Here is a 56,811-nt window from a genome sequence, read left to right as displayed (position 1 = left end):
GAAGAAGAAGGAGATCCTCGACAAGGAGTTCATCCCGTTCCGGGACGGCTGCCGCGAGCGCGGCTACTCCGACGAGGCCATCCAGGCGGTGTGGGACGTCCTCGTCCCGTTCGCCGGCTACGCGTTCAACAAGGCGCACTCCGCCGCGTACGGCCTGGTGTCGTACTGGACCGCGTACCTCAAGGCGCACTACCCGGCCGAGTACATGGCGGCGCTGCTCACCTCCGTCGGCGACGACAAGGACAAGATGGCGCTCTACCTCTCCGAGTGCCGCCGGATGCGCATCCAGGTCCTCCCGCCGGACGTCAACACCTCGGCCGGGCCGTTCACTCCGGTCGGCGAGGACATCCGGTTCGGGCTGGCCGCGGTGCGCAACGTCGGCGCGAACGTGGTGGCGGCGATCATGCGGTGCCGGGAGGAGAAGGGCGATTACGCCGACTTCTACGACTTTCTGTCCAAGGTGGACGCGGTGGCCTGCAACAAGAAGACCATCGAATCGCTGATCAAGGCGGGCGCCTTCGACTCGCTGAAGCACACCCGCAAGGGTCTGCTCGCCGTGCACGCCGACGCCATCGACGCGTACGCCGACGTCAAGCGCAAGGAGGCCGTCGGCCAGTACGACCTGTTCGGCGCCGGCTTCGGCGACGTGGACAGCGGCGCGGGCAGCACCACGGTCATGCCGGTCATCGGCGAGAGCGAGTGGGACAAGCGGGACAAGCTCGCCTTCGAGCGCGAGATGCTCGGCCTCTACGTCTCCGACCACCCGCTCTTCGGCCTGGAACACGTGCTCGGCGCGGCGGCGGACACCACCATCGCCGCCCTCTCCGAGGAGGGCACCGTGCCCGACGGCGCGGTGGTCACCCTGGCCGGCATCCTCTCCGGCGTGCAGCGCCGGGTCACCAAGCAGGGCCGGGCCTGGGCCTCGGCCACCCTGGAGGACCTGGCCGGTGGGGTGGAGACCCTCTTCTTCCCCAACACCTACGAGGTGATCGGGCAGTACATCGCCGAGGACGCCATCGTCGTGGTGAAGGGGCGGGTCGACCGCCGCGACGACACCCCGCGGATCATGGCGATGGACATGTCCATGCCGGACATCAGCAGCAACCCGGCGAACAAGCCGGTCACCCTCACCATCCCGGTGCACCGCTGCACGCCGCCGCTCGTGGAGAAGCTCAAGGAGACCCTGGTGCTGCACCCGGGCGACACCGAGGTGCACGTCAAGCTGCTCAACGGCGGCAAGGTCACCACGCTGCGCCTCGGCCCGTTCCGGGTGGCCGCCACCACGGCGCTCATGGGCGACCTGAAGAGCGTCCTCGGCCCGGCCAACGTGAGCTGAACCGCCGCGGACGGGCGGTTCAGGGCCGGTGGCCGCCCAGCACGTCCGCGGCGGCTTCGGAGGTCTCCAGCACGACCGTGTGGTAGCTCTCGATGCGCGACAGGATCGCGTCGCGGGGGCCGTCGCGCCAGGCGTCGCTGCCGTAGAAGGCCGCCTCCTGCTCGTCCCGCACCGCCAGGGACGGGAAACCCCGGATCAGGTACGCCTCCTCGTGGCCGTCCTCCCGTGCCAGGGACGCCCCGGCGGCCACCACCCGGATGCCGAAGCGGCCGAGCAGCGGCGCGGCTTCCTCCCTCATCACCCGGACGAACTCGTCGATCGTGCCGGGCTGCAGGCGATAGGTGCGGATCTCGAGAAACATCGACGACCTCCGGAGTGGATGCACGGCTGCTGTCCGTCGTGATCCTGCACCACCGGATCCAGCCCTGCGGTCCGGTCACCCGCGTCCGTCGCCCGGGCAGGGCGGGTCAGGTCGGCCGGTACTCCATCTCGGGGCGGCCCGGCGTCCCGTAGCGGGGCGCGCGGACCGCGCGGTCGACGGAGACCAGGTACTCCAGGTAGCGCCGGGCGGTCACCCGGGAGATCCCGGTGCGCTGCCCGACCTCGGTGGCGGACAGCCCGCCGTCGCCGAGGGCGGCCAGCACGGTGTGCAGGGTGTGCTCGTCCAGGCCCTTGGGCAGGGTGTGCCGCGTCGCCCCGCGCAGGGTGGCGAACATCCGGTCCACCTCGTGCTGGGCGGCCACCTCGCCGTCGGCGAGGGCCTGCCGCCGGTACTCGGCGTACCGCTCCAGCTTGTCGCGGAACGCGGCGAAGGTGAACGGCTTGAGCAGGTAATGGGTCACCCCGAGGGACACCGCGGTGCGGACCACGGCCAGGTCCCGAGCCGAGGTCACCGCCAGCACGTCGACGCTGCTGCCCGCCGCCCGCAGGGCCCGGCACACGTCAAGGCCGTGCAGGTCGGGCAGGCGGAAGTCGAGCAGGACCAGGTCCACGTCCGTGCCGCCGCGCTGGCGCAGCGCCGCCATCGCGTCCCGCGCGGTGTGCGCCACCCCGACCACCACGAAGCCGGGGACCCGTTCGGTGTACGCCTTGTGCGCCTCGGCCAGCAGCGGCTCGTCCTCGACCACCAGCACCCGGATGTCGCTCATCGGGCCACCCCCGGGACCGGCAACCGGACGGTGAACACGGTCTCCCCGGCGTCGGTGCGGGCCACCTCGGCGGCGCCGCCGTGCCGGCGGACCACCTGCCCGACCAGCGCGAGACCCAGCCCCCGGCCGGCGCTCTTGGTGGACCACCCGCGCCGGAACGCGTCCGCCACGCGGTCCGGCTCCAGTCCGGGGCCGCTGTCGCCGACCCGGACCACCAGTTCGTCGTCGACCGTGCCGACGAAGACCCGGACCCGGCGCGGCGCCGGTGCGCCGGCCACCGCCTCGAGGGCGTTGTCGACCAGGTTGCCGACCACGGTGAGCAGGTCGGTGGTGGGCAGCGGGCTGTCGTCGAGCCGGCAGTCCGGCTCGATCACGAGGTCCACGCCGCGCTCGCCGGCCTGCGCCGACTTGCCGAGCAGCAGGGCGGCCAGCGCCGGCTCGGTCACCGCCCCGACCACCCGGTCGGTGAGCTGCTGGGCGAGCGCGAGGTCGCGGGTGGCCAGGCGGACCGCCTCGTCGGTGCGGCCCAGCTCCACCAGGGTGAGCACGGTGTGCAGCCGGTTCGCCGACTCGTGGGTCTGCGCCTGCAGCGCCTCGGTGAGGGCACGGACCGAGTCCAGCTCGCTGGCCAGGTTGCGCAGCTCGGTCTGGTCGCGCAGGGTCAGCACGGTGCCGAGCACCGCTCCCTCGAAGCGGGTGGTGCGCTGGTTGGCCACCAGCACCCGGTCGCCGGCCAGGACCGGCTCGTCGTGCGCGTCCCGGCCGGAGCCGAGCAGATCGGCCACGGCCGGGGGCAGGTCGATCCCGCTGACCGGCCGGTCGATCACGGCCGCGTCGTCGGCCAGCCCGAGCAGGCGGCGGCCCTCGTCGTTGACCAGCGCCACCCGGCGGTCCCGGGTCAGCACCAGCAGCCCCTCGCGGACGGAGTGCAGGACCGCGTCGTAGTACTCGTACATCCGGGTCATCTCGCCCGGTCCGAGGCCGTGGGTCTGCCGGCGGAGCCGGCGGCTGAGCAGCCAGGACCCGGTGGCCGCGAGGGCGAGGGCGGGTGCGGCGGCGCCGAGCAGCACCGGCACCTGGCCGAGCAGCTTCCGGTTGATCGCCCGGGTGGTGATGCCCACCGAGACCAGCCCGATGATCCGGTGCTCGTCGTCGTAGACGGGGACGACCGCGCGCACCGACTCGCCGAGCGTGCCGACGTTGGTGATCGTGAACGGCTCGCCGGAGAGCGCCGGACCGATGTCGCCGATGAACGGCTGCCCGATGAGCTCCGGGTTCGGGTGCGAGTAGCGGGTCCGGTCCGGGGCCATCACCACCACGAAGTCCGTTCCGGTGGCGACCCGGGTGGCCTCCGCGTACGGCTGGAGGGTGGCCGGCGGGTCGGCGGTGGTGAGGGCCGCGCGGACGTTGGGGGAGCCGGCGACGGCCTGCGCCACGGCCAGCACCTCGTCCTTCGCGGCCTGTTGGGAGTCGCTGCGGGCCAGCCAGACGGCGCCGGCCGCGCCGGCCAGCACGAGCAGCGTCACCACCACCGCCTGGAGGGCGAAGAGCTGCCCCGCGATGCTCCACTGCCGTCGGGCCACCGATCCCCTCCTCCCGCCCCGGTCGTCCCGCAAGTCTGGCGCACCCGCCCGGTCCGGTTTCGGCCCCGAGTCGCAGGGGTGAACAGAATGAACGCAAGCGTGCCCTGTGCTGAGACCGGCGTCACATTGTCGGCATGGACACCACCACACCCACCCCCGCGGCCGCCCGGCCCGCCCGCCGGGACCGGACCCGATACCTCTATCTGGCGGTCATCGTGGCCGTCCTCGCCGGCATCCTGGTCGGCCTCGCCGCGCCCGAGGTCGGCAAGGAGTTGAAGCCGCTCGGCACCGGCTTCGTGAACCTCATCAAGATGATGATCAGCCCGGTCATCTTCTGCACGATCGTCCTCGGCGTCGGGTCCGTCCGGCAGGCGGCCAGGGTCGGCAAGGTCGGCGGCCTCGCGCTCGGCTACTTCCTGGTCATGTCGACGGTGGCACTGGCCATCGGCCTGGTGGTCGGCAACATCATCCACCCCGGCTCGGGCCTGAACCTCGGCCCGGAGGTGGCCGACGCGGGCAAGTCCGTCGCCGGTGGCGAGAGCGGCGACACCGTCGAGTTTTTGCTCGGCATCATCCCGACCTCGCTGTTCTCCGCGCTGACCGAGGGCTCGGTGCTCCAGACCCTGCTCGTGGCCCTGCTGGTCGGCTTCGCCGTCCAGGCCATGGGCCGGCGTGGTGAGCCGGTGCTGCGTGCCGTCGAGGTGATCCAGCGCCTCGTCTTCAAGGTGCTGGCGATGATCATGTGGGTGGCCCCGATCGGCGCCTTCGGCGCGATCGCCGCGGTGGTGGGCGCGACCGGCGTGGACGCGCTCACCAGCCTGGCCCAGATCATGCTGGGCTTCTACGCCACCTGCCTGATCTTCGTGATCGTGGTGCTCGGCGCGCTGCTGCGGCTGGTGTCGGGCGTCTCGATCTTCTCCCTGCTGCGTTACCTGGGCCGGGAGTTCCTGCTGATCCTGTCCACCTCGTCGTCGGAGTCGGCGCTGCCGCGGCTGATCGCCAAGATGGAGCACTTCGGTGTCAGCAGGCCGGTCGTCGGCATCACGGTGCCCACCGGCTACTCCTTCAACCTCGACGGCACCGCCATCTACCTGACCATGGCGGCGCTGTTCATCGCCGACGCGCTCGGCAAGCCGATGGCGATCGGCGAGCAGATCGGCCTGCTGGCCTTCATGATCATCGCCTCGAAGGGCGCCGCCGGCGTGACCGGCGCCGGCCTGGCCACCCTGGCCGGCGGCCTCCAGTCCCACCGGCCGGACCTGGTCGACGGCGTCGGGTTGATCGTCGGCATCGACCGGTTCATGTCCGAGGCCCGGGCGCTGACCAACTTCGCCGGCAACGCGGTGGCCACCGTGCTGGTCGGCACCTGGACCGGCGAGTTCGACCGGGACCAGGCCCGGGCCGTCCTCAGCGGCCAGCGCCCGTTCGACGAGGCCACCATGCTCGACGACGACGAGCCGGCCGACGAGGCCCCCGAGTCGGTCCCGGCGCCGCGTTCGGCCACCCCGGCCGACGCGCCGGCCTGACCCGACCGCCCAGCCAGGCCCGCCGGACCACCCGTCCGGCGGGCCCTGGTCGGCGTGCCGGCGGGGACCACAGGACGGGGATTGGCCGTCCCGCTGGCCGGTGATGATCGTTAGCGTCGGTGGCATGGACGTGGAGCAGGCGCAGAAGTTGTGGCAGCCGGAGCCCGGCTGGTTGAACACCGCCAGTTACGGGCTGCCGCCCGAGCCGGCCTGGCAGGCGTTGCAGGACGCCCTGGCGGACTGGCGGGTGGGCCGGATCTCGTGGGAGGGCTGGGGCGTCGCCGCCGAACGGGCCCGCGCCGGGTTCGCCCGGCTGGTCGGGGTGGCCCCGGCGGACGTGACGATCGGCAGCACCGCCTCGCAACTGCTCGCCCCGGTGGCCGCGGCGCTGCCGGCCGGCGCCACGGTGGTCGTACCGGAGGTGGAGTTCACCTCCAACCTGTTCCCCTGGCTGGTGCAGCAGGAGCGGGGCGTCCGGGTCCGCACGGTGCCGCTGGCCGGCCTGGTCGAAGCGATCGACGCCGACACCGACCTGGTCGCGTTCAGCCTCGTGCAGTCCGCCGACGGCGCGGTGGCCCCGTACGAGACGATCGTCGCGGCGGCCCGCGCGCACGGCGCCCTCGTCGCGGTGGACGCCACCCAGGCCGCCGGCTGGCTGCCCTTCGACGCCGGGCTGGCCGACGTGGTGGCGGTGGCCGCGTACAAGTGGTTGATGGCGCCGCGCGGCGCGGCCTTCGGCTACCTGGCCCCGGCGCTGCGCGAGCGGCTGCGTCCCGACGCCGCCGGCTGGTACGCGGGCGCCGACCCGCACGCCTCCTACTACGGCCCGCCGCTGCGGCTGGCCGACGACGCCCGGCGTTTCGACATCTCGCCGGCCTGGTTCAGCTACGTCGGGGCGGCGCCCGCCCTGGAACTGCTCGCCGAGATCGGGCTGCCGGCCGTGCACGCCCACGACGTGGCGCTGGCCAACCGGTTCCTCGCCGGGCTGGGCCGGCCGCCCGGCGACAGCGCGATCGTCGCCGTCGAGGTGCCGGGCGCGCAGGAGAAGCTGGCCCGGGCCGGGGTGCGGGCGGCCGTCCGCGCCGGACGGGTCCGTGCCGCGTTCCACCTCTACACGACCGAGGACGACGTCGACCTGGCCCTGGCGGCGCTGACCGGCTGAGGCGGCGGGCGGCTCCCACCCCGACCGGGTGGGAGCCCCGCCGTCTCAGGCCAGGTGGCCGCCGATCTTCGTGTAGCCGCGCAGCAGGTCGCGGGAGATGATCAGCCGCTGCATCTCGTCGGTGCCCTCGAAGATCCGGTACAGCCGGACCTGCCGGTACCAGCGCTCGATCGGCAGTTCCCGGGTGTAGCCCATCCCGCCGTGGATCTGGAGCACCCGGTCGACCACCCGGTTGACCATGCCGGCGCCGTAGAGCTTGCCCATCGACGAGGCGTGCCGGGGGTCCAGGCCCTGGTCGACCGTCCACGCCGACCGCAGCACCAGCCAGCGGGCCGCCTCCAGTTCGGTCTCCGAGTCGGCGATCATCCACTGGATCGCCTGGTTGGTGCCGATCTTCGCGCCGAAGGTCTCCCGGGTGTTGGCGTGGTCGATGGCCATCTGCAGGGCCCGCTCGGCGATGCCGATGGCGTGCGAGGGGATGGTGTACCGGCCCTTGCCGATCCACTCCATGCCCAGCGTGAAGCCCTGGCCGATCTCGCCGAGGATGTTGCGGTGCGGCACGCGTACGCCGTCGAAGATCAGCGACGCGGGGCCGCCCTCGCCCATGGTCTGGATGAACTCCGACCGCCAGCCCATCGCCCGGTCCACGAGGAACGCGGTCGCGCCACCGTTGCGGGCGCCCTTCTCCGGGTCGGTCACCGCCACCACGATGGCGAAGTCGGCGTCGTTGCCGTTGGTGATGAACGTCTTCTCGCCGTCGAGGACCCAGTCGTCGCCGTCGCGGCGGGCGCGCAGCTTGATGTTCGCCGCGTCCGAGCCGGCGCCCGGTTCGGTGATCGCGAAGCAGGAGATCCGTTCGCCCTCGATGGTGGGGAGGAGGAACTCGCGCTTCTGCTCCTCGCTGGCGTGGAACAGGATGTTGTCCGCCTCGCCGCCGAAGCGGAACGGCACGAAGGAGCGGCCCAGCTCGGTCCAGATCAGCGACTGGAGCACCGCGGGCAGGTCCATCCCGCCGTACTCCTCGGGGGTGGCCAGGCCCCAGAAGCCGAACTTCTTCGCCTTGAGCTGCAACTCGCGCAGCTCGGAGCGGTCCAGGCCGGGCTGGTGGGCGCGCTCGCGGCGCAGCACCTCCTGCTCCAGCGGCAGCACCTCGCGGGTGACGAAGGCGCGCACGGTGTCCCGGACGGCCCGTTCCTCGTCGGACAGTGCGAAGTCCACGATGCTCCCTCGGTCGGCGTGGCGGTGGACCGCCGCGGGCGGCGGCGGTCGCCCTTAAACTAGCGGTGTAAGTTTTCATCCGTCCAGACCCCTCCTCCGGCCGTCGCGGTGAGGCTCCGCCGCCGTGCCCCGGCTAGGGTGCGTGAGCAGGTGTTTCCGACGGGGGAGGCGGAGTGGCGGAATTCGACCGACGAGGGGTGCTCGGCGGAGGCGTCGGCCCGGCGTGGGTGGGCTGAGGTGCCGCGTCCCCGCCAGGCCCTGCTCAACCGGGACCGGATCGTCGAGACCGCGCTCGCGCTGATCGACGCCGACGGCCTCGGCGCGCTCTCCACCCGCCGGCTGGCCGCCGCGCTCGGCGTGCAGGGCCCCTCGCTCTACAACCACTTCGCCACGAAGGACGAGATCCTCGACGCGGTGGCCGACAGCGTCACGGCGTCCGTCGACGTCAGCGTCTTCGACCGGTACGACTGGGTCGAGGCGCTGCGCCGCTGGGCCCGGTCCTACCGAGAGGCGCTGGCCGCGCACCCGAACATCGTCCCCTACCTGGCGCAGGGGCCGGGACGCCGGCCGGCCGCGCTGGCCATGGCCGACGCCGTCTACGGCGCGCTGGTGCGGGCGGGTTGGCCGCCGGCCCGGGCCACGCACATCGGCGCCGCGCTGCGTTACTTCGTGGCCGGGTCGGCGCTCGGCTCGTTCGCCCGCGGCTTCGTGGAGGACCCGGAGTTGTACGCGGCCCACCCGCACCTCAACCAGGCCCACCGGCTGCGCGGCCACCAGCACAGCGTCGACGAGGGCGCGTTCACCCTCGGCCTGGACGCGTTGCTGCACGGCCTCGCCGCCGAGTACGCCCGGACCGTGGCCCCTCTGGAACGCGGCAGCGGTCCGGGGTAGCGTCAAAACTCCCACTGCTAGTTTCCCGCCCCCGAAGGGACGCCATGGATCTCGCCGACGCGCCCCCCGCCCTGCTGGTCCGCCGCCATCTGCACGTCGCCGGGGACTGGGTCGACCCGGCGGACGGCGGGACGATCCCGGTCGAGAACCCGGCCACCGGGGAGGTCATCGGGCAGGTCCCCGCTGGCACCCCGGCCGACGTCGACCGGGCCGTCGCCGCGGCCCGGGCCGCCTTCCCCGGCTGGGCCGCCACCGCCCCCGCCGAGCGGGCCGCCCACCTCGACCGGCTGCACGCCGCGCTCGCCGCCCGGGCCGACGAGATCGCCCGCACCGTGGCCCTCGAACTGGGCACCCCGCTCAAGCTCGCCACCCGGGTGCAGGCCGGCCTGCCGCTCACGGTGCTGCGCAGCATGGTCGACCTCGCCGCCCGCCCGCCGGCCGAGGAGACCATCGGCAACTCCCTCGTCGTCCGCGAGCCGGTCGGCGTGGTCGGCGCGATCACCCCGTGGAACTACCCGCTGCACCAGGTGGTCGCCAAGGTGGCCCCGGCCCTCGCGGCCGGCTGCACGGTGGTGCTCAAGCCCAGCGAGCTGACCCCGCTCACCGCCTACCTGCTCTTCGACGCGATCACCGAGGCCGGGCTGCCGGCCGGGGTGGTCAACCTGGTGCCCGGCACCGGGCCGGTGGTCGGCGAGGCTCTGGCCGCCCACCCCGACGTCGACCTCGTCTCGTTCACCGGCTCCACCGCCACCGGCCGGCGGATCGCCCACCTGGCCGCCGACCGGATCGCCCGGGTCGCCCTGGAACTCGGCGGCAAGTCGGCCAACGTGATCCTCGCCGACGCCGACCTGCCCACCGCCGTCAAGGTCGGTGTCGGCAACGCGCTGCTCAACTCGGGGCAGACCTGCACCGCCTGGACCCGGATGCTGGTCCACCGCGACCGCTACGCCGAGGCGCTGGACCTGGTCGCGGCGGCCGTGGCCGGCTACCGGCCGGGCGACCCGTTCGACCCGGCCACCCGGCTCGGCCCGCTGGTCTCCGCCGCCCAGGCCGAGCGGGTCCGCGGGCACGTCGACCGGGCCCTCGCCGACGGCGCCCGGCTCGTCGCCGGCGGCCCGGCCGCGCCCCTGCCACCGCGCGGGCACTTCGTCGCCCCCACTGTCTTCGCCGACGTGCACCCGGACAGCGCCCTCGCCCAGGAGGAGGTCTTCGGCCCGGTGCTCGCGGTCGTCCCGTTCGCCGACACCGACGAGGCGGTCGCCATCGCCAACAACTCCCGGTACGGGCTGGCCGGCGCGGTCTGGTCCGCCGACGAGGAGGCGGCGCTGGCCGTGGCCCGGCGGCTGCGTACCGGCCAGGTGGACGTCAACGGCGGCGCGTTCAACCCGCTCGCCCCGTTCGGCGGCTACAAGCAGTCCGGCCTCGGCCGTGAACTGGGCGGGTACGGCATCGAGGAGTTCACCGAGCTGAAGGCGATCCAGCGGTGAGGGCGCTCGTGGTCCGCGGTCGGGGCGCCACCCCGGCCGTCGAGGACGTACGCCTGCCCGACCCCGGCCCCGGCGAGCTGCGGGTCCGGATCCGGGCGGCCGGCATCTGCCACTCCGACCTGGCCATGGTGGACGGCACCGTGGCGCCCGCGTACCCGCTGGTGCTGGGGCACGAGGCGACCGGCGTGGTGGCCGAGGCCGGCCCGGGCAGCCGGCTGGCCGTCGGCACGCCCGTGGTGCTCAACTGGGCGCCCGCCTGCCGCGCCTGCTGGCACTGCCGGCACGGCGAGCCCTGGCTCTGCGCCGCCAACACGGGAGCCTCGGTGGCCCGGGGGGAGACCGCCGACGGCGGCCCGCTCCAGGTCACCCTGGGTCTCGGCGCGCTCGCCGAGGAGGTGGTGGTGCCCGAGCGGGCCGCCATCGCCGTCCCGTCCGGCCTGCCGCCGGAGCAGGCCGCGCTGCTCGGCTGCGCGGTGCTCACCGGCACCGGCGCGGTCCGCAACACCGCCCGGGTCGCACCCGGCGAGTCGGTCGCGGTGATCGGCCTCGGCGGGGTCGGCCTCGCCGCGCTCACGGCCGCCCGGCGGGCCGGCGCGGGCCCGATCCTCGCCGTCGACGTGGCCGAGGCGAAGCGGGACCTCGCCCTCGCGGCCGGCGCCACCGACTTCCTCCGCTCCGACGACACCCTGGCCAAGGAGGTCCGGGCGCGCACCGAGGGACGCGGCGTCGACCACGCCTTCGAGTGCGTCGGCCGGTCCGTCACCATCCGGGCCGCCTGGCGCTGCACCCGGCGCGGGGGAGCGGTCACCGTGGTCGGCATGGGCGCCAAGGACGACCTGCTCAGCCTGTCGGCGTTGGACATCTTCCACTCGGCCCGCACCCTGCGGTCCTCGGTCTACGGCTCCTCCGACCCGGACCGGGAGGTGCCGGAGCTGGCCGGCGCGCTCGCCGACGGCAGCCTGGACCTGGCTCCGCTGGTCAGCGGCACCGTCCCGCTGGCGGAGGCGCCCGCGGCGCTGGACCGGCTGGCCCGGGGCGAGGGCGCCCGCTGGGTGGTCACCTTCCCGGACTGACCCCGGGTCGGCCCTCGATCAGCGCGGCGAACCCGTCGAGCAGCCGGCGCAGGCCGAAGTCGAAGACGCTCTCCAGGTCCAGGTCGACGCCGCCGGCCGTGAGGGCGTCCATGGTGGCCAGCCCGCCACCGGCCATCAGCTGCTGGAAGGTGGCCTGCTGCCGGTCCACCCACTGCTCGTGGGTGAGGCCGGTGTCCTGCACGGCCTGCGCGCCCATCTCCAGGTTCGTGGCGATGCCCTTCACGTACGCCATCAGGGTGACCGCGACGTGCCAGCGCACCTGCGGGTCCAGGCCCAGGCCCGCGGTGGCCCGCAGCGCGCGGTCGGTGTGCGCCATGCCGTGCGGCAGCGGCTGCGGCCGGGCGATCGAGATGACGTGGGGCACCCAGCGGTGCCGGCGGTAGACGGCCCACTGCGCCCGGGCGAGCAGGTCCAGCCGGGCCCGCCAGCCGGGCGGGTCGGTGGGCGGCAGCGGGGCATCGGCCAGCGCCGCGTCGGCCATCGCGAGGATCAGCTCGTCCCGGCCGCGCACGTGCCGGTAGAGCGACATGGTGGCCACGCCCAGGTCGGCGGCGATCTGCCGCATGGACACCGCACCCAGTCCGCCCTCGTCGGCCAGCGTCACGGCGGTGCGCAGCACCCGCTCCCGGCTCAGCTCCGGCTCGGCCCGCGCCGGCTCCCGCCGTGGCTCGGCGACCACGGTGCCGGCGCCCGGGCGGGTCAGCACCAGCCCCTCGGCGCGGAGCAGGGCCAGCACCCGGGTCGCGGTGGCGATGGCCACCCCGTGCTCCCGGGTGAGCTGCCGGGCCGAGGGCACCCGGTCGCCGGGACGCAGCTCGCCCAGGTCGATCCGGCGGCGGATCTCCGCGGCGATCCGCCGGTACGGCGGCTCCTGCCCCTGACCCCGCTGTGACATGCCGGGAGCGTACTAGTACACCCGCTCGACGGGACACCCCGGGACGGGCAGCGTACTAGGTCGCCGGCAGCGCCCGGATCGCGCCGGACCTTAGCGTCCCACTCGCACCGCGTGGACGGTGTACGCGTGATCTCGGGAGGACACCATGAACGACAGGACCGTGCTCATCTCCGGCGCCGGCGTGGCCGGCCCCGCCCTCGCCTTCTGGCTGCGCCGGCACGGCTTCGCCGTGACCGTGGTGGAACGCGCCCCCGGGCTGCGCCCCGGCGGGCAGGCGGTCGACGTGCGGGGGGCCGCCCGGGAGGTGGTTGACCGGATGGGGCTGACCGGCCGGGTCCGGGCCGAGACCCTCCGGGAGCAGGGCATGGCGTACGTCGACGAGCGGGGCGAGGTGCGTGCCCGGCTGCCGGTGCACGCCTTCGGTGGGGAGGGCATCGTGGCCGACATCGAGATCGAGCGCGGCGACCTGGCCCGGCTGCTGTACGAGGCGACCCGCGACGACGTCGAGTACGTCTTCGACGACTCGATCGAGACGCTGGAGCAGACCGGGGACGGGGTGCGGCTCACCTTCGCCCGCTCCGCCCCGCGCACCGTCGACCTGGTGGTCGGGGCGGACGGCTCGCACTCCCGTACCCGGGCGCTGGCGTTCGGCCCGGAGTCGGCGTACGTCCGGCCGCTCGGCGCGTACCTGGCCTACTTCTCCACCCCGTACCGCGACGGGACCGGCTGGTTCCTGCTGCACAACGCACCCGACGGCCGGGTGGTCGGCACCCGACCGACCCGGGACGGGCGGACCGCCGCGTTCTTCAGCTTCCGCTCCCCGGAACTCGACGTGGACCGCCGGGACCGGGCCGCCCAGCAGCGGCTGCTCGCCGAGCGCTTCGCCGGCGTCGGCTGGCGCGCCGCCGAACTGCTGGCCGTCGCCCCGGACGCCGGCGACTTCTACTTCGACCGGTACGGCCAGGTGCGGATGGAGCGCTGGAGCGCCGGGCGGGTGGCGCTGCTCGGCGACGCGGCCTGGTGCCCCTCCCCGCTCACCGGGCAGGGCACCAGCCTGGCGCTGGTCGGGGCGTACCTGCTTGCCGGGGAGCTGGCCGCGGCGCGGGGCGACCACACGGTGGCGTACCGCCGGTACGAGGAGCTGCTGCGGCCGCACGTGACCCGGGGCCAGGAGCTGCCGGGCGGGGGCATCGCCGGCTTCCTGCCGGCCAGCCGGACCGCGATCCGGATGCGGGACGCGTCGATGCGGGCCATGACCTCCCGTCCGCTGCGCGGGCTGGCCACCCGGCTCTTCTTCAGCAAGGCCGACGGACTCGATCTGCCGGAGTACGCGACGGCCCGGTGACGGTGCCGCACCACATGTCGACGGCCGCCGATCCGTCCGGTTGCCCCCCGACGGGCTCGCCCCCTATGGCGGGCGAGCCCGTCCCCTCCCGGCCGAATGTGTGGAGGATCGACATGGCTCGACTCTGCCGGTGCGCCGTAGGTTTCCTGCACGCGACGGCCCTGTGACCCCGGTCACCGACCTGGCCGGCGCGGGACGGACGTGCGGAGGGTGAGGCGATGGCCGGCCAAGCGATCCTGTCGGCCCGTGGGCTGACCCGGGACTTCCGGGGGTTCCGGGCGGTCGACGGGGTCGACCTCGACGTGGCGCCGGAGACCGTGCACGCCCTGGTGGGGCCGAACGGCGCCGGCAAGACCACGCTGTTCAACCTGCTCACCGGTTTCCTGCCGCCCAGCGGCGGCCGGATCGAGCTGGCCGGCCGGGACGTGACCGGCCTGCCTCCGGAGAGGGTCGCCCGGCTCGGCGTGGCCCGCTCCTTCCAGATCACCAGCCTCTTCCCGCAGCTGGGCGCGCGGGAGCACGTCGAGCTGGCCCTCCAGTCGCCGAGCGGGCTGGGCTGGCGGTTCTGGCGCTCGGCGAAGCTGATGCGCCGCTACCGGGACCGGGCCGACGAACTGCTCGCCATGGTCGGCCTCGCCGAGCTGGCCGAGGCCCCGGCCGAGGCCCTCGCGTACGGGCGCAAGCGCGCCCTGGAACTGGCCATCGCGCTCGCCCTCGACCCCAAGGTGCTGCTGCTCGACGAGCCCACCGCCGGAATGGGGCTGGAGGACGTGGACCGCACCGTCGACCTGATCGCCCGGGTCCGCGAGGGCCGGACCGTGGTCATGGTCGAACACAACATGAGCGTGGTGGGCCGGCTCGCCGACACGGTCACCGTCCTGCAGGCCGGCAAGGTCCTGGTCGAGGGTCCGTACGAGCAGGTCCGCGCCGACGAGCGGGTCATCACCGCCTACCTGGGAGCCGCGGATGCTGCGCATTGAGAACCTCTCCGCCTGGTACGGCGAGGCCCAGGTGCTGCGGGAGGTGAGCCTGGAGGTGGCCGCCGGCGAGGTGGTCACCCTGGTCGGGCGCAACGGCGCCGGCAAGTCCACCCTGCTGCGGTCGGTGATGGGGTTGCACCCCGGCCAGCGCGGCACGGTCAGCTTCGCCGACCGGGACGTCACGAAGCTGCCCGCGTACAAGCGGGCGCGGCTCGGGCTCGGCTGGGTCCCCGACGACCGGGGCGCGTACGCGACCCTGACCGTCACCGAGAACCTGACCCTGCCGCCCCGCGTCGGCCCGGACCCGTGGCCGCTGGAGCGGGTGTACGAGGCGTTCCCAGCCCTCTACAGCCGGCGGGACTCGGCGGCCACCATGCTCTCCGGCGGCGAGCAGCAGATGCTCGCCCTGGCCCGGGTGCTGCGGATGGGCGCCCGGCTGCTGCTCTGCGACGAGCCCACCGAGGGCCTGTCCCCACTTCTCGTGCAGCAGGTCGGCGACCTGCTGCGGGAGGCCAAGCAGCACGGCGTGACCGTGCTCCTGGTCGAGCAGAACCTGCACTTCGCCACCGGCGTCGCCGACCGGCACTACCTGCTGGCCGAGGGACGGATCGCGGAGGCGATGGACAACTCCGAGGTGCGCTCGCGGGAGCGCGAGCTGCTGGCGTACCTCGGAATCTGACAACGACGGCTGACCCGCGCGAACCGCGCGGTACGGAAGGATTCGACATGCGCAGGAGCGTGGGTGTGGCCGCCGCCTCGGCGGCGGTGCTGGTGGTCGCCGGCTGCGGCGGCGGTGGCCCGCAGTCCGGCGGCGACCAGAAGCTGACCGGCGACAAGATCGTGCTGGGCGTCCTCAACGACCAGTCGGGGGCCTACTCGGAGCTGTCCGGGCGGAACTCGGTCAAGGCCGTGGAGATGGCCATCGCCGACTTCAAGGCCAAGTACGGCGACAAGGCCGTCACGAAGAACATCAGCGTGGAGACCGCCGACCACCAGAACAAGCCGGACGTGGCCAACAGCAAGGCCCAGGAGATGTACGACCGCAAGGGCGTCGACGCCATCCTCGACGTGCCGACCTCCTCGGCCGCTCTCAAGGTCGCCGACGTGGCCAAGGAGAAGAAGAAGCTCTACTTCAACATCGGCGCGGCGACCACCGACCTCACCGGCAAGAGCTGCAACAAGTACACGTTCCACTACGCGTACGACACCTACATGCTCGCCCACGGCACCGGCACGGTGACCACCGAGCAGGTCGGCAAGAACTGGTACATCCTCTACCCGAACTACGCCTTCGGGCAGGACATGGAGAAGAGTTTCTCCGCCGCCATCACCGCCGCCGGCGGGCAGGTGGTCGGCAAGGACGGCGCGCCGTTCCCGAACACCAGCGGCGACTACTCCTCGTTCCTGCTCAAGGCCCCCACGCTGAACCCGAAGCCGCAGGTGCTCGGCACGATGCAGGCCGGCGCCGAGCTGGTCAACGTGGTCAAGCAGTACAACGAGTTCAAGCTGCGGGACAAGGGCGTCGGGCTGGCCGTGGGCCTCATGTTCATCACCGACATCCACTCGCTCACCCCGGCCGCGCTCGCCGGCACCACCTACACCGACGCCTGGTACTGGAACTTCGACCAGCAGAACCGGGAGTGGGCCGACAAGTTCCAGAAGGAGACCGGCACCCGGCCGTCCTTCGCCCACGCGGCCAACTACTCGGCGGCCATGCAGTACCTGGAGGCCGTGCAGGCCGCCGGCACCGACGACGCGGACACCGTGATCAAGGGCCTGGAGGGCAAGGAGGTCAACGACCTCTTCCTGCGCAACGGCAAGATCCGCGCCGAGGACCACCGGGTCATCCACGACGCGTACCTGGCCCAGGTGAAGCCGCAGGCCGAGGTCAGCGAGCCGTGGGACTACGTGAAGATCCTCAAGACCATTCCGGCGGCCGAGGCGTTCCGCGCCCCGTCGGCCGACTGCAAGATGTGACGACGAGCTGATGTCAGGTTTCCTGCAGAACACGTTCAACGGGCTGGTGGGCGGGGCGTTCTACGCCCTGCTCGCCCTCGGGCTCGCGGTCATCTTCGGCATGCTCCGGGTGGTGAACTTCGCCCACGGCGCCTTCTACATGCTCGGCGCCTTCGGGGCGTACGTGCTGCTCGCCGAGGCGGGCGTGCCGTTCTGGGCCGCGTTGGTGATCATGCCGCTGGCGCTGGGCCTGCTCGGCATGGTGCTGGAGCGGGCGGTGATCCACCGGCTGACCCGGCTCGACCCGCTCTACAACTTCCTGCTCACCTTCGGCCTCACGCTGATCCTGCAGGACCTGGTGAAGTCCCGGTACGGCGTGCAGTCCAGCCCGTACGCCACCCCGGCCGAGCTGAGCGGGACGGTCGACTTCGGACTCTTCGACTTCCCCACGTACCGGGTCTTCATCCTCGGCTTCACCGTGCTGCTGTGCGTCGCGGTCTGGTGGGTGCTCGGCCGGACCCGGGTCGGCATGGTGGTCCGGGCCGCCACCGAGCGTCCCGAGCTGACCCGGGCCTTCGGCATCGACGTGGGGAGGTGGGTCACCCCGGTGTTCGGCTTCGGCATCGCCCTGGCCGGGCTGGCCGGGGTGCTCGCCGCCCCGATGCGGGCCGTGAACCCGCTGATGGGCGCCGACCTGATCATCGTGGTCTTCGCGGTCGTGGTGATCGGCGGGCTCGGCTCGATCTTCGGCTCGGTCGCCGCCGGCTTCGGCATCGGCCTGATCCAGGCCTGGGGCGAGGCGTACCTGTCGGACTTCCCGATCGTGTCGCAGACCGTCGTGTTCGTGGTGATGGCCGCGGTGCTGCTCTGGCGGCCGGCCGGCCTGTTCGGCCGAGAGGAGGCACCGGCATGACCAGTGCTGTCGACACGCCCGCCGAGGAGTCGGCCCGGCCCGCCCCGCCGTCGGGGCTGCTCACCGTCGCCCGCGCGCCCGGCTGGGTCCGGTACGCGCTGCTCGCCGCCGGCCTGGTCGTGGCCCTCTGGCTGCCGAACGGGCTCTACCCGGCGGTGGCCGTGGACATCCTCTGCTGGGCGCTCTTCGCCGTCTCGGTGGACCTGCTGCTCGGCTTCACCGGGCTGATGTCCTTCGGGCACGCCGCCTTCTGGGGCACGTCGGCGTACGTGACCGGGCTGGTCGCGATCCACGCCGGCCTGCCCTTCCCGGCGGCCGTGCTGGCCGGAGCCCTGGCCGCGGCGCTGCTGGCGCTGCCGATCGGCTACCTCGCGGTCAAGCGCACCGGCATCTACTTCGCCATGGTCACCCTGGCCTTCGCGCAGATGGTCTACTACGTGGCCAACGAGTGGCGCTCGGTCACGCAGGGCGAGAACGGCCTCCAGGGCGTGCCCCGGGAGTTCTTCGGCGCCGACCTCACCGACGACTACTACTTCTACTACGCGATCCTGCCGATCGTGCTGCTCGGCCTGCTCGCCGCCTGGCGGATCGTGCACTCGCCGTTCGGCCGGGTGCTGGTCGGCATCCGGGACAACCCGGCCCGGGCCCGCGCGCTGGGCTACCCGGTGCACCGCTACAAGCTGACCGCGTTCGTCCTCTCCGGCTTCCTGGCCGGGCTCGGCGGCGGGCTCTTCGCGGTCGGCCACCGGTTCGTCTCGCTGGACGTGCTGCACTGGACCACCTCCGGCAAGGCGGTCATCGTGGTGGTGCTCGGCGGCATCGGCACCCTCTGGGGCGGCGTGCTCGGGGCGGCCCTGGTGGTCCGCCTGGAGGACTGGCTGTCGTTCTCCGGCTTCGAGGCCATCGGCCTGGTCACCGGCGGCATCTTCGTCCTCGTCGTGCTGCTGTTCCGGCGGGGCATCTGGGGCACGGTCGCCCACCTGCTCCGCCGCCGGAGAGCCGTCCGCCGCGGATAGTTCTCGCCGGGGACAACTTCGGGGGCGGCCGCGCCCGTCCGGCCGGTCAGGCGTGGCTCCCGCGCCGGTCACGGCCGCCCCCGGGCCTCCCCACGCTACCGGTGACGGCACGCGACGTGCCGGATACTGTAAGTCACTGAATGCGAGAGGGGCCGTTACCCCCCGTGTGGGCGTTCCGGGCTAAGATTCGGCCCACTATGGTCATCCAGCGCATCCGCCGGTTCGCCGCCGGCGTGGCGGCCGATCATGCCGCCCGCCCGCGCACCGCCCTACCGAACTGGCTCCTCGTCCCTGGCGTGGCCGTGCTGGCCGCCTCGCTCGCGGCGTACGTCGCGTTCCTGCGCGACCATCCGTTCGTCGGGACGGACTTCATGATGTACCTCGGGGCCACCCACGCGTTCCTGGACGGGCAGCCCGTCTACCAGCTCGGGTACACCTCGATGGGGCTTCCCTACACCTACCCGCCGATCACCCTGCCGTTCCTGGTTCCGCTGACCTGGTTCGACGACCGGGTCGCCCTGAACCTCATGAACACCCTGGGTGTCGTGGCGATGCTCGCCGCCCTGTGGTTCACCACCAGGATCCTCGGCTACGAGGGCACCCGCGGCCGCCTCGGCCTCGTCGCCGCCATCGGCGCGGTGCTGGTCTGGACCGAGCCGCTGCAGCGCAACCTCGGCCTCGGCCAGATCAACATCCTGGTCATGCTGCTCGTCGTGGCCGACCTCGCGCTGTCCGACCGCAGCCGGTTCAAGGGCATCGGCATCGGCGCCGCGACCGCGACCAAGCTGCTGCCCGGCCTCTTCGTGCTCTACCTGCTGCTCACGCGGCGGATCCGGGCCGCCATCGTCGCGACGGGCACCTTCGTCGTGCTCACGCTGCTGGGCGCGATCATCCAGCCGGGCGGTTCGCACGACTACTGGCTGACCGGGCGGGCCTTCGACTCGCACCGGGTGCTGATGATCCTCAGCCCGCGCTACGGCGGCAACCAGTCCCTGCAGGGCTTCACGGCGCGCCTGCTGGAGACGGACGAGCAGAACACGATCTGGTGGATGCTGTCCGTGGTCGTCGTCCTGGCCGCCGGTCTCGCCCTCGCGACCGCGCTCCAGCGGCACGGCGAGGAGGCCATGGCGATGGTCGTCGTGGGCCTCACCACGCTTCTCATCTCGCCGGTGAGCTGGTCGCACTACTGGATCTGGATCGGCCCGCTGGCGGTCGTCCTCGTCGACGTCGTGCGCCGTTCGCGCGGCCGGGCACGGGTGCTGGCCGGCGTCGTGGCGGTCGCCGCGATCCTGCCCTTCCTCATGTGGCCGGGGCCGTACCGCGGCGAGGTCATCCCGCGGGGCCTGATCTGGAAGTCGGGCACCCTGGACGGCCTGGCCCGGCGGCTCGCCGTCGACGCCTACGTGCCGACGGTGCTGGTACTCTTCGCGCTCGCCGCGCTGTGGCTGTACTGGCGCTCCCGACGAGAGCGGACGGACGTGCCCGCCGTGCCGGACGTGCCGGCCGTCAGCGTCGCCGGCACATGACCAACTTCAACGACCGGCTCGACCGCCGTGACCACCAGGAGGCGTCGATGACGCAGGCGATGGATGAGCGCGCGGTCGCCGCGCCGACGATCAACCCGATCCCGCCCGGCCAGCGCCCGGAACTGCCACGGCAGGCCGGCACGCCGGCGCCGGCCGCCGGGACCGCTCCGGGCCGCCGGCCGCGCCTGCTGGTCCTCGACGGGCTGCGCCTCGGCGCGGCCCTCATGGTGGTCGCCTACCACCTCGTGGGCGACAAGATCGGCGTCTGGGACGCCTCCGCCGCGACCAACTTCGGCCCGGTGCACTCCGCCGCCAAGTACGGCTTCCTCGGCGTGCAGCTCTTCTTCATCATCAGCGGCTTCGTCATCTGCATGAGCGCCTGGGGCCGTTCCGTCGGGGACTTCTTCGTCTCCCGGGTGGTGCGGCTCTACCCCGCCTACTGGTTCGCGGTCCTGCTCACGGCCGTCGTGCTCGTGGTCGTGCCCAGGGGCCCGCGCGTCCAGGCCCGTGAGGTGCTGGGCAACCTCACGATGATGCAGGACTTCCTCGGCATCCGGCACCTCGACCTGTCGTACTGGACGCTCACCGTCGAGATGGCGTTCTACATCTTCTTCGCCATCCTCGTGGCGCGCGGCCTGAGCTACCGGGGCGTGGTGGCCTTCTGCGCCATCTGGACGGTCGCCTCGCTGATCGTCCCGAAGCTCGGCAACCCGTGGCTCACCAACGTCGTGGCGGCCAGCCACTCCAGCTACTTCATCGCCGGAATCGCCCTCTACCTCATCCACCGCTTCGGCCCGAGCCTGCTGCTGTGGTCGATCGTGGGCCTCTCCTGGCTGATCGCGCTCACCCGGCTGCCCAACCTCGCCCAGGCCCGCGACGTCGCCTACGCGCCGACGGCCGTCATCGTGACGCTCTTCTTCCTCGTGATGGCGGCGGTCGCCCTGAACCGCTTCGCCTGGGTGAAGGCCGGCTGGGTCGCGACGGCCGGAGCGCTGACCTACCCGCTCTACCTCATCCACCAGACGGTCGGGCTCGCCGTCATCGAGCGTGCCCAGGACCTCCTGCCGCCGTGGGTGCTGATCACCGCTCTCACCGCGGCCCTGCTCCTCGCCGCGTGGCTGATCCACCGGCTCATCGAGCGACCCGTCGCGCGATGGATGAAGCGGCAGCTCAGCACGTCGATGCGCCAGGTACGCGAGGCCAGCTGACGAGGCCGCGCCGCCGATCGGGCGGGGCATCCGAGGCACGTCGCCCACCCGGCCCCCGGGCCCGGGGAGCCGCGCGCGGAGGAATTGTTCCGGCGGGCGCATCCGGAGCACGCCGTCCCGACGAACCCCGGGGTAGTGGAGTGCTACCCGGGGGTACGTCTGGTGCTGACCGAACCGATTCCGGCCGACGCCGTCGAGCCGGCCCGCAAGCGGCTCCGCGCCGCCGCGGAGGACCTGGACGACCAGCGGATCGCGGCGCTGGTGCGGGACCTGGCCGCCGCGGCCGGGGTCGCGGTTGCCTGGGAGCAGGTCTGCGTGCCGCTGCTGGCCACGTTGCGCGGTGACGGCGCGGCCGAGATCGCCGTCGAGCACGCCCTCGCCGAGGGGATCCGGGTCGGCCTGGACGTGTTCCGCCGCGAGCCGGGCCGGCCGCTGGCCGCCGACGGCGTGCTGCTCGCCGGCGCCGAGCAGGAGACGCACTGCCTCGGGCTGCACGCTCTCGCCGCGGCGCTGCGCGAGCGGGGTCGGGGCTGCCTGCACCTCGGGCCGGCGCTGCCGTGGACCGCGCTGGCCGGCGCGGTGGCCCAGGTCCGCCCGCGCGTCGTGGTGGTCTGGTCGCAGAGCCCGGCCACCGGCCGCGCCCACCGCCTGACGCGCCTGCGGCGCGACTTTCCCGGGGTACGCCTGCACGCCGCCGGTCCGGGCTGGATCGAGCCCGTGGCGCCGCCGGCGGTCCGCCTCGGCTCGCTGGCCGAGGCGACCGCCGCCTGCCTGGTTTGACCGGACGGGGTGACCTGGAGCACAAACGATACGAACCGGTTCCGTATCGAAACACTCTCACTTACGCTCGTCAGCGTTACGAGTCTGTCCCGTATCGTATTTGACGCGGGTGAGTCGGGGGGAGAAACCCGAGTGGAACCGCACGAGAACACCGGACACCCGAGGAGGTGGGCGATCCTGGGAGTGCTGGTGATCAGCCTCCTCGTGGTCGTCCTCGACAACACCATCCTCAACGTCGCCCTGCGTACCCTCGCCGACCCGGTGCACGGCCTCGGGGCCAGCCAGGGCGAGCTGGAGTGGGCGATCAACTCCTACACCCTGGTCTTCGCCGGGCTGCTGTTCACCTTCGGCGTCCTCGGCGACCGCCTCGGTCGCAAGCGCTTCCTGATGGTCGGCCTGGCCCTGTTCGGGCTGGCCTCGCTGCTCTCCGCGTACGCCCAGGACCCGGGCCAGCTGATCGCCACCCGCGCCCTCATGGGCGTCGGCGGCGCGGCCATCATGCCGGTGACCCTGTCGATCATCTCCAACGTCTTCGACCCCCGGGAACGGGCCAAGGCGATCGGCATCTGGGCCGGCGCCGTCGGCCTGGCCGTGGCCATCGGCCCGGTGCTCGGCGGCGCCCTGCTGGAGCACTACTGGTGGGGCTCGGTCTTCCTGATCAACGTGCCGGTCGTGGTGCTCGGCGTGGTGCTCGTGGCCGCCCTCGTCCCGGAGTCCCGCGACCCCCGGCCGGGCCGGGTCGACGTGCTCGGCGTGCTGCTCTCCGTGGTCGGCCTGGTCGCCCTCACCTACGGCATCATCGACGGCGGCGAGCACGGCTTCGACCGGCCGCGGGTGTGGCTGGCGATCGTGGGTGGGCTCGCGGTGCTCGGCTGGTTCGTCGCCCACGAGCTGCGCAGCGACCACCCGTCGCTGGACGTCCGGCTGTTCCGGGTGCCCCGGTTCGCCGCCCCGGTGGCGCTGGTCGGCCTGGTCTTCTTCGCCGCGATGGGCGTGATGTTCTTCGGCGCGTTCTACCTCCAACTGGTCCGCGGCTACAGCCCGCTGGAGAGCGGCCTGCTCTTCCTGCCCTTCGCGGCCGCCCAGCTGATCTTCGCGCCGCGCAGCGCCGCCATGGTGCGCCGCTACGGCGGCCGGACGGTCGCCGCGGTCGGACTGCTGCTCACCGCCGCCGCGCTCGGCGCCTTCGTGTTCATCGACGCGGACACGCCGATCTGGATCTTCTCGGCGCTGGGCTTCGTGCAGGGCGCCGGGATGGCCAACATCATGCCGCCGGCGACCGAGTCGATCATGTCGGCGCTGCCTCGGGAGAAGGCCGGCGTGGGCTCGGCGGTGAGCAACACCGTCCGCCAGGTGGCCGGCGCGCTCGGCGTGGCGGTGCTCGGTTCGGTGCTCTCCGCGGTCTACCGCAACGACGTGGCCTCGGCCGTGTCCGGTCTGCCCGGCCCGGTCCGCGACGCGGCTAGGGAGTCGATCTCCGGGGCGTACGCCGTCGCCGGCCGGCTCGGTGCCGGCGCCCCCCGGCTCATCGACGCGGCGAACAGCTCGTTCGTCTCGGCGATGCACTGGGCGGCGGGGGTGTCCGCGCTGGTGGCGCTCCTCGGCTTCGTCATCGTGCTGCGCTGGATGCCCGGCCGCCCGGTGATCGAGACCGACGCCCGGCCGGCCACCGAGCGGGAGTTGGCCGGGACCGCGTAGGTTCGGCGACAATGTCTGACATGACCTCTACCGCTGATGCTCCGCGGTCGCCCGGGCGACCGCGGAGCGTCCGCGCGGACGAAGCGATCATCGAGGCCACCCTCGACCTGCTCGCCGAGGGCAGCACCCTCGAGGCGCTCTCGATCGAGGCGATCGCCGCCCGCGCCGGAGTTGGCAAGGCCACCATCTACCGCCGCTGGCCCGGCAAGGACGCGTTGCTGATGGACGCGCTGGGCCGGCTCAAGGGGGTGCCGCCGCAGCCCCCCGGGCGTTCCGTCCGCGACGACCTGGTGCTGCTGGTCGGCGCGGTCGGTCACAACGTCGACCCGCGGGCCGCGAAGATCATGCCGTGCCTGGTGCCCGAGGTGAACCGCAGTCCCGATCACTTCCAGCTCTACCAGAGCATCGTCGCGCCGCGCCGGAAGCTGATGCGGGAGGTGCTGCGCCGCGGGGTGGACAGCGGCGAGCTCCGCGCCGATCTCGACATCGAGCTGGCCATGGCGCTGCTCACCGGCCCCATGCTGATCCAGCGGGTGCTGCGCTGGCACCCCGAGCTGGAGGACCAGATCCTCCCCGAGCGGGTCGTGGACGCCGTCCTCGAAGGCCTCCGCGCCCGCTGAGCCGCGGGCCGGATCAGGCCGGCGGGGTACGCAGGCGGTGCAGGCGCAGCGCGAGCTGCACCTCCAGGGCGCGCTCCGGCTTCTGCCAGTCCGCGCCGAGCAGCTGCCCGACCCGCTCCAACCGCTGGGTCACCGTGTTGACGTGCACGTGCAGCAGCTCCGCCGCCCGGGCCAGGCTGCCACCCACCCCGAAGTACGCCTCCAGCGTCTTCACCAGCGCGGTGCCCCGCCGGGCGTCGTAGTCGACCACCGGCCCCACCGTTCCGGTGAGGAAGCGGGCCACGTCCCGGTCGCCCGAGTCCCCGACCGCGCCCAGCAGCAGCCCCACGAAGCCCAGCTCGGCCGTGCTCGCCCCCTGCCCGGCCCGGCCCAGCGCACCCAGCGCCGTCAGGCACCGCTCCGCCTCGGCGAAGGTGACGGCCAGCGAGGCCGGGCCCGTGGACGGCCCGCTCGACCCGGCGGTCACCGGCCGGCCGGTCACCCGGGACAGGTCCCGGGCCACCGCCCGGGCCGCGCCGCCCGCGTCCTGGCCGGGCAGCATGAGCACCACCCGCCCGTCGCGCGCCGCCGCCAGCCCGCCCCGCGTCGAGGCGTACGTGGTGGCCCAGGAGAGCACCCGCTGCCGGGCCGAGCCGGTGGCGGCGATCGCGTCGTCGCCGACCGCCACGAGCACGTGCGGGGCGTCCAGGTCCACGCCGAGCCGGCGGGCACGGCTGCGCAGCGCGTCGGTGTCGCGCAGCGGCCGGGCGATCAGGTCGTCCAGCAGCTCGCCCCGGACCCGCCCCTCCGCCTCCGCCACCGTGCGGCGGAACAGCAGCAGCAGCGCCGTCACCAGCGCGGCCCGCTCCAGGATCCGCTGGTCGGCGTCGACCAGCTCGCCGTCCGGGCGCAGCACCAGCGCGCCCAGGTTCTCCGCGCCGGCCACCACGGCGGCGTACCAGAGCGGGCCCCGGCGCACGCTGCGCCCCTCGGTGCGGGACGCGGCCACCGCCTCGACGATGTCCGCCCGGTCCGGCTCCTCGATCTCGCCCACCCGGGCCAGCCGCCGCCCCTCGGCGTCCAGCGCCAGCAGCGCCCCGCCCAGCACCTCGGTCACCGCCGCCGCCACGTCCTCCATGCCGCCGCCGCGCACCACCAGCGCGGTCATCCGGTCGTGGGCGGCCGCCGCTCGCTCCACCGAGCTGCTGTGCGCCCGGATCGTGCTGTTCGCCGCGGACAGCTCCTCCAGCGCCGACCGGGTCTCGGCCAGCAGCCGGGCGGTGTCGATCGCCACGGCGGCGTGCGCGGCCAGCGAGACCAGCAGCGACACCTCCTCCCGGGCGAACGGCCGGGCGGAGCGGTTGGCCGCGTACAGCACGCCGATCACGCTCGACCCGAGCCGCAGCGGGACGCCCAGGATGGCCACCAGGCCCTCCTCGCCCACCCCGCCGTCGATCTCCCCGGTGTGCCGGAACCGCTCGTCCTCCTGGTAGTTGGAGGTGACGTACGGGGTGCCCGTCTGCGCCACCAGGCCGCCCAGGCCGTCGCCCATCTCCAGCCGCAGCCGCTGGAACCGCGCCGAGATCGAGCCGTCGGTGACCCGCATGTACGTGTCGCCGCGCTCGTCGTCGTTGAGCGTCATGTAGGCCACGTCGGTGCCGAGCAGGATCCGCGCCCGGTGCACGATCGCCCGCAGCACGTCGTCCAGGTCGCGCAGCCCGGCCAGGTCGCTGGCCGTGTCGTACAGGCCGGAGAGCTCGGTCTCCCGGCGGCGCCGCCGCTCCAGCAGCGCACGGACCCGCAGCGCCACCAGCTTCGCCTGCTCCAGCTCGGCGAGGCGCTCGGCGGGCAGGCCGGCGGCGCGGGCGGCCACCAGCGGGCCCTCGAACTCGACCGGGGCGGCCTCCCGCGCCAGCAGCTCCAGGAACTCGACTGGCGACGACATGACCGACATTGTGCGCGAGGCCACTAGTTGGCCGTCCAGCCCCCGTCGAGGGCGATCGAGGCGCCGGTGATGAACGCGGCGGGCGGCGAGCACAGGTACGCGACCAGCTCCGCCACCTCCTCCGGCTCGATCAGTCGCTTGATCGCCGCCCGGGCCAGCATGATCTTCTCCACCACCTCGTCCTCGCCGATGCCGTGGCTGGCCGCCTGGTCGGCGATCTGGCTTTCCACCAGCGCGGTCCGCACGTACGCCGGGTTGATGCAGTTGGCCGTCACCCCGTGCGCGGCGCCCTCCAGGGCCACCACCTTCGACAGCCCCTCCAGGGCGTGCTTGGCCGAGACGTACGCCGCCTTGAACGGCGAGGCGCGCAGCCCGTGCACCGACGAGATGTTGACGATCCGGCCCCACCCGTTCGCGTACATCCGCGGCAGCGCCCGGCGGATCAGCAGGAACGGGGCCTCCACCATCACCCGCTGGATGTACTCGAAGCGCTCGACGGGGAAGTCCTGCACCGGCGCGACGTGCTGGAGGCCGGCGTTGTTGACGACGATGTCCACATCGACGCCGAGCCGGTCCACCGCCTCGGAGTCGGCCAGGTCGACACCCTCCGCCCGGCCGCCCGCCTCCGCGGCCACCGCCTTGGCCGCCTCCACGTTGCGGTCGACCACCAGCACCGCCGCGCCGGCCGCCGCCAGGCGCAGGGCGCAGGCCCGTCCGATGCCGCTGCCACCACCGGTCACCAGCGCAGCGCGACCGGAGAGGTCGACGTTCACGACGTGGGGGACCGCCACGGGTTCTGCCGTCATGGCGCAAGAAGTTACGAGCTGTGTGGCCGGCGGCACATGGGGCGGCGACACATACTCGACCGCTTCAGTGTGTGGCGCCGATTCCGGCCGCCGGCTCCCGGCGTGTCCGCCCGGCGGGGCGTCGGGGCGCACCAGTAGGGTGTCGAACACACGTACTGCTGGCGGCTCGGGGAGGAGGCGGCGTGCGGGTGCTGGGCGTCGACCCGGGGCTGACCCGGTGCGGGGTCGGCGTGGTCGAGGGCGTGCCGGGCCGCCCCTGCACCCTGGTCGCCTACTACGTGGTCTACACCGACCCCGGCGACGACCTGCCGCTGCGCCTGCTGCACCTGGACCGCTCGCTCACCGACCTGGTCGCCGAGCACCGCCCCGACGCCGTGGCCGTCGAGCGCGTGTTCAGCCAGCACAACGTCCGCACCGTGATGGGCACCGCCCAGGCCAGCGGGATCGCCGTGCTCGCCGGCGCGCGGGCCGGGCTGCCGGTGCAGACCTACACCCCGAGCGAGGTGAAGGCGGCGGTGACCGGTTCCGGTCAGGCCGACAAGGCGCAGATGACCGCCATGGTCACCCGGCTGCTGCGGCTGCCCGAGCCGCCCCGCCCGGCCGACGCCGCCGACGCCCTGGCCCTGGCCATCTGCCACATCTGGCGCGGCGGCACCCGGTCCAAGCTGGCCGCCGCCGCCGAGCGGGCACGACGAGGAGGAACCCGATGATCGCCAGCGTGCGCGGCACGGTGACCGCGACCGGTCCGGACCACGCGGTGGTGGAGGTGGGCGGCATCGGCCTGGCGGTGCAGTGCGCCCCCGGCACCCTAGCCGAGCTGCGGGTCGGCCAGCCCGCCCGGCTGGCCACCAGCCTCGTGGTCCGGGAGGACTCGCTCACCCTCTACGGCTTCGCCGACGACGACGCCAAGCAGCTCTTCGAGCTGCTCCAGACCGCCAGCGGGGTGGGCCCGCGGCTGGCCCAGGCGGTGCTCGCCGTGCACACCCCGGACGCGGTCCGCAAGGCCATCGCCAACGCCGACACCGCCGCCCTGACCCGGGTGCCCGGCATCGGCAAGAAGGGCGCCGAGCGGCTCGTCCTCGAACTGCGCGACCGGATCGGCCCGGTGCCGATCGGCCCCGACGGCGCGGCCGGGGTGACCGCCGGCGCCTGGCCGGAGCAGGTCCGCCAGGCGCTCGTCGGGCTCGGCTGGACCGGGGCCCAGGCCGAGCAGGCGGTGGCCGCGGTCGCCGAGACCGTCGACGGGGAGACCCCGCCCGTGCCGGTCCTGCTCAAGCAGGCCATCCGCCTCCTGGGTCGCACGCGATGACGAGCGCGAGGAGTGAGCCGGGTTTGCCAGCCCCGCAGTCGCGAGTGAAGGTCAGGGCATGACGGGGGAGAACCTGGTCTCGGCGTACGTCAGCGACGCGGAACGGGACGCGGAGGCCAGCGTCCGGCCGAAGCGGCTGGAGGAGTTCATCGCCCAGCACCGGGTCCGCGACCAGCTCGACCTGCTGCTCCAGGGTGCGATGCGGCGCGGCTCCCCGCCCGACCACATCCTCCTGTCGGGGCCGCCTGGCCTCGGTAAGCCGGTGTCCGTCGAGGCCCTGGTTCTGCTTGAGGACGGGTCTCGGCGCCGGCTTGGTGACATTGTCGTGGGAGATCGCGTCATCACCCGGACCGGCGAGGGCGCCACCGTGATGGCGGTGCACGAGCAGGGCGAACTGGACTCGGTTCGGATCCGGACCACGAGCGGGCGAGAGGTGGTCGCTGCGCCCGATCACCCGTTCTGGACGCCCGAGGGCTGGGTGAAGGCCGGTGACCTCACCGATCGGGACTTCGTCGCCAACGTGCTGTGCCCGGACCTGGTCGCGGACAGCACTCAGGAGGTCGACGAGTACAAGCTCGCCGGGTATCTGATCGGCGACGGTTGCACGACGAACCAGGTCACCTTCACCGGCGGGGACGAGGATGTTCTCGCCGACTTCCGGTCTACCTGTGACCGGCTGGGGCATGGGCACAACACCAGGCCCAACAGCGCTCGCAGCTCTTTGATCAGGATCTCAGGTCTCCGGCCCTGGTTGCAGGAACACGGCCTGCTCGACAAGAACGCGTGGCAGAAGCGGGTGCCCGAGTTCGTCTTCCGGGGCGACAGCTGGCAGGTGGGGGCGTTCCTGGGCGCCTACTTCGCCTGTGACGGCACGGTGAGCCGGCGGGGACGTGACCGATACGACGTGGTGGTCGAGTTCTACAGCGTCTCGCGAGGGCTGCTCGAGGACGTGCAGCACCTGCTCCTGCGGCTCGGCGTGCAGTCACGGCTCAAGCTGAAGCGGGGACGTTACCAGGGTCGGCCTCACGAGTCCTGGCGCCTCAGCGTCACCAGCCAGGACGACGTGGCACGGTTCGTGCAGCGGGTCACTGTGATCGGGGAACGAGGTCGGCGGCTTGCCGAGTGGGCACCGCGCCGGGATCGGTTCGAGGAACGGTTGGCCGCCGACCGGGTGGCTTCCGTGGAAGCCGTCGGCCTGCAGGAATGCCGATGCCTGACCGTCGACGGGGATCACACCTTCACCGTGAACGACTTCGTGGTGCATAACACCACCCTGGCCAACATCGTGGCCGCCGAGCTGGGCTCGGGGATCCGGGTGACCAGCGGGCCGGCCATCGAGCGCTCCGGCGACCTGGCCGCCATCCTGACCAGCCTCGCCGAGGGCGACGTGCTGTTCATCGACGAGATCCACCGGATCGCCAAGCCGGCCGAGGAACTGCTCTACAGCGCCATGGAGGACTTCCGGGTCGACGTGGTGGTCGGCAAGGGTCCGGGGGCGACCGCCATCCCCCTCGACGTCGAGCCGTTCACCCTGGTCGGCGCGACCACCCGGTCCGGCCTGCTCACCGGGCCCATGCGGGACCGGTTCGGCTTCGTGGCCCACCTCGACTTCTACTCCCCGGCCGACCTGGAGACGTTGCTGCACCGGTCCGCCCGGATCCTCGGCGTGCCGATCACCGCCGACGGGGCCGCGGAGATCGCCGGGCGGTCCCGGGGCACTCCCCGGATCGCCAACCGGCTGCTGCGCCGGGTCCGCGACTTCGCCGAGGTCCGCGCCGAGGGGGTGGTCAACCTGGAGACCGCCCAGGCCGCCCTCACCGTCTACGACGTCGACGCGCTCGGCCTGGACCGGCTGGACCGGGCGGTGCTCACCGCGCTGGTCGACTCCTTCCGGGGCGGCCCGGTCGGGCTCTCCACCCTCGCCGTGGCGGTGGGGGAGCAGCCGGACACGGTCGAGGAGGTCTGCGAGCCCTTCCTGGTCCGGGCTGGGCTGCTGGCCCGGACGCCCCGCGGCCGGGTCGCCACCGCGGCCGCCTGGCACCATCTGGGGCGTACGCCGCCGAATGGTACATTTGGTGCGGATGCCTCTCCAGTGCCCGATCTGTTCTCGACGCAGACCGATCAGCCGTGATCCGAACGTGATCTGTGCCGCATTCGGTCTTCTCAGGTGCAGGGATTAGACTTCGCCGCGGTTTGACAGGACGTGAGAATCCGCCTCCGCTGTGGTGCCCTCCGGGGCGCCGCGGAGGCCAATGGGAAGGTCGACAACCGTGCTTTACGCAGCAGCGGGTGGCGGGGGAGCCGGCGGTCTGACGCCGATCCTCATGATCGCTCTGCTCTTCGGCGTCATGTACTTCATGATGATCCGCCCCCAGCAGAAGCGTCGCCGTGAGGCCGAGCAGATGCAGTCCGCGCTCGGCGTGGGCGACGAGGTGGTCACCATCGGCGGTCTCTACGGCACGGTGACCGGGGTCGAGGACGAGACGGTCCTGCTCGAGGTCGCCCCGGGCGTGCAGACCCGGTACGCGCGCCCGGCGATCGCGCGCGTGGTGAAGCGGGTCGAGGCCCCGGAGGCCGAGACGATCACCGAGGAAGCCGAGCCGGTCAAGGAGTGAACCACGGCCCCGGAAGGGGCAGCGGATTCACTCACACAAGTGGATAGTTGGGTCGGCGTTCGACGCCGGCACGCGAGGAACCCCGCGCGACGCCGCCGCGTCGTGTGCCGGGGAGGCGTGCCGTCCGGCGGCGCCGACCCGCCGGAGCAGTCGGGCGGACACCCCCGGCCCGACCATCTCGCCGCTGTCGAAGCGGCGCGACCGTACAGGGAGACAGGACAGCCGTGGCACCACCTCAGGGACAGATGCGCCCCGGACGGCAGCTCGCCGTGCTCGGGTTCATCTTTGTCGTCCTCTATCTTTTGGTGTTCTTCTCGGGCGGCGCCAGCGGTGGCTGGAAGGATCGGCTGGAGCCCCGGCTCGGCTTGGACCTCATCGGCGGCACCCGGCTGACGCTCGAGGCCACCAACACCGTGGACGGCAAGCCCCCGACCTCCGCGAACCTGGAGGAGGCGCGCCAGATCATCGAGAACCGGGTCAACGCCTACGGCGTGGCCGAGGCCGAGGTGGTCACCGAGGGCAACCGGAACATCGTCATCTCCCTGCCCGGCCAGAACCGGGACCTGACGAACGTCGGTGAGGCCGCCGAGCTGCGCTTCCGCAAGGTGCTCAAGGCCACCGACGGCAGCGGCGCCGCCGCCGCACCGGCCCCGAGCGCCAGCGCCACCCCGGCTCCCTCGGGCAGCGCCACCCCGGCCCCGTCCGGCAGCGTGACCCCGGCCCCGTCCGGCAGCGCCGCGCCCAAGGCCACCGCGTCGCCGAGCGCCGGCGGGCAGGGCGGCATGGCCCCGACGCCGAGCGCCAGCGCCGCCGCGCCGACCCCGTCGGCCTCGCCGAGTGCCGCCGCGCCGAGCCCGAGCGCCAGTGCCGAGCCCGTGCCGCAGAGCATCGAGCAGCAGCGCAAGGCCATCGAGCAGAAGGTGGGCGCGGCCGCCTGGGCCGCCGCCTCGGGCCTCCAGGCCCCGGCCGACCTGACCGCCGACCCGTCGCTGGCCGACAAGCTCAAGCCGTTCGGCACCCTCTCCCCGCAGGAGATCGCGGTGCTGCCGGTCGGGATGCAGTTCAACGTCCCGACCATCACCTGCCAGCAGCTCGACAACCGGCCGGCCGCGTCGATCAAGGACGAGAACCAGCAGGCCGTGGCCTGCGAGTCCGGCGCCAAGTACCTGCTCGACAAGGCCAAGGTGCTCGGCACCGACGTCGACGACGCCAACGCCGTGCTCGACCAGACCAGCTCCTGGGTGGTCAGCCTGAACTTCACGGGCAAGGGCCAGGAGAAGTGGACCGCGCTGACCCGCGAGGCGTTCAACAACGAGGGTCAGGCCTGCGACCAGACCGCGCTCGGCCAGGACGGCAAGTGCCGGGTCGCCGTGGTCCTCGACAACGAGATCGTCTCGTCCCCGGAGATCCAGGGCGTGCTGACCGGTGACTCGCAGATCACCGGCAGCTTCGACAACAAGAGCGCCAACGCGCTGGCCAGCCAGCTCCGCTACGGCGCCCTGCCGGTGACCTTCGAGCCGCAGGAGCAGCAGAACGTCACCGCGACGCTGGGCGACAGCCACCTCAAGGCGGGCCTGCTCGCGGCCGGCATCGGCATGCTGCTGGTCATCATCTACTCGTTCTTCTACTACCGGCTGCTCGGCTCGGTCATCTTCCTGAGCCTGGTGCTCTCGGCGCTGCTGGTCTTCGGCGCGCTGGTGGTGCTCGGCCGGTCGATCGGGTTCACCCTCACGCTCGCCGGCATCGCCGGCATGATCGTCTCACTCGGTGTGGCGGCGGACTCGTTCGTCATCTACTTCGAGCGGCTCAAGGACGAGATCCGGGAGGGACGCAGCCCGCGCAGCGCGGTGCCGCGTGCCTGGGTCCGGGCCCGCCGGACGATCATCTCGGCGAACGCCATCACCCTGATGTCGGCCGTGGTGCTCTACATCGTCTCGGTCGGCGCGGTGAAGGGCTTCGCCTTCGCGCTCGGCCTGGCGACCGTCCTCGACCTGGTCGTCGTGTTCCTCTTCCGCCACCCGATCATGACGATGTTCGCCCGGACCCGGGCGTTCCTGTCCCCGCGGGTCAGCGGTCTCGGCCGGGCCCTGCCGGCCCGGTCGGCCGAGCCGGGCGCCGCCCGCAACCCGCGCGTCAAGGAGGCCTGAGATGGCTAAGAGTGGTCTGGCGTCCCGGCTCTACCGGGGCGAGGCCGATCTCAACATCGTCGGCCGGCGCAAGCTGTGGTTCGCCGTCGCCGGTGTGCTGGTGCTGGTCGCCGTGCTGAGCTTCGCGGTCCGGGGCTTCAGCCTCGGCATCGAGTTCGCCGGCGGCAACTCGTTCCAGGTGCCGGCCAGCGTCGGCACCCTGGAGCAGGCCGAGGCGAAGGTCGACGCCGCGCTCGCCGCCAAGGGCGGCGGCGCCGAGGTGGTCACCGCGCAGAAGGTCGGCGGCACCAGCGGCGAGTACTACGAGCTGCGCACCGGGCAGCTCACCGCGGAGCAGGCCAACGAGGTCAAGACCGAGATGGCGCAGTCGTTCGGCATCCAGGCCGACCAGATCAGCGGCAGCCAGGTCTCCGAGGCGTGGGGCAGCCAGGTCACCTCCCGGGCCCTGCTCGGTCTGCTGATCTTCGTGGCGGTGGTGGCGATCTACCTGATCCTCCGCTTCGAGTGGCGGATGGCGGCCGCCGCGATCGCGTCGCTGTTCACGAACCTGGTGCTCACGGCCGGCATCTACTCGCTGGTCGGCTTTGAGGTCACCCCGTCGACGATCATCGGCTTCCTCACCATCCTGGGCTTCGCGCTCTACGACGTGGTGGTGGTCTTCGACAAGGTCCAGGAGAACACCCGGGGCATCACCGCCAACAACAACCAGACCTACGGCGAGGCGGCCAACCTGGCGCTGAACCAGAGCCTCATGCGGTCGCTGAACACCTCGGTGGTCGCCCTGCTCCCGGTCGGCGGTCTGCTCTTCATCGGTGCCGGCCTGCTCGGCGCGGGCACCCTGAAGGACCTGGGTCTGGTGCTCTTCGTCGGTATGGCGGTGGCCTTCCTGACCTCGATCCTGCTGGCCACGCCGCTGCTGGTGCTGCTGAAGAACCAGGACCCGCGGATCAGCGCCCACAACAAGCGGGTGCTCGCCCGCCGGGGCGCCATCGCCCGCGGCGAGGTCACCCCGAAGGGCGCGCCGCGGGCCGCGGCGGCCACCGCCGAGGAGACCATCGACCCCGAGGCGGCCGCCCTGGCCGGCGCCGCCCCGAAGGTCGGCGCCCGGCCGGCCGGCAAGCGCCCCAGCGGCGCCCGGGGCGGTCGCCCCGCCGGCGGCGGGGGCAACCGGCCCGGAGGCGCGAAGCGCCGCTGACCGCACACCCGGTAGGGATCGACCGGACGGCGTCCGCCATGCTGTGAAAGCGGCATGACGGACGCCGCCGTCGTTCGAGAGGACATGGGACGCACCGTGACGGAGACCCACACCACCGGGGTACGGGGAGACAGCGGCCCGGAGGTCGCCCGACTGGTCGCCAGCCGGGTGCTGGACGTGCCGGACTTCCCGAAGCCCGGGGTCATGTTCAAGGACCTGATGCCGCTCTTCGCCGACGGCACGGCCTTCCGTGAGGTGATCGACGGGATCATCGCGTACCACGGGCGGGACTCGTTCGACGCGGTGGTCGGCATCGAGGCGCGCGGGTTCGTGCTGGCCGCGGCCGTCGCGTACGCCACCGGGGTGGGCGTGGTGCCCGTGCGCAAGGCCGGCAAGCTGCCCCGGGCCACCCACTCGGCCTCCTACGCGCTCGAGTACGGCGAGGCGACGCTGGAGGTGCACCAGGACGCCTTCACGGCCGGCCACCGGGTTCTCGTCCTGGACGACGTGCTCGCCACCGGCGGCACCGCCGAGGCCACCCTCGACCTGGTGGAGCGGGCGGGCGGCACGGTGGCCGGCTTCACGGTCCTCATGGAGTTGGGCTTCCTCAAGGGGCGGGAGCGGCTCGCCCCGCGTCCGGTCCATGCCCTGCTGACCGTTTGATCCACCGGGCCGTCGAGCCGACCCGGCGCGGTCCGTCCGGCGGAGCGGCGGCGTACCCTGCGTACGGGTAGCATTGCCCTTTGCTTGACCGGGCGGGCGACCGTCCGGCGATGCGGGGCCGCCGGGGCCGCGAGGCCCCCGGTGACCGGCGCGGAACAACTCCGGCCCCTCGGCCGGTTGGACAGGATGTCGGCCGGACGGCCGGCGCATCCCGGCGAGCGGTGAGGAGGCCGGTGTCCCACGATGTCGTCCCTCCGGTGGAGGGCACGGTGCACCCGACAGGCGACGCGGACGGCTCGGTGACCGAGCGGAGCGGCGGCAACCCGCCGGCCCGGGTGACCGGCCCCGGCAGCGGGCCCGACGGGCAGGTGGACGGCGGCGCGGTCGTGGTGCCGTTCCCGGCCGACGCGGCCGCGGACCCCGCGCCCGGCAGCGGCTTCGCCCTCTCCAACGCGCCGACCGGCCGGAGGGTGCGCGCCCGGCTGGCCCGGTTCAACGCGCCCTGGCAGACCTCGCAGGTCAGCGAGGTGCTGGAGCCGCTGATCGCCACCCACCGCGAGAACCACCCCAAGGCCGACGCCCGGCTGCTCCAGCGCGCCTTCGACACGGCCGCGCGCTGGCACTCGGGTCAGTACCGCAAGTCCGGTGACCCCTACATCACCCACCCGCTCGCGGTGGCGACCATCCTGGCCAACCTGGGCATGGACACCACCACGCTGGTCGCGGCGCTGCTCCACGACACGATCGAGGACACGGAATACACCCTCGATCAGATGCGCGCCGACTTCGGCGGCGAGGTGGCCCTGCTGGTCGACGGCGTCACCAAGCTCGACAAGGTCAAGCTGGGCGACGCGGCCAAGGCGGAGACGATCCGCAAGATGGTCGTGGCCATGGCCAAGGACCCGCGAGTCCTGGTGATCAAGCTGGCCGACCGGCTGCACAACATGCGTACCCTGACCTTCCTGCCCCGTCCCAAGCAGGAGCAGAAGGCCAAGGAGACCCTGGAGATCCTCGCCCCGCTGGCCCACCGCCTCGGTATGAACACCATCAAGTGGGAGCTGGAGGATCTCGCCTTCGGCACGCTGTTCCCGAAGCGGTTCGAGGAGATCAACCGGCTGATCGGTGAGCACCAGCCGCAGCGCGAGGCGCTGCTGCGCCAGGTGACGCAGAAGGTGTCCACCGACCTGAAGGCCGCCAAGATCAAGGCGGAGACCACCGGCCGGCCGAAGCACCTCTACTCGATCTACCAGAAGATGATCGTGCGGGGGCGCGACTTCAACGACATCTACGACCTGGTCGGGGTGCGGATCCTGGTCGACACGGTGCGGGACTGCTACGCGGCGCTGGGCGTCATCCACGCCAACTGGCAGCCGGTGCCGGGCCGGTTCAAGGACTACATCGCCATGCCCAAGTTCAACATGTACCAGTCGTTGCACACGACGGTCATCGGGCCCACCGGCAAGCCGGTGGAGATGCAGATCCGCACCTACGCGATGCACCGCACGGCCGAGTTCGGCATCGCCGCGCACTGGAAGTACAAGGAGCACAAGGGCACCCCGGTGGTCGGCCCGCCGGCTCACATCGACGAGATGACCTGGCTGCGCCAGTTGCTGGACTGGCAGCGCGAGGCGGCCGACCCGAGCGAGTTCCTCGACGCGCTCCGGTTCGACCTGTCCAGCCAGGAGGTGTACGTCTTCACCCCGAAGGGTGACGTCATCCCGCTGCCGACCGGGTCGACGCCGGTGGACTTCGCGTACGCGGTGCACACCGAGGTCGGGCACAAGTGCATCGGCGCCCGGGTCAACGGCAAGCTGGTGCCGCTGGAGTCGACGCTGTCCAACGGCGACGTGATCGAGATCTTCACGTCGAAGTCCGACACGGCCGGCCCCACGCAGGACTGGCTGGGCTTCGTCAAGAGCCCGCGCGCCCGCACCAAGATCCGCCAGTACTTCAACAAGGAGCGGCGCGAGGAGGCGATCGAGGCCGGCAAGGACTCGATCGTCAAGGCGATGCGCAAGCAGGGCATGCCGCTGCAGCGGATGCTCACCTCGGACGCCCTGATGGCGATCGCCCGGGACCTGCACCTGGCCGACGTGGCCTCGCTGTACGCGGCGGTCGGCGACAGCCAGGTCTCGGCCCAGTCGGTGGTGCAGAAGCTGATGGCCGCGTACGGCGGCGAGGAGGGCGCGGCGGAGGACATCGCCGAGACCGCCGTCGCCACCCGGCCGCCGCGCAGCCGGCAGAGCAGCGCCGACCCGGGCGTGGTGGTCCGGGGGGTCAGCGACGTCTGGATCAAGCTGGCCCGCTGCTGCACCCCGGTGCCGCCGGACGCGGTGTTCGGCTTCGTCACCCGCTCCGGCGGGGTGAGCGTGCACCGGGACGACTGCGCCAACGCCGAGGACCTGCGGGCACAGAGCGAGCGGGTGGTCGAGGTGAGCTGGAAGCTCACCTCCGCCTCGACCTTCCTGGTGGCCATTCAGGTGGAGGCGCTGGACCGGCACAAGCTGCTGGCCGACGTCACCCGGGTGCTCTCCGACGAGCGGGTCAACATCCTCTCCGCGACCGTCACCACCACCCGCGACCGGGTGGCGGTGAGCCGGTTCAGCTTCGAGATGGCGGACCCGAAGCACCTGGGGCACCTGCTGGCCGCGGTCCGCAAGGTCGACGGCGTCTTCGACGCCTACCGGGTCACCTCGGGCGCCTGACCGGCCCCGAACAAGGACACGAAAAAGCGCCCGCCGGCGGTCAGCCGGCGGGCGCTTTCGCGTCGTACGGGCGGTCAGCCGCCCTGGATGCCGCTCATGCTCAGCTTGTTGATGACGATCTCCTTCTTCGGGTGACCGCCACCGGCCTGCTGGGCGAAGGCGCCGTCGTCACCGGCCGCGGCGACCTGCTTCACCAGGTCCATGCCGCCCGTGATGGTGCCCAGCACCGTGTAGTTCGGGTCGAGCTGGGAGTCGCCGTACACGATGAAGAACTGGCTGCCGGTGCTGCCCTGCTGGCCGGAGTTGGCCATCGCGATGACGCCCTCCGGGTAGGGGGGCCGCTTGTCGGTGGGCAGGTTCTCCTCGGCCAGGTTGTAGCTCGGGCCGCCGGTGCCGTCGGTCTCCCGCCAGCCCGTGCCGGACGCGCTCGGGTCGCCGCACTGGAGCACCTTGATGCCCTCGGTGACGAGCCGGTGGCACTTGGTGTTGTCGAAGAAGCCCTTGCTGGCCAGGTGGGTGAAGCTGCCCGCGGTGCAGGGCACCTTGGCGCGGTCGATCTTGGCGGTGATCGGGCCCAGGTTGGTGTCGATCGTCATGGTCTGGGTGCCCTTGCTGGCCTGCTGGGTCGTGGGCAGCCCGACGTCCTTGATCTGCTTCGAGCGCCCCTCCTTGGGGACCTCGGTGTACACGCACTGGGAGAACCCGTCGCCGCCGGCGGTGTTCTGCTTCTCGTCGTCACCGCCGAGCGAGGTGGCGAGCCAGACGGTGCCGGCCACGACGAGCACCAGCACGGCCGCGGCGCCGACGATGGCCTGGGTCTGCCGGCGCTTGCGGGCCTTGGCGGCGCGCTCGGCCATCTCCCGCTCGAGGCGGGCCCGCGCCGCCGCGCGCTGCCGCTCTCTCGTGGACGTCACGGTCACTCCTCACATGCTTCTCGGGTACGGCGGTGCTCGCCGCTGCTCAGGGTGGGGCGGGCCGGGTCAGCCGGCGCTGGGGCTCGCCGCCGGCGTGCTCGTGGCGGCCGGCGCGGCGTTCGGCTCGCCGACGGTGAGGCTCTGGATCACCACGTCCGTCTTCGGCTTGACCTTGGCCCCACTCCCATTGTCCACGGTCGGCAGGGCACCGATCTTCTCGACCACGTCGAGGCCGCCGGTGACCTTGCCGACGACCGTGTAGCCGGGGGTGGGCGGGTTGAAGTCCTTGAAGAAGATCAGGAACTGGCTGCCGTTGCTGCCGGGCGGGTTGCCGATCATGGCGACCGTGCCCTTCGGGTACGCCGGGGGCTGCGCCGGCGCCGGCGAGGCGGAGGGGCTGGCCTCCGGCGCGGTGGGGACGTTCTCGTTGTAGAACGAGTAGGTCGGGCCGCCGATGCCGCTGCCGCTCGGGTCGCCGCAGCGCAGCGCCCCCTCGGTGGTGATCTCGTGGCACTTGGTGTTGTCGTAGAACGACTTGCCGGCCAGGAACGAGATGCTGGCCGCGCCGCACGGGGCGGCGGCCAGGTCCAGGTCGGCGGTGATCGGGCCGCCCTGGTTGGTGGTGACCGTCATGGTGCGGGTGCCGGCGGTGGGCAGGCCCGTGGTGGGCGGGGTGCCCACCTCCTTGAGGTTGGTGTTGGCCGTGGCGTCCTGCGGGGTCCAGAGGCAGGTGTCCTCGGCGGCCTGCTTCTTCGGCTCGGAGTCGAAGGCGCCGAGCGCCCAGGCCGAACCGACCACGATCAGCGCGAGCACCACGGCGGCGCCGACACCGGCCTGGATCTGCCGGCGGCGCTTCGCGGCCGCGGCCCGCCGGGCGAGCTGCCGGTCGAGCTTGGCCCGCGCCAGTTTGCGCTGCCGGTCCCTGCTGGAAGCCACCCGTGCTCCCCTTCCTCTACCCTGGTTCTGGCCGGCGCCGGGCGCTGCCCGCCCGTCCGCTGCGGGGGTGCGCCACGCCACACGCCCGCCAGAGTGTACGGGTACGGGCTGGGAAAGTGGTGTACGAGGTCCGGCCTCGGTTTATCGGGCGTTGTCACTGTGCCCGGCGGGGCGGGTGGGGCCGGTGGTCGGAGAAACGCGGTGGCCCGTGCGACTAGGCTGCTGACAGGGACGACGACCCGACGGAAGGGGAGCGGACGTGCTCGTGGCGGGCTTTCCCGCGGACGCCTTCGGCACCAACTGCTATGTGGTGGCGACCGCGCCGGGGGAGCAGTGCGTGGTGGTCGACCCCGGCATCGGGGTGCTCGACCGGCTCGACGCCGTGCTCGCCGAGCACCGCCTGCACCCGGCCGCCGTGCTGCTCACCCACGGCCACCTCGACCACACCTTCTCGGTGGCCCCGGTCTGCGGCGCGCGGGGCATTCCCGCGTACGTCCACCCGGAGGACCGGGAGCTGCTGGCCGACCCGGCCAAGGCGCTCTCGATGGACCTCACCCAGCTCTTCGGCGGGCGGCTGCCCTACGCCGAGCCGGAGGACGTGGCGGAGCTGACCGACGGCGCGACCCTGTCGCTGGCCGGGTTGGAGTTCACCGTCGACCACGCTCCCGGCCATACCGGCGGGTCGGTGCTGTTCCGGATGCCCGGCGCCGGCTCGCCCTGGGAGGCCGAGCAGATCTGCCTCTCCGGTGACGTGCTCTTCGCCGGCTCGATCGGCCGCACCGACCTGCCGGGCGGCAGCATGCCCCGCATGCTGGCCAGCCTCCGGGAGAAGGTCCTCCCGCTGGCCGACGACACGGTCGTCCTGCCCGGCCACGGCCCGCAGACCACCATCGGCCGCGAGCGCGCGACCAACCCGTACCTCGTCGAGGTGTCGGGGCTCGGCGGCGCGCGCCCGGCGGCGCCGACCCGCGGCCTGTAGCCGCACCCACGACCTCCCCGCGCGGTCCGCGCGGGACGCAAGGAGTACGCCATGAGCAAGCCCACGCCCATCTCCGGCTTCCCGGAGTGGACGCCCGCCCAGCGGATGATCGAGCAGTTCGTGCTCGACCGGATCCGCGCCACCTTTGAGCTGTACGGCTTCGCGCCGCTGGAGACCCGCTCGGTCGAGCCCCTCGACCAGCTGCTGCGCAAGGGGGAGACCTCGAAGGAGGTCTACGTGCTGCGCCGGCTCCAGGCCGACACCGACGGTCCGGCCGGCGACGACGCCCTCGGCCTGCACTTCGACCTCACCGTGCCGTTCGCCCGCTACGTGCTCGAGAACGCCGGCAAGCTGCAGTTCCCGTTCCGCCGCTACCAGATCCAGAAGGTGTGGCGGGGTGAGCGCCCGCAGGAGGGGCGCTACCGGGAGTTCCTCCAGGCCGACATCGACATCGTCGACCGGGACACCCTGCCGGCCCACTACGAGGCCGAAATGCCGCTGGTGATCGGCGACGCGCTGCGCTCGCTGCCGATCCCGCCGGTGCGGATCCAGGTGAACAACCGCAAGATCTGCGAGGGCTTCTACCGGGGCGTCGGGCTGACCGACCCGGAGGCGGCGCTGCGCGCCGTCGACAAGCTCGACAAGATCGGCCCGGCGAAGGTGGCCGAGCTGCTGGCGGAGACCGCCGGGGCGAGCGAGGCGCAGGCCAAGGCGTGCCTGGCCCTCGCCGAGATCTCCGCGCCGGACGCCTCGTTCGCCGACGCCGTCCGCGCCCTCGGGGTGACCGACCCGCTGCTCGACGAGGGCATCGCGGAGCTGACGGCCGTGGTGGAGACCGCCGCCGCGCACTCGCCCGGTCTCTGCGTGGCCGACCTGCGGATCGCCCGCGGGCTGGACTACTACACCGGCACCGTCTACGAGACGCAGATGGTCGGCTACGAGCGGTTCGGCTCGGTCTGCTCCGGCGGCCGGTACGACAACCTGGCCAGCTCCGGCAACGTCCGCTTCCCCGGGGTGGGCATCTCCATCGGCGTGACCCGGCTGCTCGGCCTGCTCTTCGGCGCGGGCGCGCTGTCGGTCTCCCGGGACGTGCCGACCTGCGTGCTGGTCGCGGTGAGCGCCGAGGAGGAGCGGCCGGCCAGCAACCGGGTCGCCGAGGCGCTGCGCTCCCGGGGCATCCCGACCGAGGTGTCGCCGAGCGCGGCCAAGTTCGGCAAGCAGATCCGGTACGCCGAGCGCCGCGGTATCCCGTACGTCTGGTTCCCCGGGGCCGAGGGTGACGAGGTGAAGGACATCCGCTCGGGCGAGCAGGTGGCCGCCGCCGCGGGGGAGTGGACGCCGCCCCGGGCCGACCTGAAACCGCTGGTCGGACCCGCGACCGCTGGCGCCTGACGACGATTGGACCTACGGTGGCGTAAGTTACGCCACCGTAGGGAGATCGTCGTGACCGTGCTCAGCCAGACCGCTCTGCTCCGCGAGCTCGAACCCGTGGTCGAGAAGAACCTCGACCGGCACCTGTCGCTGGCCAAGGAGTGGTTCCCGCACGAGTACGTGCCGTGGAGCGAGGGGCGGACCTTCGACGGCCCGCTCGGTGGTGAGCCCTGGGCCGAGGGCGACTCGACCCTGCCCGAGGTGGCCCGGACCGCGCTGATCGTCAACCTGCTCACCGAGGACAACCTGCCCTCGTACCACCACGAGATCGCGACGCTGTTCGGGCGGGACGGCGCGTGGGGGACCTGGGTGCACCGGTGGACCGCCGAGGAGGGGCGGCACGGCACGGCGATCCGCGACTACCTGACGGTGACCCGGGCGGTCGACCCGGTGGCCCTGGAGCGGGCCCGGATGACCCACATGTCGGCGGGCTACGTCAACACCCACGACGACGAGGTGCTGCACTCGCTGGCGTACGTCTCGTTCCAGGAACTGGCCACCCGGATCTCGCACCGCAACACCGGCCGGGCGACCGGCGACCCGACCTGCGAGGCTCTGCTGGCCCGGGTGGCGGCCGACGAGAACCTGCACATGGTCTTCTACCGCAACCTGCTCGGCGCCGCCGTCGAGCTGGCCCCGAGCCAGGCCATGCGGGCCGTCGCCGACGTGCTGGCCGACTTCCAGATGCCGGGCGTCGGCATCGACGGCTTCGCCCGCAAGTCGGTGGCGATCGCCCTGGCCGGCATCTACGACCTGCGCCAGCACCGGGACGAGGTGGTGGTCCCGGTGCTGCGCCAGTGGAACCTGTTCGAGGTGACCGGCCTGAACGCCGACGGCGAGGCCGCCCGCGACCAGATCGCCGCCCACCTGGACATGCTGGAGACCCAGGCGTCCCGCTTCGAGGAGAAGCGCGCCGCCCGCGCCGCCCGCCTGGCCGCAACCCGCTGACGGCGGGCCCGGGTGGGCGGGGTGGGTCAGGCGGGTTGGTCCAGGGGGAACAGCAGGCAGCTCGACGTGGCGTGGGCGATCAGTCGGCCCTTCGCGTCGGTCAGCCGCGCCTCGGCCAGGGCGGTCCGGCGGCCACTCTGGAGCACCGTGCCCTCGCAGCGCAGGGTGCCGCTGGCGACCGTGACCGGGCGGAGGAACTTCACGTTCAGGTCCAGCGAGGTGTAGCCGACGCCTGCCGGCAGGGTGGTGTGCACGGCGCAGGCGGCGGCGGTGTCCAGCAGCGTGGAGAGGACCCCGCCGTGGACGGTGCCCAGCGGGTTGTAGTGGAACTCCTGCGGCACCAGCTCGACCGCGACGCGGCCCTCGTCCGCCTCCATCCGGGCCATGTCGATGAGGTGCATGACGGGCGGCGCGGCCAGTTCCCCGGCGATCATCGCGCGGAGCAGCTCCAGGCCGCTGCGACGGCCGATGTGCGCGGCCCCGGCGACCGGGTCCGACCAGGTGAAGGTACGGGTGCGCTCCTGCGTCTGTGTCATGGACTCAGCCTCGCAGCGCGTTGCTGAGTCTGTCAATCAGACCTAGCCTGGTCGGCATGAGACCCGCGGCACTGGACTGGTCGGTGGAGAACTGCACCATCGCCCGCGCCATGGAGGTCCTCGGTGAGCGGTGGACCCTGGTCGTGCTCCGCGAGGTCTTCAACGGCGTGCGCCGCTTCGACGACATGCGCGTGCGTACCGGCATCCCCCGGCAGGTGCTCACCAACCGGCTGGCCATGCTGGTCGAGCAGGGGGTGCTGCGCCGGGAGCCGTACCGGGAGCCGGGCAGCCGGCTGCGGCACGAGTACCGGCTCACCGACAAGGGGCTCGACCTCTGGCCGGTGCTGGTGGCGGTGCTCGGCTGGGGCGACCGCTACCTGGCCGACCCGGACGGCTCGCCGCTGACCGTCGCCCACCGCGACTGCGGCGCCGAGGTCCGGGTGGCGCTGCGCTGCGCCGAGGGGCACGAGGTGACCGACCCGCGCGACGTGGTGCCGCGCCCGGGCCCGGGCGCCCGCCGCCGCTCCTGAGCGCCCCGGCCGGCTCTGACAGCCGATGTCCGCGATGTTGCTTCGCGGTTACATCGTGCGGCCCTGCGAATTCGGGCAAAGCCACGTCTTGCTTACGATCTTAAATATGTGAATACTTTGGTCGTCCGGCCGGTTTCCCCAGGTCGGCCGGGCTGTCCTCGGGCGCGTCCGCGTGACAGTGCCCGTCACCCCCACCCGGAGGTTGTTACATGCGACCCACGAGGTCAATGCTCCGCCGCGCCGCCGTCGTCGCCATGGCCGGCACCCTGGTCACCGGCTCGCTGCTCGGCGCACCCGCCCAGGCGGCCCCCGCCTCGCCCGCGTCGCCCGACGCCGCCGCCGCCCTCGCCACGAAGCTCGGTGACCGCGCCGCCGGCGCGTACGCCGACAGCAGCGGCACCATGGTCGTCGCGGTGACCGACGCCGCGGCCGCCCGCCAGGTCCGCGCCGCCGGCGCCACCCCGAAGCTCGTCACCCGGGGCGCCGACAAGCTCGCGGCCGCCACCAACGAGCTGGAGCGTTCCGCCAAGATCCCCGGCACCGCCTGGTGGACCGACCCGGCCACCAACCAGGTCGTCGTCTCCGTGGACAGCACCGTCACCGGCGCCAAGCTGGATCGTGTCAAGGCCGCCGCCGCCCGCACCGGTGGCGCGGTCCGGATCGCGGCCGAGTCCGGCGTGCTCAGCACCCGGATCTCCGGCGGCAACGCCATCTACGCCGGCGGCGGCGGGCGCTGCTCGCTCGGCTTCAACGTGCGCAGCAGCTCCGGCGTGAAGTACTTCCTCACCGCCGGGCACTGCACCAACATCTCGTCGAGCTGGTACAGCAACTCCTCCCAGACGACCCTCCTCGGGAGCCGGGCCGGCACCAGCTTCCCCGGCAACGACTACGGCATCGTGCGGTACAGCAACCAGACCACCACCCAGCCCGGCAACGTCTACCTCTACAACGGCAGCTACCAGGACATCACCGCCGCGGGCAACGCGTACGTGGGCCAGACCGTCCGGCGCTCCGGCAGCACCACCGGCGTGCGCAGCGGCTCGGTGACCGCCCTGAACGCCACCGTGAACTACGCCGAGGGCAGCGTCTCCGGCCTGATCCGCACCACCGTCTGCGCCGAGCCCGGTGACAGCGGCGGCTCGCTCTTCGCCGGCAGCACCGCGCTGGGCCTCACCTCCGGCGGCAGCGGCAACTGCTCCTCCGGCGGCACCACCTACTTCCAGCCGGTGACCGAGGCGCTCAGCGTCTACGGCGTCAGCGTCTACTGATCGACCACACGCGCACGGGCCGCCGGGGAACCGGCGGCCCGTTCCGCGTTCGTGGATCCCCGGACTGACCGCCGCCGGTCGGGGTACGTTCCGCCCGGTGAGCGCCCCCGTGACCACCCCGACCGCGCAGCCGGCGTCCGCCTGGGCGCCGCTGCGGATCGCCGTGTTCCGCGGCCTGTGGCTGGCGGTGCTGGCCAGCAACGTCGGCACCTGGATGCAGACCGTCGGCGCCCAGTGGCTGCTGGTGGACCGGCCGAACGCGCCGACCCTGGTCTCGCTGGTGCAGACCGCCAGCATGCTGCCGGTGCTGCTGCTGGCCCTGCCGGCCGGTGCCCTCGCCGACACCTTCGACCGGCGGCGGCTGCTGATCGCCGTGCAGTGCTTCCTGGCCGCGGTCGGCGTCCTGCTCACGGCGCTGACCGCGGCCGACCACATGCCGCCGGCCCTGCTGCTCACCCTCACCTTCGGTCTCGGCGTCGGTCAGGCGCTCACCCTGCCGGCCTGGCAGGCGGTGATCCCCGAACTCGTGCCCCGGGCGCAGCTCGTCTCCGCCGCGGCGCTCGGCTCGATCAGCGTCAACCTGGCCCGATCGGTGGGGCCGGCGGTGGCCGGCGTGCTGGTGGCGCGGGCCGGTGTCGCCGTGGTCTTCGCGGTCAACGCCGTCTCGTTCGCGATCTTCGCGCTGGCGCTGCTGCGCTGGCGGCCCGAGCGGCCGGAGACCGAGCCGGAGCCGGAACGGTTCACCGCGGCGCTGCGCGCCGGCGGCCGGTACGTGCGGCACTCCCCGGTGGTCCGCCGGATCCTGCTGCGGGCGGCCGTGTTCGTGGTGCCGGGCAGCGCGCTGTGGGCGCTGCTGCCGCTGGTCGCCAGCCGCCGGCTCGGCCTGGGCGCCGGCGGGTACGGCGTGCTGCTCGGCGCGCTCGGCGTCGGCGCGGTGGCCGGCGCCCTGGTCCTGCCCCGGCTCCGCCGGGTGCTCTCCACCAACCGGCTGCTGCTCCTCGCCGGCCTCCTCTTCGCCGGGGTGCTGCTGGTGCTCGCGCTGGTGCCGGCGCCGGCCGTGGCGGTGGCCGCGCTGGTGCCCGCCGGGCTGGCCTGGATGACCGTGCTGTCCAGCGTCAACGCCGCCATGCAGCTCTTCCTCCCCGGCTGGGTACGCGCCCGCGGCCTGTCGGTCTACCAGATGGTCTTCGCCGGCGGGCAGGCGCTCGGCGCGGTCGCCTGGGGCGCGCTCGGTGAGGTCACCGGCCTGGTCGGGGCGCTCACCGTGGCCGCCGTGGTGATGGCGGTCGGTGCGCTGAGCGTGCTGCTCTGGCCGCTGCGCGAGACCCGGGGCGTGGACCGCGACCCGGCGGTCTACTGGCCCGAGCCGCACCTGGCGCTGGAGCCGCACCCGCGCGGCGGCCCGGTGCTGGTCACCGTCTCCTACACCGTCCACCCCGAGCGGCAGGCCGAGTTCGTCGAGGCGATGCGGGCGGTCGGCCGGTCCCGGCGGCGGACCGGGGCGATGCGCTGGGGGCTGTTCCGGACGGGGGAACGGACGCACGGCTTCGTCGAGGTCTACCAGGTGCCCTCCTGGGAGGAGCACCTGCGCCAGCACGGCGGCCGGCTCACCGGGGCGGACCGGGCGGTCGAGGAGCGGGCCCGGGCGCTCGCCGAGGACGACGTACGGGTCAACCACCTGCTCCCGGCCGACCCGGACTGACCGTCGGCCCGCCCGGCCGGGGCGGCTCCGCCACCGGCGGGGCCGGAGGCCGCGCCGACCAGCGGCGGTGCGCCCGGCGGGCGGAGAGGACCGCGGCCAGCGGCCAGAGCGCGACGGCCAGCGCGGCGACCCGCTCGGCCAGCCCGGTCCGCGACCCGCCGGTCACCTCGACGACGAACCAGCCGAAGAGGACCAGCAGCACCGCGGTCACGGCCAGCGCCACCGGCCGGCGGAACGCCCACGGCGGCGTGCCGGCGGGCGACGCGGCCACGCCACGCCCGACGGCCCGGGGCAGCCGCAGCGCGGACCCGGCCGGCCAGAGCGACAGGGCGAGCACCGCGACCGTGGCCACCGCCCCGTGCGCCGGGGAGCCGCCGACCTGCGGCCGGGGGAAGGCGATGAGCGCGATGGTGGCCATCCCGCCGACCGCGAGCAGGAACCGGCTGGGCAGCCCGGCCGCGTGCAGGACCAGCGCGGTGCCCAGGTAGCCGCAGCCGAGCAGCGCCAGGCAGCCCGCCATCAGCCACGAGTCGGTCGCGCCCTCCCCGGCCAGCTCGCTGATGGTGTCGCGCACCGGGTCGTAGCCGGGCGGCTGCCGGGCGCCCGCCACCGTCCAGCCCGTCACGAGCAGGACGGGCGCCGCCGCGGCCGTGGCCACGGCCCAGCTCGGTACGGCACGCACCCGGCCACGGTAACCGTCCGGCCCGGTCGGGGCCCGGGGGTTCGCTCCGTCCCGGGCCGGCCGGCTCGGCGGGTGCCCGGGAGCCGGCCCGCCCGCCCTGACAGAATGCGGGGAGCAGACGTGGACCAGATGAGGAGACGCAAGCCGTGATCCGTACCCACAATGCCGGAAGCCTGCGCGCCGCGGACGCCGGCTCGACGGTGACGCTCGCCGGGTGGGTCGCCCGCCGGCGCGACCACGGCGGTGTCATCTTCGTCGACCTGCGCGACGCCTCCGGCGTCGTCCAGGTGGTCTTCCGCGAGGAGGACGCGCACGCGCTGCGCAACGAGTTCTGCGTCAAGGTGACCGGTGAGGTCACCCGCCGCCCCGAGGGCAACGAGAACCCGGACCTGCCGACCGGCGAGGTCGAGGTGACCGCCACCGCGCTGGAGGTGCTCTCCGAGGCCGCGCCGCTGCCGCTGCCGGTCGACGACCAGATCGAGGCCGGCGACGACATCCGGCTCAAGTACCGCTACCTCGACCTGCGCCGCGGCGGCCCGGCGAAGGCCATGCGGCTGCGCTCGCGGGCCAACCAGCTCGCCCGCGCGGTGCTGCACGAGCGGGACTTCCTGGAGATCGAGACCCCGACGCTGACCCGCTCCACCCCGGAGGGCGCCCGCGACTTCCTGGTCCCGGTGCGCCTCCAGCCGGGCAGCTGGTACGCGCTGCCGCAGTCGCCGCAGCTGTTCAAGCAGCTGCTCATGGTCGGGGGCATGGAGCGCTACTACCAGATCGCCCGCTGCTACCGCGACGAGGACTTCCGCGCCGACCGGCAGCCGGAGTTCACCCAGCTCGACATCGAGATGTCCTTCGTCACCGAGGACGACGTGATCGACCTGGGTGAGGCCATCGTCGCGGCGCTCTGGTCCGACCTGGCCGGCTACGAGATCCCCCGGCCGATCCCGCGGATCACCTGGCACGACGCCATGTCCCGCTACGGTTCCGACAAGCCGGACCTGCGCTACGGCGTCGAGCTGACCGAGCTGACCGACTACCTGCGCGGCACCGAGTTCCGGGTCTTCGCCGGCGCGATCGACGCGGGCGGCTACGTCGGCGCGGTCGTCATGCCGGGCGGCGCGAGCCAGACCCGCAAGGAGCTGGACGGGTGGCAGGACTGGGCCAAGGCGCGCGGCGCGCGGGGCCTGGCGTACGTGGTGCTCGACGCGGAGACCGGCGAGGCGCGCGGCCCGGTGGCCAAGAACCTCTCCGAGGCGCACCTGGCCGGGCTGGCCGACGCGGTCGGCGCGAAGCCGGGCGACGCCGTCTTCTTCGCCGCCGGCACCGACGCCCGGGAGGCGCAGGAGCTGCTCGGCGCCGCCCGTATCGAGATCGCCAAGCGGGCCAAGCTGGTCGACGAGAGCGCCTGGGCGTTCTGCTGGGTGGTCGACGCGCCGATGTTCGAGAAGACCGACGAGGGCGGCTGGACCGCCGTGCACCACCCGTTCACCTCGCCGAACTCCGAGTGGGTGGACCGGTTCGAGGAGGCGCCGGACCGGGCGCTGGCCTACGCGTACGACATCGTCTGCAACGGCAACGAGATCGGCGGCGGCTCGATCCGTATCCACCGCGGCGACGTGCAGCAGCGGGTGTTCGACCTGCTCGGCATCACCGCCGAGGAGGCGCAGGACAAGTTCGGCTTCCTGCTGGAGGCGTTCAAGTACGGCGCCCCGCCGCACGGTGGCATCGCCTTCGGCTGGGACCGGGTCTGCATGCTGCTGGCCGGCGCGGACTCGATCCGGGAGGTCATCGCCTTCCCGAAGACCCGCGGCGGCTTCGACCCGCTGACCGGCGCGCCGACGCCGATCACCGCGCAGCAGCGCACCGAGGCCGGCATCGACGCCAAGCCGAAGGCGCCGACCGGCCCGCACGCCGGCACCGCCGGCCCGGCCGCCCCGGTGGCCGACCCGACCTGATCCCGACTCGACGAAGGGCCCGCGTCATGATGGCGCGGGCCTTTCGACGTCTGGAGGACGGGATGAACCTGCTCGTGGTGGGGGCCAGCGGCTTCCTGGGCGGTGAGGTGTGCCGGCAGGCGGTCGCCGCCGGGCACGAGGTGACCGGCACGTACCACTCGGCGGCCGTCGCGGCGCCGGGCGTCGCGCCGCGCCGGCTCGACGTCACCGACCGGGCCGCCGTGCGCGCGCTGCTGACCGAGGTACGCCCCGACGCCGTCGTGGCCACCCCCTACCGGTACGACGACTGGCGGGTCACCGCGGACGGGGCGGCCCACATCGCGTGCGCCGCCGCCGAGGTGGGGGCGCGCCTGGTGCACCTGTCCAGCGACGCGCTGCACGCCGGCCGGCCGACGCCCTACCTGGACGACGACGTGCCCACGCCGCTGCACCCGTACGGGGCGGCGAAGGCGGCCGCCGAGACGGCGGTGCGGGCCGTCGACCCGGGGGCGGTGCTGGTGCGGACCTCGCTGATCGTGGGGGAGGGGAGCAAGCAGATCCAGCTCTGCCGCGACGCCCTGGCCGGCCGGGCCGTCCTCTTCACCGACGAGGCGCGCTGCCCGGTGCACGTGACCGACCTCGCCGCGGCGGTGCTCGAACTGGTGCCCACCGACCTGGCGGGCCCGCTGAACGTGGCCGGGCCGGAGGCGGTCAGCCGCGCTGAGATGGGTCTGCTGGTGGCCCGGCACGACGGCCTCGACCCGGCCGGCCTCAAGACGGCCACCATCGCCGAAGCCGGCCTGCACCGCCCCGCCGAGGTGCGCCTGGACTCCTCGCGGGCCGCCGGCCTGCTGCGTACCCGGCTGCGCGGGATCACCGAGGTGCTGGCCTGACCCTTGATGCACAATTCTTGTGCACAACTGTTGTGCATAGGAACTGTGCACAGATATTGTGCATGGCATGAAGAACGAGAGGTCGCGTCCCGAGCCGCGCGAGGTGCGGCTCGACCATCGACAGGTGCGGGTGCTGGCCCACCCGCTGCGGATGCGCCTGGTCGGCGCCCTGCGGGTGAAGGGACCGTCGACCGCTACCGCGCTGGCCGAGATGCTCGGCACCAACACCGGGGCCACCAGTTACCACCTGCGCCAGCTCGCCGAGGTGGGGCTGGTCGTGGAGGACCCGGAGCGAGGCACCGGCCGGCAGCGGTGGTGGCAGGCCGCGCACGACGTCACCAACTGGGATCCCACCGACTTCGACGACGACCCCGACGCCCGCGCGGCGATCGACTGGATCCAGGGCGATCAGGTGCGCCTCCTGGCCCACCATGCCGAGCAGTGGTTCGCCAGCCAGCACGAGTGGGCGCCGGAGTGGCGGGACGCCTTCGGCATGAGCGACATCTTCATGACCATCCCGGCCGCCCGGCTGCAGGCGATCGAGGCCGAGGTCTGGGAGCTGCTCGAGCGCCACCGGAACGAGGCCGACCCGGACGAACCCGGCGCCGCGCCGGTGCAGATCTACCTCGCCGCCTACCCCATGCCGAAGGAGTTCCGGTGACCGCGCTCTCCGTACGCCAGGTCCGGTTCCGCTACCTCACCCTCTACGGCCTGCGCTGGCTGCCCACCGGCCTGCTCACCCCGGTGATGGTCCTGCTCATGCAGGAACGCGGCCTGTCGCTGTCCCAGATCGGCCTGGTGGCCACCGCGCAGGGCCTGGTCGTGCTGGCGCTGGAGCTGCCCACCGGTGGCCTCGCCGACGCGCTCGGTCGCAAGCCGGTGCTGGTCGTCGCCTGGGCGGTCTGCCTGGTCTCGCTGGTGCTCTTCGTGGTCGCCGACTCGTTCTGGATGTTCTTCCTGGTCTGGGCGTTGCAGGGGATCTACCGGGCGCTCGACAGCGGCCCGCTGGAGTCCTGGTACGTCGACGCGACCCTGGCCGCCGACCCGGAGGCCGAATACGAGCGAGGCCTGGGCTGGGCCGGCACCGTCATCGGCGTCGCCATCGGCGCGGGGGCGCTGCTCGGCGGCGGCCTGGTCGCGCTCGGGCCGGTCGGGCCGGTCAGCGCGCTGGCCCTGCCCGTCCTGGTGGCCATCGCCCTCCAGGTGGCCGCGCTGGTCGCGCTCACCGTGCTGCTGGTCGAGCACCGGCCGGCCCAGGGCGCCGCCGCGGTGCGGGCCTCGGTGGCCGAGGCCCCCCGGATGGTCGGCCAGGCCGTCGGCCTGCTGCGCCGCAACCGGGTGCTGCTCGCCCTGGTCGCCGTCGAGCTGTTCTGGGGCTTCGGCATGGTCACCTTCGAGTCGCTGCTGCCGGTGCGCCTCGCCGAGGTGGTCGGCGGCGCCGACCGGGCCGCCGCGCTGCTCGGCCCGGCCAGCTCGGCGGCCTGGCTGGCCAACGCGGCCGGCGCCGCCCTGACCCCGCTGATGCTGCGCCGGCTCGGCGCCGCGCCCGCCGCCGCGCTCATGCGGGTCCTTCAGGGCGTCACCGTGGTCGGGATGGGCCTGCTCGCCGGCCCGGTCGGCGTGCTGATCGCCTACCTGGCCTGCTACACCGTGCACGGCGCGTCGAACCCGCTCCACATGGGACTGCTGCACCGGCAGGTCGACGGGCCGTACCGCACCAGCGTGCTCTCGCTGAACTCGATGATGGGCCAGCCCGCCGGCGCGCTCGGCGCGGTCGTGCTGACCGCCCTGGCCGACGCCACCAGCATCACCGTCGCCATGCTGGTCGGCGCCGTGATGCTCGCCGTGGCCGCCCCGCTCTACCTGCCCGCCTGGCGGGCCGGGCGCCGGACGGCGGACGCGGGGCCCGACGCGGGCGAGCATCGGCCCGGTGAGTCGGCCACCGGCCCGGGCCACCCCGGCCCGGCGCTCGACCCGGCCGGCCCGGTGGACCCGGTGACGGTCGCCGCCACCACTCCCGCCCGGCCGGGCTGACCGCGCCGTGCCCGGACCCCGCCGCCGCGGCCCGGCCCTGTCGGGCCGGCGAGGTGGCGGGGTCGGGGCCGGCGGGTGAGCGAACGGGGAAGCCGCAGCGGGAAGGTGGTCGCGGTGGGTGGATCAGCCCAGGTGGACCGAGGTACGCGGCTCGGTGCCGGTGTAGCCCAACCGGCGGTACAGCCGGATCGCGCCGACGTTGGCCGTGTAGACACCGAGCGCCACCTGGTCGTACCGGGCGAACAGGGCGCGGGTCATCCCGGCCGTGAGCGCCGCGCCGAGCCCCCGGCCCCGGCGGTCGGGCGCCACGGTCAGCCCGGCCAGGAAGCCGATGTCGCCCCGGCTGCGATCGGCGCCGCAGGCCACCAGTCGCTCGCCGTCCCGGATGCCGTACCAGTCGACGATCCGCGGGTCGCCCGGGCGGGAGGTCGTGCTGGGAAAGGCCTCCTCAATCAGCGCGGCCAGCGCGGGGTGGTCGGCCTCGCCGAGGCGGACGACCCGCTCCTCCGCCGGCTGCTGCGGCGGGGCGGTCGTGGTCCACAGGAAGTCCCACTCGTCGAGCCGGGCCACGGTGAGCCGGTCGGCGACCTCCCCGGCGGCGGTCCGGGGCAGGTGCAGCCAGTGGCCGGCGTGCAGCGTCCCGTCCGCCACCAGGCCCGCGAAGACGTCCAGCGCCGGCCCGGCCGCCCCCAGCGCGCCCCCGGCCGGCCCCTGCCCCGGCGGGAGGAGCCAGCCGACCGCGCCGTCCCGCCGCCAGCCCCGCGCCTCCCGGTCCCGCCAGAGGACGTGCCGGGCGTACGGGTGGTGGCCGGTGGCGGCGAGCAGGGTGTCCCGCCCCGACAGGACCTCCTCGGCAGTGATCATGCGGCCAGCCTACGAGAGGAGAATCGGTGACCCCCATCCACTCCGTACGGCCGGTGCGCCTGGCCGGCCGGCGCTGCGTGCTGCGGGAATGGGCGGACGAAGACCTGCCCGCGATGCACGCGCTGCTCACCGAGCCGCGGGTGCTCGACCGGGTGCTCGACGAGCGGGCGCCCTCCCGGGACGAGATCCGCGCCGCCCTGTCCGGGTGGCGGGAGGAGGCGGGCGGCGAGCCGCGGCCGGCGTACCGGCTGGCCGCCGTGGCCCACGACGGTGCCGGCCCGGCGCATCCGGCGTCGCGCGCCGACCGGGCGCCGGCGCTGCTCGGCCTGGGCACCCTGACCGTGGAGAGCGTGCCGCACCGGCGCGGCGAGATCGGCTACGTGGTGCACCCCGACCACTGGGGCCGGGGCCTCGGCACCGAGATCGCCGGCCTGCTGCTCGACCTGGCGTTCGGTGCGGTGGGGCTGCACCGGGTGGAGGCGACCACCCGGCCGGACCACGCCGCCTCGCGGCGGGTGCTGGAGAAGGTCGGCATGCGGTACGAGGGGATCAGCCGGGACCACCTGCTCGTCCGGGGCTCCTGGTGGGACTCGGTGCGGTACGCGATCCTCGCCACCGACCGCTGACGCCGCCCGCCGCCGGGGGAGCCGCCGTTCCACGGTGGAGATTGATGAACAGACCGATTGGGTACATCCGTGGCCGACCTACTGGGACCCCCCACCGGAGGAACGACCATGCTCGCCATTCTCGCGGCCATCGTGTTCGGCTTCGCCCTGTTGATCGACTTCCTGAACACGAACTTCGGCGCGCCCGACCTGTTCAACACCCACACCCTCATGCTGATCGGCTTCCTGCTGCTCTCCCTCTACCTCGCCGGGGTCGGCTCCGGCCCGCGGGGCGGTGGCGGCGGCCGGTGGTACCGGGGTCGCCGCCCGGGTCGTGGCTGACCGGAAACGACCATCCGGGCCGGGCCGGCGGCGCGATTCCAGCGTCGTCGGCCCGGCCCGGTACTGTTCTCGTGATGGAATCCGACGCCCTCTTCACCCTCGGCGAACCCGCCGGAGCGCCCAGCGCCCACGCGGGTTCCGGCGGCGTCGACGGGTTCACCGCCGCCGCGGCGGATTCGCCGCTGCCCGTCCGGATGCGCCCGGCCAGCATCGACGAGCTGGTCGGTCAGGACCACCTGCTCGCCCCGGGCGCCCCGCTGCGCCAACTCGTCGAGGCCGCGGCCCCGATGTCGGTGATCCTCTGGGGGCCGCCCGGCAGCGGCAAGACCACCATCGCCCACCTCGTGGCCCGGGCCACCGACCGCCGCTTCGTCGCCATGTCCGCGCTGACCGCCGGGGTGAAGGACGTCCGCGCCGTGATCGAGACCGCCCGCCGGCAGCGCCGGGCCGGCGGCCCGCCGACCGTGCTCTTCATCGACGAGGTGCACCGGTTCAGCAAGACCCAGCAGGACTCGCTGCTCGCCGCCGTCGAGGACCGCACGGTCACCCTGCTCGCGGCGACCACCGAGAACCCGTACTTCTCGGTCATCTCACCGCTGCTGTCCCGCTGCGTGCTGCTCACCCTCCAGCCCCTCGACGACGACGCCGTCCGCGGCCTGCTGCGCCGCGCGGTCGCCGACGAGCGCGGGCTGGGCGGCGCGCTCACCCTGGCGACCGACGCCGAGGACCACCTCGTCCGCCTCGCCGGGGGCGACGTCCGCAAGGCGCTCACCGCGCTGGAGGCGGCGGCGGCCACCGCGACCGCGCGCGGCGCGGACCGGATCGACCTCGCCGTCGCCGAGCAGGCGGTCGACGTGGCGGCCGTCCGCTACGACCGCGACGGTGACGCCCACTACGACGTGACCAGCGCGTTCATCAAGAGCATGCGCGGCTCGGACGTGGACGCCGCGCTGCACTGGCTGGCCCGGATGCTGGTGGCCGGCGAGGACGCCCGGTTCATCGCCCGACGCATGGTGATCTTCGCCAGCGAGGACGTCGGCATGGCCGACCCCAGCGCGCTGACCGTCGCCACCGCCGCCGCGCACGCCGTCGAATACGTCGGCCTGCCCGAGGCCCAGCTCAACCTGGCCCAGGCCGTCATCCACCTGGCCACCGCACCGAAGTCCAACTCGGCCACCACGGCCATCGGCGCGGCCATCGCCGACGTGCGCGCCGGTCGCGGCGGGGCGGTGCCGCGCGGGCTGCGCGACTCCCACTACGCCGGTGCCCGGGGCCTCGGGCACGGGGCCGGCTACCGCTACCCGCACGACGACCACCGCGGGGTGGTCACCCAGCAGTACGCTCCGGACGACCTCGTCGGGACCGACTACTACCAACCCAGCGGGCACGGCGCGGAGCGGGCGGTGGCCACCCGGCTGCCGCTGCTGCGCCGGATCGTGCGCGGGCTGCCCGCGCCGCCGGCGCGGGCGGAGGCCGCGGTGAACGGCGCCCGACCGGCGGGCGCCGAGCGGGTCGACGGGGCGAGCGAGGGCGGCAGCGACGCCGTCGGGGAGGGTCAGCAGTGATGGCGCGTGGTCCGGAGCGGCCGGCGGACGGCCCCGACGAGCGGCGCGACCCGCGTGCCAAGGGCCGCCGGTGGGGGCGGGGCAAGGTCGACGCCGAGCCGGAGGAGGCGACCGCCGGCGAGGAGTTCGGCTGGATCGACGACCTGCGCACGGCCAAGCAGCAGCGCAGCGACCTGGGCCCGGACGGGGAGGCGCCCGGCACCGTACCGCCCGCGCGGGGCGGGATGCCGCCCGCCGCTCCCGGACCCCGGCCCGGCCCGCCCGCGCCCGAACCGCCCCGGGCTGCCCGCCCGGGCGCGGCGCCGCCGCCCGGAGCCACCCGGCCCGGGCCGGAAACCCCGCCCGCCCGCCGTGTCCCGGCCTCCGGCCCGGCCGGTCCCGCCGCGCCACCGGTCCGCCCCGGCGGCCCCGATCCGGCGGCCCCGCGCCGCCCCGTGGACGGACCCTGGCCCGGCACACCCGAACCGTCCCGGCGCCCCGCCGAGCCCCCGCGCGGCCCAGGCGAGCCGTCCCGCCCGCCCCGCCGGAACCCGGACGCGCCGACCGGCCAGCAGCCGCCGGTCCCGCCGGCTCCCGGCCGGATGAGCGGGCCGCCCGGCCCGCGCGTCGCGCCTCCCGCCGGCCCGGTTCCCGGCCGCACCGGTCCGGGCGGCGCACCCGAACACGGTCACGGCGTCCCGAATCCCGGCCCCGGCTGGCCGCAGCCCCCGGGCCCGGACGGTGCCCGGGCCGCGGTCCCGCCCACCCCGCCCACCCCGCGCGGCCGGCACGGCGCCGAGGCGCCCGCCGGCCCGGCCGCCGGCGCGCGGCCCGGTGGCGTGGACCCGGCGGTCCGCCCCGTCTCCGGTGGCGGCCGGCGTGCCCTTCCCGACGACGCCGACCCGGGCGTCCGCCCGGTGTCCGGC

General features: G+C 73.6%; 50 protein-coding genes and 3 pseudogenes (1 of these 53 only partly in view). 41 read left to right on the top strand and 12 right to left on the bottom strand.

The window, feature by feature from the left end:
• On the top strand, nt 1–1,336 hold the end of the coding sequence (dnaE, locus tag IEY96_RS19510) for a DNA polymerase III subunit alpha (protein WP_189196248.1). 2,201 nt of this gene lie to the left of the window's left edge; the window shows 1,336 of its 3,537 coding nt (coding positions 2,202–3,537); its start codon lies beyond the left edge, outside the window; it ends in the stop codon at nt 1,334–1,336.
• A 19-nt stretch (nt 1,337–1,355) separates the two neighbouring features.
• Here the strand turns inward: dnaE and IEY96_RS19505 are convergent, their stop codons facing one another.
• The 3 genes from IEY96_RS19505 to IEY96_RS19495 form a co-directional block, all read right to left on the bottom strand.
• Nucleotides 1,356–1,697 (bottom strand): NIPSNAP family protein, encoded by a 342-nt coding sequence (locus IEY96_RS19505; RefSeq protein WP_189196247.1) that lies wholly within the window; start codon nt 1,695–1,697, stop codon nt 1,356–1,358.
• Nucleotides 1,698–1,803: 106 nt separating this feature from the next.
• Complete coding sequence (locus IEY96_RS19500) at nt 1,804–2,484, bottom strand: response regulator (RefSeq protein ID WP_189196246.1); 681 nt, start codon at nt 2,482–2,484, stop codon at nt 1,804–1,806.
• Nucleotides 2,481–4,067, bottom strand: a complete 1,587-nt coding sequence (locus tag IEY96_RS19495; RefSeq protein WP_189196245.1) for an ATP-binding protein — start codon at nt 4,065–4,067, stop codon at nt 2,481–2,483. The genes IEY96_RS19500 and IEY96_RS19495 overlap by 4 nt, the downstream gene beginning before the upstream one ends.
• A 134-nt stretch (nt 4,068–4,201) precedes the next feature.
• On the opposite strand from IEY96_RS19495, the gene IEY96_RS19490 reads away from it, so the two are divergent.
• Together IEY96_RS19490 and IEY96_RS19485 are read left to right on the top strand one after the other, a co-directional pair.
• A complete protein-coding gene (locus tag IEY96_RS19490; protein ID WP_189196244.1) occupies nt 4,202–5,593 on the top strand; it encodes a cation:dicarboxylate symporter family transporter in 1,392 nt (463 codons plus the stop codon).
• A 124-nt stretch (nt 5,594–5,717) separates the two neighbouring features.
• Nucleotides 5,718–6,755: an aminotransferase class V-fold PLP-dependent enzyme gene (locus IEY96_RS19485; protein WP_189196243.1), complete on the top strand. Its 1,038-nt coding sequence runs from the start codon at nt 5,718–5,720 to the stop codon at nt 6,753–6,755.
• Nucleotides 6,756–6,800: 45 nt separating this feature from the next.
• On the opposite strand, the gene IEY96_RS19480 is transcribed toward IEY96_RS19485, so the two are convergent.
• Complete coding sequence (locus tag IEY96_RS19480; RefSeq protein ID WP_189196242.1) at nt 6,801–7,973, bottom strand: acyl-CoA dehydrogenase family protein; 1,173 nt, start codon at nt 7,971–7,973, stop codon at nt 6,801–6,803.
• A gap of 237 nt (nt 7,974–8,210) precedes the next feature.
• Between IEY96_RS19480 and IEY96_RS19475 the strand changes: the two genes are divergently transcribed.
• Genes IEY96_RS19475 through IEY96_RS19465 form a run of 3 tightly spaced genes read left to right on the top strand, consistent with a single transcriptional unit; the run spans nt 8,211 to nt 11,424 of the window.
• Nucleotides 8,211–8,864: a TetR/AcrR family transcriptional regulator gene (locus IEY96_RS19475; RefSeq protein WP_189196241.1), complete on the top strand. Its 654-nt coding sequence runs from the start codon at nt 8,211–8,213 to the stop codon at nt 8,862–8,864.
• 44 nt (nt 8,865–8,908) lie between these two features.
• The gene (locus IEY96_RS19470) at nt 8,909–10,351 is read left to right on the top strand and encodes an aldehyde dehydrogenase family protein (protein ID WP_189196240.1); all 1,443 of its coding nucleotides are present in this window, start codon (nt 8,909–8,911) and stop codon (nt 10,349–10,351) included.
• On the top strand, nt 10,348–11,424 hold the full coding sequence (locus IEY96_RS19465) for a zinc-binding dehydrogenase (RefSeq protein ID WP_229791723.1): 1,077 nt from the start codon (nt 10,348–10,350) through the stop codon (nt 11,422–11,424). Before IEY96_RS19470 ends, IEY96_RS19465 begins: the two co-directional genes overlap by 4 nt.
• Here the strand turns inward: IEY96_RS19465 and IEY96_RS19460 are convergent.
• Nucleotides 11,408–12,340, bottom strand: a complete 933-nt coding sequence (locus IEY96_RS19460) for a GntR family transcriptional regulator (RefSeq protein ID WP_189196239.1) — start codon at nt 12,338–12,340, stop codon at nt 11,408–11,410. The genes IEY96_RS19465 and IEY96_RS19460 overlap by 17 nt on opposite strands.
• Before the next feature lie 145 nt (nt 12,341–12,485).
• Here IEY96_RS19460 and IEY96_RS19455 point away from each other — a divergent pair, with 145 nt between their 5' ends.
• From IEY96_RS19455 to IEY96_RS19405, 11 genes are all read left to right on the top strand, one after another.
• On the top strand, nt 12,486–13,685 hold the full coding sequence (locus tag IEY96_RS19455; protein WP_189196238.1) for an FAD-dependent monooxygenase: 1,200 nt from the start codon (nt 12,486–12,488) through the stop codon (nt 13,683–13,685).
• A 218-nt stretch (nt 13,686–13,903) separates the two neighbouring features.
• Nucleotides 13,904–14,665: an ABC transporter ATP-binding protein gene (locus tag IEY96_RS19450; protein WP_189196237.1), complete on the top strand. Its 762-nt coding sequence runs from the start codon at nt 13,904–13,906 to the stop codon at nt 14,663–14,665.
• Nucleotides 14,652–15,344 (top strand): ABC transporter ATP-binding protein, encoded by a 693-nt coding sequence (locus IEY96_RS19445; protein ID WP_189196236.1) that lies wholly within the window; start codon nt 14,652–14,654, stop codon nt 15,342–15,344. The genes IEY96_RS19450 and IEY96_RS19445 overlap by 14 nt, the downstream gene beginning before the upstream one ends.
• A 47-nt stretch (nt 15,345–15,391) precedes the next feature.
• On the top strand, nt 15,392–16,642 hold the full coding sequence (locus IEY96_RS19440) for an ABC transporter substrate-binding protein (RefSeq protein WP_189196235.1): 1,251 nt from the start codon (nt 15,392–15,394) through the stop codon (nt 16,640–16,642).
• A gap of 10 nt (nt 16,643–16,652) precedes the next feature.
• A complete protein-coding gene (locus IEY96_RS19435) occupies nt 16,653–17,534 on the top strand; it encodes a branched-chain amino acid ABC transporter permease (RefSeq protein ID WP_151461886.1) in 882 nt (293 codons plus the stop codon).
• Nucleotides 17,531–18,550, top strand: a complete 1,020-nt coding sequence (locus IEY96_RS19430) for a branched-chain amino acid ABC transporter permease (protein ID WP_189196234.1) — start codon at nt 17,531–17,533, stop codon at nt 18,548–18,550. Before IEY96_RS19435 ends, IEY96_RS19430 begins: the two co-directional genes overlap by 4 nt.
• 197 nt (nt 18,551–18,747) lie before the next feature.
• Nucleotides 18,748–20,076 (top strand): glycosyltransferase 87 family protein, encoded by a 1,329-nt coding sequence (locus tag IEY96_RS19425; RefSeq protein ID WP_189196233.1) that lies wholly within the window; start codon nt 18,748–18,750, stop codon nt 20,074–20,076.
• Nucleotides 20,073–21,284, top strand: coding sequence for an acyltransferase family protein (locus IEY96_RS19420; RefSeq protein ID WP_189196232.1), 1,212 nt, complete (start codon nt 20,073–20,075; stop codon nt 21,282–21,284). The genes IEY96_RS19425 and IEY96_RS19420 overlap by 4 nt, the downstream gene beginning before the upstream one ends.
• A 162-nt stretch (nt 21,285–21,446) precedes the next feature.
• Complete coding sequence (locus tag IEY96_RS19415) at nt 21,447–22,064, top strand: transcriptional regulator (protein WP_229791722.1); 618 nt, start codon at nt 21,447–21,449, stop codon at nt 22,062–22,064.
• 132 nt (nt 22,065–22,196) lie between these two features.
• On the top strand, nt 22,197–23,762 hold the full coding sequence (locus tag IEY96_RS19410; protein ID WP_189196231.1) for an MFS transporter: 1,566 nt from the start codon (nt 22,197–22,199) through the stop codon (nt 23,760–23,762).
• Nucleotides 23,763–23,773: 11 nt separating this feature from the next.
• Nucleotides 23,774–24,382 (top strand): TetR/AcrR family transcriptional regulator, encoded by a 609-nt coding sequence (locus IEY96_RS19405; RefSeq protein ID WP_189196230.1) that lies wholly within the window; start codon nt 23,774–23,776, stop codon nt 24,380–24,382.
• A gap of 13 nt (nt 24,383–24,395) precedes the next feature.
• On the opposite strand, the gene IEY96_RS19400 is transcribed toward IEY96_RS19405, so the two are convergent.
• Both IEY96_RS19400 and IEY96_RS19395 read right to left on the bottom strand, forming a co-directional pair.
• A complete protein-coding gene (locus IEY96_RS19400; RefSeq protein ID WP_189196229.1) occupies nt 24,396–26,315 on the bottom strand; it encodes a helix-turn-helix domain-containing protein in 1,920 nt (639 codons plus the stop codon).
• 14 nt (nt 26,316–26,329) lie between these two features.
• Entirely contained in the window at nt 26,330–27,112 is a 783-nt protein-coding gene (locus IEY96_RS19395; RefSeq protein ID WP_189196228.1) for a 3-hydroxybutyrate dehydrogenase, read from the bottom strand.
• 182 nt (nt 27,113–27,294) lie between these two features.
• Here IEY96_RS19395 and ruvC point away from each other — a divergent pair, with 182 nt between their 5' ends.
• The 10 genes and pseudogenes from ruvC (at nt 27,295) to IEY96_RS19350 (ending at nt 37,746) form a co-directional block, all read left to right on the top strand.
• On the top strand, nt 27,295–27,822 hold the full coding sequence (gene ruvC, locus IEY96_RS19390; protein WP_189196227.1) for a crossover junction endodeoxyribonuclease RuvC: 528 nt from the start codon (nt 27,295–27,297) through the stop codon (nt 27,820–27,822).
• Nucleotides 27,819–28,421, top strand: a complete 603-nt coding sequence (gene ruvA / locus IEY96_RS19385; protein ID WP_189196226.1) for a Holliday junction branch migration protein RuvA — start codon at nt 27,819–27,821, stop codon at nt 28,419–28,421. The genes ruvC and ruvA overlap by 4 nt, the downstream gene beginning before the upstream one ends.
• 58 nt (nt 28,422–28,479) lie before the next feature.
• Nucleotides 28,480–28,690 (top strand): annotated as a pseudogene (locus tag IEY96_RS19380) (Holliday junction branch migration DNA helicase RuvB); the annotation flags it as partial.
• A 101-nt stretch (nt 28,691–28,791) separates the two neighbouring features.
• Nucleotides 28,792–29,496 (top strand): annotated as a pseudogene (locus IEY96_RS32765) (LAGLIDADG family homing endonuclease); the annotation flags it as partial.
• A complete protein-coding gene (gene ruvB / locus IEY96_RS32760) occupies nt 29,497–30,552 on the top strand; it encodes a Holliday junction branch migration DNA helicase RuvB (protein ID WP_229791752.1) in 1,056 nt (351 codons plus the stop codon).
• Nucleotides 30,553–30,691: 139 nt separating this feature from the next.
• On the top strand, nt 30,692–31,036 hold the full coding sequence (gene yajC / locus IEY96_RS19370; RefSeq protein WP_189196225.1) for a preprotein translocase subunit YajC: 345 nt from the start codon (nt 30,692–30,694) through the stop codon (nt 31,034–31,036).
• 224 nt (nt 31,037–31,260) lie between these two features.
• Nucleotides 31,261–33,183, top strand: a complete 1,923-nt coding sequence (gene secD / locus IEY96_RS19365; protein WP_189196224.1) for a protein translocase subunit SecD — start codon at nt 31,261–31,263, stop codon at nt 33,181–33,183.
• Nucleotide 33,184: 1 nt separating this feature from the next.
• Nucleotides 33,185–34,378, top strand: coding sequence for a protein translocase subunit SecF (gene secF / locus IEY96_RS19360; protein WP_189196223.1), 1,194 nt, complete (start codon nt 33,185–33,187; stop codon nt 34,376–34,378).
• A 96-nt stretch (nt 34,379–34,474) separates the two neighbouring features.
• On the top strand, nt 34,475–35,041 hold the full coding sequence (locus IEY96_RS19355; protein WP_107077860.1) for an adenine phosphoribosyltransferase: 567 nt from the start codon (nt 34,475–34,477) through the stop codon (nt 35,039–35,041).
• Between the two features lie 233 nt (nt 35,042–35,274).
• On the top strand, nt 35,275–37,746 hold the full coding sequence (locus tag IEY96_RS19350) for a RelA/SpoT family protein (protein WP_373293608.1): 2,472 nt from the start codon (nt 35,275–35,277) through the stop codon (nt 37,744–37,746).
• Nucleotides 37,747–37,820: 74 nt separating this feature from the next.
• Here the strand turns inward: IEY96_RS19350 and IEY96_RS19345 are convergent, their stop codons facing one another.
• A complete protein-coding gene (locus IEY96_RS19345) occupies nt 37,821–38,660 on the bottom strand; it encodes a peptidylprolyl isomerase (RefSeq protein ID WP_189196222.1) in 840 nt (279 codons plus the stop codon).
• Nucleotides 38,661–38,726: 66 nt separating this feature from the next.
• On the bottom strand, nt 38,727–39,596 hold the full coding sequence (locus IEY96_RS19340; RefSeq protein WP_189196221.1) for a peptidylprolyl isomerase: 870 nt from the start codon (nt 39,594–39,596) through the stop codon (nt 38,727–38,729).
• A gap of 259 nt (nt 39,597–39,855) precedes the next feature.
• Between IEY96_RS19340 and IEY96_RS19335 the strand changes: the two genes are divergently transcribed.
• The 3 genes from IEY96_RS19335 to IEY96_RS19325 are packed head-to-tail and all read left to right on the top strand — an operon-like array spanning nt 39,856 to nt 42,954.
• Nucleotides 39,856–40,575, top strand: a complete 720-nt coding sequence (locus IEY96_RS19335) for an MBL fold metallo-hydrolase (RefSeq protein WP_189196220.1) — start codon at nt 39,856–39,858, stop codon at nt 40,573–40,575.
• 51 nt (nt 40,576–40,626) lie between these two features.
• A complete protein-coding gene (hisS, locus tag IEY96_RS19330) occupies nt 40,627–41,967 on the top strand; it encodes a histidine--tRNA ligase (RefSeq protein WP_189196219.1) in 1,341 nt (446 codons plus the stop codon).
• A gap of 51 nt (nt 41,968–42,018) precedes the next feature.
• A complete protein-coding gene (locus tag IEY96_RS19325) occupies nt 42,019–42,954 on the top strand; it encodes an acyl-ACP desaturase (RefSeq protein WP_189196218.1) in 936 nt (311 codons plus the stop codon).
• A 26-nt stretch (nt 42,955–42,980) separates the two neighbouring features.
• Here IEY96_RS19325 and IEY96_RS19320 read toward each other — a convergent pair whose 3' ends face one another.
• Nucleotides 42,981–43,490 carry a PaaI family thioesterase gene (locus tag IEY96_RS19320; RefSeq protein WP_189196217.1) on the bottom strand — a complete coding sequence of 170 codons (510 nt, stop codon included), beginning with the start codon at nt 43,488–43,490 and terminating at the stop codon, nt 42,981–42,983.
• Nucleotides 43,491–43,546: 56 nt separating this feature from the next.
• Between IEY96_RS19320 and IEY96_RS19315 the strand changes: the two genes are divergently transcribed.
• From IEY96_RS19315 to IEY96_RS19305, 3 genes are all read left to right on the top strand, one after another.
• Complete coding sequence (locus tag IEY96_RS19315) at nt 43,547–44,020, top strand: winged helix-turn-helix transcriptional regulator (protein WP_189196216.1); 474 nt, start codon at nt 43,547–43,549, stop codon at nt 44,018–44,020.
• A 209-nt stretch (nt 44,021–44,229) separates the two neighbouring features.
• A complete protein-coding gene (locus IEY96_RS19310; RefSeq protein ID WP_189196215.1) occupies nt 44,230–45,288 on the top strand; it encodes a S1 family peptidase in 1,059 nt (352 codons plus the stop codon).
• Nucleotides 45,289–45,385: 97 nt separating this feature from the next.
• Nucleotides 45,386–46,990, top strand: a complete 1,605-nt coding sequence (locus IEY96_RS19305) for an MFS transporter (RefSeq protein WP_229791721.1) — start codon at nt 45,386–45,388, stop codon at nt 46,988–46,990.
• Here IEY96_RS19305 and IEY96_RS19300 read toward each other — a convergent pair.
• Nucleotides 46,959–47,672: a DUF998 domain-containing protein gene (locus IEY96_RS19300; protein ID WP_229791720.1), complete on the bottom strand. Its 714-nt coding sequence runs from the start codon at nt 47,670–47,672 to the stop codon at nt 46,959–46,961. The two genes, IEY96_RS19305 and IEY96_RS19300, sit on opposite strands and share 32 nt — an antisense overlap.
• A gap of 146 nt (nt 47,673–47,818) precedes the next feature.
• Between IEY96_RS19300 and aspS the strand changes: the two genes are divergently transcribed.
• The 4 genes from aspS (at nt 47,819) to IEY96_RS19280 (ending at nt 52,530) form a co-directional block, all read left to right on the top strand.
• Entirely contained in the window at nt 47,819–49,624 is a 1,806-nt protein-coding gene (aspS, locus tag IEY96_RS19295) for an aspartate--tRNA ligase (RefSeq protein ID WP_189196214.1), read from the top strand.
• Nucleotides 49,625–49,686: 62 nt separating this feature from the next.
• Entirely contained in the window at nt 49,687–50,496 is an 810-nt protein-coding gene (locus tag IEY96_RS19290; RefSeq protein ID WP_189196213.1) for an SDR family oxidoreductase, read from the top strand.
• Between the two features lie 67 nt (nt 50,497–50,563).
• On the top strand, nt 50,564–51,157 hold the full coding sequence (locus IEY96_RS19285) for a winged helix-turn-helix domain-containing protein (protein WP_189196212.1): 594 nt from the start codon (nt 50,564–50,566) through the stop codon (nt 51,155–51,157).
• A complete protein-coding gene (locus IEY96_RS19280) occupies nt 51,154–52,530 on the top strand; it encodes an MFS transporter (RefSeq protein ID WP_189196211.1) in 1,377 nt (458 codons plus the stop codon). Before IEY96_RS19285 ends, IEY96_RS19280 begins: the two co-directional genes overlap by 4 nt.
• Before the next feature lie 123 nt (nt 52,531–52,653).
• Here IEY96_RS19280 and IEY96_RS19275 read toward each other — a convergent pair whose 3' ends face one another.
• The gene (locus IEY96_RS19275) at nt 52,654–53,394 is read right to left on the bottom strand and encodes a GNAT family N-acetyltransferase (protein WP_189196210.1); all 741 of its coding nucleotides are present in this window, start codon (nt 53,392–53,394) and stop codon (nt 52,654–52,656) included.
• A 26-nt stretch (nt 53,395–53,420) separates the two neighbouring features.
• On the opposite strand from IEY96_RS19275, the gene IEY96_RS19270 reads away from it, so the two are divergent.
• From IEY96_RS19270 to IEY96_RS19255, 4 genes and pseudogenes are all read left to right on the top strand, one after another.
• Nucleotides 53,421–54,020: a GNAT family N-acetyltransferase gene (locus tag IEY96_RS19270; protein WP_189196209.1), complete on the top strand. Its 600-nt coding sequence runs from the start codon at nt 53,421–53,423 to the stop codon at nt 54,018–54,020.
• Nucleotides 54,021–54,128: 108 nt separating this feature from the next.
• Complete coding sequence (locus IEY96_RS19265; protein ID WP_091309808.1) at nt 54,129–54,341, top strand: hypothetical protein; 213 nt, start codon at nt 54,129–54,131, stop codon at nt 54,339–54,341.
• Between the two features lie 74 nt (nt 54,342–54,415).
• Complete coding sequence (locus IEY96_RS19260; RefSeq protein WP_189196208.1) at nt 54,416–55,906, top strand: replication-associated recombination protein A; 1,491 nt, start codon at nt 54,416–54,418, stop codon at nt 55,904–55,906.
• Nucleotides 55,906–56,811, top strand: a pseudogene (locus IEY96_RS19255) (hypothetical protein); the annotation flags it as partial. The gene IEY96_RS19260 and the pseudogene IEY96_RS19255, both read left to right, overlap by 1 nt.

It is taken from the genome of Micromonospora fulviviridis (genome assembly GCF_014648395.1).
GTDB lineage: Bacteria > Actinomycetota > Actinomycetes > Mycobacteriales > Micromonosporaceae > Micromonospora > Micromonospora fulviviridis.
Note: the sequence above shows the minus strand (reverse complement) of the source record. Positions and strands in the feature narration are given on the sequence as shown.

What these genes read in the sequence shown, in the direction of transcription:
- IEY96_RS19505 (WP_189196247.1), bottom strand. Translation starts at nt 1,697, where the DNA reads ATGTTTCTCGAGATCCGCACCTATCGCCTGCAGCCCGGCACGATCGAC.
- IEY96_RS19500 (WP_189196246.1), bottom strand. Translation starts at nt 2,484, where the DNA reads ATGAGCGACATCCGGGTGCTGGTGGTCGAGGACGAGCCGCTGCTGGCC.
- IEY96_RS19490 (WP_189196244.1), top strand. Translation starts at nt 4,202, where the DNA reads ATGGACACCACCACACCCACCCCCGCGGCCGCCCGGCCCGCCCGCCGG.
- IEY96_RS19485 (WP_189196243.1), top strand. Translation starts at nt 5,718, where the DNA reads ATGGACGTGGAGCAGGCGCAGAAGTTGTGGCAGCCGGAGCCCGGCTGG.
- IEY96_RS19470 (WP_189196240.1), top strand. Translation starts at nt 8,909, where the DNA reads ATGGATCTCGCCGACGCGCCCCCCGCCCTGCTGGTCCGCCGCCATCTG.
- IEY96_RS19460 (WP_189196239.1), bottom strand. Translation starts at nt 12,340, where the DNA reads ATGTCACAGCGGGGTCAGGGGCAGGAGCCGCCGTACCGGCGGATCGCC.
- IEY96_RS19455 (WP_189196238.1), top strand. Translation starts at nt 12,486, where the DNA reads ATGAACGACAGGACCGTGCTCATCTCCGGCGCCGGCGTGGCCGGCCCC.
- IEY96_RS19450 (WP_189196237.1), top strand. Translation starts at nt 13,904, where the DNA reads ATGGCCGGCCAAGCGATCCTGTCGGCCCGTGGGCTGACCCGGGACTTC.
- IEY96_RS19445 (WP_189196236.1), top strand. Translation starts at nt 14,652, where the DNA reads ATGCTGCGCATTGAGAACCTCTCCGCCTGGTACGGCGAGGCCCAGGTG.
- IEY96_RS19440 (WP_189196235.1), top strand. Translation starts at nt 15,392, where the DNA reads ATGCGCAGGAGCGTGGGTGTGGCCGCCGCCTCGGCGGCGGTGCTGGTG.
- IEY96_RS19435 (WP_151461886.1), top strand. Translation starts at nt 16,653, where the DNA reads ATGTCAGGTTTCCTGCAGAACACGTTCAACGGGCTGGTGGGCGGGGCG.
- IEY96_RS19430 (WP_189196234.1), top strand. Translation starts at nt 17,531, where the DNA reads ATGACCAGTGCTGTCGACACGCCCGCCGAGGAGTCGGCCCGGCCCGCC.
- IEY96_RS19425 (WP_189196233.1), top strand. Translation starts at nt 18,748, where the DNA reads ATGGTCATCCAGCGCATCCGCCGGTTCGCCGCCGGCGTGGCGGCCGAT.
- IEY96_RS19420 (WP_189196232.1), top strand. Translation starts at nt 20,073, where the DNA reads ATGACCAACTTCAACGACCGGCTCGACCGCCGTGACCACCAGGAGGCG.
- IEY96_RS19405 (WP_189196230.1), top strand. Translation starts at nt 23,774, where the DNA reads ATGTCTGACATGACCTCTACCGCTGATGCTCCGCGGTCGCCCGGGCGA.
- IEY96_RS19400 (WP_189196229.1), bottom strand. Translation starts at nt 26,315, where the DNA reads ATGTCGGTCATGTCGTCGCCAGTCGAGTTCCTGGAGCTGCTGGCGCGG.
- IEY96_RS19395 (WP_189196228.1), bottom strand. Translation starts at nt 27,112, where the DNA reads ATGACGGCAGAACCCGTGGCGGTCCCCCACGTCGTGAACGTCGACCTC.
- ruvA (WP_189196226.1), top strand. Translation starts at nt 27,819, where the DNA reads ATGATCGCCAGCGTGCGCGGCACGGTGACCGCGACCGGTCCGGACCAC.
- secF (WP_189196223.1), top strand. Translation starts at nt 33,185, where the DNA reads ATGGCTAAGAGTGGTCTGGCGTCCCGGCTCTACCGGGGCGAGGCCGAT.
- hisS (WP_189196219.1), top strand. Translation starts at nt 40,627, where the DNA reads ATGAGCAAGCCCACGCCCATCTCCGGCTTCCCGGAGTGGACGCCCGCC.
- IEY96_RS19320 (WP_189196217.1), bottom strand. Translation starts at nt 43,490, where the DNA reads ATGACACAGACGCAGGAGCGCACCCGTACCTTCACCTGGTCGGACCCG.
- IEY96_RS19315 (WP_189196216.1), top strand. Translation starts at nt 43,547, where the DNA reads ATGAGACCCGCGGCACTGGACTGGTCGGTGGAGAACTGCACCATCGCC.
- IEY96_RS19310 (WP_189196215.1), top strand. Translation starts at nt 44,230, where the DNA reads ATGCGACCCACGAGGTCAATGCTCCGCCGCGCCGCCGTCGTCGCCATG.
- IEY96_RS19290 (WP_189196213.1), top strand. Translation starts at nt 49,687, where the DNA reads ATGAACCTGCTCGTGGTGGGGGCCAGCGGCTTCCTGGGCGGTGAGGTG.
- IEY96_RS19285 (WP_189196212.1), top strand. Translation starts at nt 50,564, where the DNA reads ATGAAGAACGAGAGGTCGCGTCCCGAGCCGCGCGAGGTGCGGCTCGAC.
- IEY96_RS19275 (WP_189196210.1), bottom strand. Translation starts at nt 53,394, where the DNA reads ATGATCACTGCCGAGGAGGTCCTGTCGGGGCGGGACACCCTGCTCGCC.
- IEY96_RS19265 (WP_091309808.1), top strand. Translation starts at nt 54,129, where the DNA reads ATGCTCGCCATTCTCGCGGCCATCGTGTTCGGCTTCGCCCTGTTGATC.
- IEY96_RS19260 (WP_189196208.1), top strand. Translation starts at nt 54,416, where the DNA reads ATGGAATCCGACGCCCTCTTCACCCTCGGCGAACCCGCCGGAGCGCCC.